The sequence below is a fragment of the Mesorhizobium montanum genome, from assembly GCF_033977145.1.
GTDB lineage: Bacteria > Pseudomonadota > Alphaproteobacteria > Rhizobiales > Rhizobiaceae > Mesorhizobium > Mesorhizobium montanum.
In genome coordinates, this window is sequence record NZ_JAVIJF010000018.1 from 1 (window position 1) to 53,217 (window position 53,217).

60 protein-coding genes and 3 pseudogenes are annotated in these 53,217 nt (G+C 62.5%); 35 read left to right on the forward strand and 28 right to left on the reverse strand.

Annotated features, from left to right (window positions below; translation table 11 throughout):
* The first annotated feature begins 372 nt into the window (after positions 1-372).
* Positions 373-645: a PilZ domain-containing protein gene (locus RFM68_RS23045; RefSeq protein ID WP_320235321.1), complete on the forward strand. Its 273-nt coding sequence runs from the start codon at positions 373-375 to the stop codon at positions 643-645.
* 11 nt (positions 646-656) lie between these two features.
* On the opposite strand, the gene RFM68_RS23050 is transcribed toward RFM68_RS23045, so the two are convergent.
* Both RFM68_RS23050 and RFM68_RS23055 read right to left on the reverse strand, forming a co-directional pair.
* The gene (locus RFM68_RS23050; protein WP_320235322.1) at positions 657-1,124 is read right to left on the reverse strand and encodes a methyltransferase family protein; all 468 of its coding nucleotides are present in this window, start codon (positions 1,122-1,124) and stop codon (positions 657-659) included.
* Positions 1,125-1,236: 112 nt separating this feature from the next.
* The gene (locus RFM68_RS23055; protein ID WP_320235323.1) at positions 1,237-1,758 is read right to left on the reverse strand and encodes a DUF6428 family protein; all 522 of its coding nucleotides are present in this window, start codon (positions 1,756-1,758) and stop codon (positions 1,237-1,239) included.
* 42 nt (positions 1,759-1,800) lie between these two features.
* Between RFM68_RS23055 and RFM68_RS23060 the strand changes: the two genes are divergently transcribed.
* The 3 genes from RFM68_RS23060 to arsC are packed head-to-tail and all read left to right on the forward strand — an operon-like array spanning position 1,801 to position 3,291.
* Positions 1,801-2,151 (forward strand): ArsR/SmtB family transcription factor, encoded by a 351-nt coding sequence (locus RFM68_RS23060; protein ID WP_112100490.1) that lies wholly within the window; start codon positions 1,801-1,803, stop codon positions 2,149-2,151.
* Positions 2,152-2,185: 34 nt separating this feature from the next.
* A complete protein-coding gene (locus RFM68_RS23065; protein ID WP_320235324.1) occupies positions 2,186-2,884 on the forward strand; it encodes an MIP/aquaporin family protein in 699 nt (232 codons plus the stop codon).
* The gene (gene arsC, locus RFM68_RS23070; RefSeq protein WP_320235325.1) at positions 2,881-3,291 is read left to right on the forward strand and encodes an arsenate reductase (glutaredoxin); all 411 of its coding nucleotides are present in this window, start codon (positions 2,881-2,883) and stop codon (positions 3,289-3,291) included. Before RFM68_RS23065 ends, arsC begins: the two co-directional genes overlap by 4 nt.
* Here the strand turns inward: arsC and RFM68_RS23075 are convergent.
* On the reverse strand, positions 3,288-3,818 hold the full coding sequence (locus RFM68_RS23075) for a GNAT family N-acetyltransferase (RefSeq protein ID WP_320235326.1): 531 nt from the start codon (positions 3,816-3,818) through the stop codon (positions 3,288-3,290). The two genes, arsC and RFM68_RS23075, sit on opposite strands and share 4 nt — an antisense overlap.
* Before the next feature lie 35 nt (positions 3,819-3,853).
* Between RFM68_RS23075 and RFM68_RS23080 the strand changes: the two genes are divergently transcribed.
* Positions 3,854-5,047, forward strand: coding sequence for an MFS transporter (locus tag RFM68_RS23080; RefSeq protein WP_320235327.1), 1,194 nt, complete (start codon positions 3,854-3,856; stop codon positions 5,045-5,047).
* Positions 5,048-5,053: 6 nt separating this feature from the next.
* On the opposite strand, the gene RFM68_RS23085 is transcribed toward RFM68_RS23080, so the two are convergent.
* Together RFM68_RS23085 and RFM68_RS23090 are read right to left on the reverse strand one after the other, a co-directional pair.
* Entirely contained in the window at positions 5,054-5,239 is a 186-nt protein-coding gene (locus tag RFM68_RS23085; RefSeq protein WP_320235328.1) for a hypothetical protein, read from the reverse strand.
* A gap of 25 nt (positions 5,240-5,264) precedes the next feature.
* Positions 5,265-5,549, reverse strand: coding sequence for a PRC-barrel domain containing protein (locus RFM68_RS23090; protein ID WP_320235329.1), 285 nt, complete (start codon positions 5,547-5,549; stop codon positions 5,265-5,267).
* A gap of 128 nt (positions 5,550-5,677) precedes the next feature.
* Here RFM68_RS23090 and RFM68_RS23095 point away from each other — a divergent pair, with 128 nt between their 5' ends.
* On the forward strand, positions 5,678-6,268 hold the full coding sequence (locus RFM68_RS23095; RefSeq protein ID WP_320235330.1) for an NAD(P)H-dependent oxidoreductase: 591 nt from the start codon (positions 5,678-5,680) through the stop codon (positions 6,266-6,268).
* A 41-nt stretch (positions 6,269-6,309) separates the two neighbouring features.
* Here the strand turns inward: RFM68_RS23095 and RFM68_RS23100 are convergent, their stop codons facing one another.
* From RFM68_RS23100 to RFM68_RS23130, 7 genes are all read right to left on the reverse strand, one after another.
* On the reverse strand, positions 6,310-6,723 hold the full coding sequence (locus RFM68_RS23100) for an MAPEG family protein (protein ID WP_320235331.1): 414 nt from the start codon (positions 6,721-6,723) through the stop codon (positions 6,310-6,312).
* A gap of 70 nt (positions 6,724-6,793) precedes the next feature.
* The gene (locus RFM68_RS23105) at positions 6,794-7,279 is read right to left on the reverse strand and encodes an SRPBCC family protein (protein WP_320235332.1); all 486 of its coding nucleotides are present in this window, start codon (positions 7,277-7,279) and stop codon (positions 6,794-6,796) included.
* Positions 7,276-7,593 (reverse strand): ArsR/SmtB family transcription factor, encoded by a 318-nt coding sequence (locus tag RFM68_RS23110; RefSeq protein WP_320235333.1) that lies wholly within the window; start codon positions 7,591-7,593, stop codon positions 7,276-7,278. The genes RFM68_RS23105 and RFM68_RS23110 overlap by 4 nt, the downstream gene beginning before the upstream one ends.
* Positions 7,594-7,679: 86 nt before the next feature.
* Positions 7,680-8,009, reverse strand: coding sequence for a DUF2934 domain-containing protein (locus RFM68_RS23115; RefSeq protein WP_320235334.1), 330 nt, complete (start codon positions 8,007-8,009; stop codon positions 7,680-7,682).
* Positions 8,010-8,126: 117 nt separating this feature from the next.
* Complete coding sequence (locus tag RFM68_RS23120) at positions 8,127-9,236, reverse strand: mandelate racemase/muconate lactonizing enzyme family protein (protein ID WP_320235335.1); 1,110 nt, start codon at positions 9,234-9,236, stop codon at positions 8,127-8,129.
* A gap of 53 nt (positions 9,237-9,289) precedes the next feature.
* A complete protein-coding gene (locus RFM68_RS23125; RefSeq protein ID WP_320235336.1) occupies positions 9,290-11,728 on the reverse strand; it encodes a GcvT family protein in 2,439 nt (812 codons plus the stop codon).
* Between the two features lie 262 nt (positions 11,729-11,990).
* Complete coding sequence (locus RFM68_RS23130) at positions 11,991-12,557, reverse strand: TetR/AcrR family transcriptional regulator (RefSeq protein ID WP_320235337.1); 567 nt, start codon at positions 12,555-12,557, stop codon at positions 11,991-11,993.
* 157 nt (positions 12,558-12,714) lie between these two features.
* Between RFM68_RS23130 and RFM68_RS23135 the strand changes: the two genes are divergently transcribed.
* Positions 12,715-13,716 carry an NADP-dependent oxidoreductase gene (locus RFM68_RS23135; protein ID WP_320235479.1) on the forward strand — a complete coding sequence of 334 codons (1,002 nt, stop codon included), beginning with the start codon at positions 12,715-12,717 and terminating at the stop codon, positions 13,714-13,716.
* Between the two features lie 45 nt (positions 13,717-13,761).
* Here RFM68_RS23135 and RFM68_RS23140 read toward each other — a convergent pair whose 3' ends face one another.
* From RFM68_RS23140 to RFM68_RS23150, 3 genes are all read right to left on the reverse strand, one after another.
* Complete coding sequence (locus RFM68_RS23140) at positions 13,762-14,760, reverse strand: L,D-transpeptidase family protein (RefSeq protein ID WP_320235338.1); 999 nt, start codon at positions 14,758-14,760, stop codon at positions 13,762-13,764.
* Positions 14,761-15,192: 432 nt separating this feature from the next.
* Positions 15,193-15,420, reverse strand: coding sequence for a hypothetical protein (locus RFM68_RS23145; RefSeq protein ID WP_320235339.1), 228 nt, complete (start codon positions 15,418-15,420; stop codon positions 15,193-15,195).
* Positions 15,421-15,939: 519 nt separating this feature from the next.
* The gene (locus tag RFM68_RS23150) at positions 15,940-16,827 is read right to left on the reverse strand and encodes a transcriptional regulator GcvA (protein WP_320235340.1); all 888 of its coding nucleotides are present in this window, start codon (positions 16,825-16,827) and stop codon (positions 15,940-15,942) included.
* 136 nt (positions 16,828-16,963) lie between these two features.
* Between RFM68_RS23150 and RFM68_RS23155 the strand changes: the two genes are divergently transcribed.
* From RFM68_RS23155 to RFM68_RS23165, 3 genes are all read left to right on the forward strand, one after another.
* The gene (locus tag RFM68_RS23155) at positions 16,964-17,449 is read left to right on the forward strand and encodes a VOC family protein (RefSeq protein ID WP_320235341.1); all 486 of its coding nucleotides are present in this window, start codon (positions 16,964-16,966) and stop codon (positions 17,447-17,449) included.
* 36 nt (positions 17,450-17,485) lie between these two features.
* Positions 17,486-18,217, forward strand: a complete 732-nt coding sequence (locus tag RFM68_RS23160) for an SDR family oxidoreductase (protein ID WP_320235342.1) — start codon at positions 17,486-17,488, stop codon at positions 18,215-18,217.
* Positions 18,218-18,349: 132 nt separating this feature from the next.
* The gene (locus RFM68_RS23165; RefSeq protein WP_320235343.1) at positions 18,350-18,715 is read left to right on the forward strand and encodes a hypothetical protein; all 366 of its coding nucleotides are present in this window, start codon (positions 18,350-18,352) and stop codon (positions 18,713-18,715) included.
* Positions 18,716-18,735: 20 nt separating this feature from the next.
* On the opposite strand, the pseudogene RFM68_RS23170 reads toward RFM68_RS23165, so the two are convergent.
* Positions 18,736-18,860 (reverse strand): annotated as a pseudogene (locus RFM68_RS23170) (oxidoreductase); the annotation flags it as partial.
* Between the two features lie 17 nt (positions 18,861-18,877).
* A complete protein-coding gene (locus tag RFM68_RS23175) occupies positions 18,878-19,870 on the reverse strand; it encodes a LacI family DNA-binding transcriptional regulator (protein WP_320235344.1) in 993 nt (330 codons plus the stop codon).
* A 211-nt stretch (positions 19,871-20,081) separates the two neighbouring features.
* On the opposite strand from RFM68_RS23175, the gene RFM68_RS23180 reads away from it, so the two are divergent.
* The 6 genes from RFM68_RS23180 to RFM68_RS23205 all read left to right on the forward strand — a co-directional run bounded on the left by RFM68_RS23180 (position 20,082) and on the right by RFM68_RS23205 (position 25,283).
* Positions 20,082-21,029 (forward strand): sugar ABC transporter substrate-binding protein, encoded by a 948-nt coding sequence (locus RFM68_RS23180; RefSeq protein ID WP_320235345.1) that lies wholly within the window; start codon positions 20,082-20,084, stop codon positions 21,027-21,029.
* A gap of 118 nt (positions 21,030-21,147) precedes the next feature.
* Positions 21,148-22,269 carry an ABC transporter permease gene (locus RFM68_RS23185; RefSeq protein WP_320235346.1) on the forward strand — a complete coding sequence of 374 codons (1,122 nt, stop codon included), beginning with the start codon at positions 21,148-21,150 and terminating at the stop codon, positions 22,267-22,269.
* Positions 22,270-22,271: 2 nt separating this feature from the next.
* Positions 22,272-23,072 carry an ATP-binding cassette domain-containing protein gene (locus tag RFM68_RS23190; protein WP_320235347.1) on the forward strand — a complete coding sequence of 267 codons (801 nt, stop codon included), beginning with the start codon at positions 22,272-22,274 and terminating at the stop codon, positions 23,070-23,072.
* A gap of 17 nt (positions 23,073-23,089) precedes the next feature.
* Positions 23,090-23,893, forward strand: a complete 804-nt coding sequence (locus RFM68_RS23195; protein ID WP_430694911.1) for a TIM barrel protein — start codon at positions 23,090-23,092, stop codon at positions 23,891-23,893.
* A 37-nt stretch (positions 23,894-23,930) separates the two neighbouring features.
* Positions 23,931-24,953 (forward strand): Gfo/Idh/MocA family oxidoreductase, encoded by a 1,023-nt coding sequence (locus tag RFM68_RS23200; RefSeq protein ID WP_320235348.1) that lies wholly within the window; start codon positions 23,931-23,933, stop codon positions 24,951-24,953.
* Between the two features lie 24 nt (positions 24,954-24,977).
* Positions 24,978-25,283, forward strand: coding sequence for a MurR/RpiR family transcriptional regulator (locus RFM68_RS23205; RefSeq protein ID WP_320235349.1), 306 nt, complete (start codon positions 24,978-24,980; stop codon positions 25,281-25,283).
* Positions 25,284-25,338: 55 nt separating this feature from the next.
* On the opposite strand, the gene RFM68_RS23210 is transcribed toward RFM68_RS23205, so the two are convergent.
* The 4 genes from RFM68_RS23210 to RFM68_RS23225 all read right to left on the reverse strand — a co-directional run bounded on the left by RFM68_RS23210 (position 25,339) and on the right by RFM68_RS23225 (position 28,904).
* Positions 25,339-26,112, reverse strand: coding sequence for an NADPH-dependent F420 reductase (locus RFM68_RS23210; protein WP_320235481.1), 774 nt, complete (start codon positions 26,110-26,112; stop codon positions 25,339-25,341).
* On the reverse strand, positions 26,109-26,924 hold the full coding sequence (locus RFM68_RS23215) for an oxidoreductase (RefSeq protein ID WP_320235482.1): 816 nt from the start codon (positions 26,922-26,924) through the stop codon (positions 26,109-26,111). The genes RFM68_RS23210 and RFM68_RS23215 overlap by 4 nt, the downstream gene beginning before the upstream one ends.
* Before the next feature lie 66 nt (positions 26,925-26,990).
* Positions 26,991-28,286: a beta-ketoacyl-ACP synthase II gene (fabF, locus tag RFM68_RS23220; RefSeq protein ID WP_320235350.1), complete on the reverse strand. Its 1,296-nt coding sequence runs from the start codon at positions 28,284-28,286 to the stop codon at positions 26,991-26,993.
* 39 nt (positions 28,287-28,325) lie between these two features.
* On the reverse strand, positions 28,326-28,904 hold the full coding sequence (locus RFM68_RS23225) for a TetR/AcrR family transcriptional regulator (RefSeq protein ID WP_320235351.1): 579 nt from the start codon (positions 28,902-28,904) through the stop codon (positions 28,326-28,328).
* Positions 28,905-28,989: 85 nt separating this feature from the next.
* On the opposite strand from RFM68_RS23225, the gene RFM68_RS23230 reads away from it, so the two are divergent.
* From RFM68_RS23230 to RFM68_RS23240, 3 genes are all read left to right on the forward strand, one after another.
* Positions 28,990-30,102 carry an efflux RND transporter periplasmic adaptor subunit gene (locus tag RFM68_RS23230; RefSeq protein ID WP_320235352.1) on the forward strand — a complete coding sequence of 371 codons (1,113 nt, stop codon included), beginning with the start codon at positions 28,990-28,992 and terminating at the stop codon, positions 30,100-30,102.
* On the forward strand, positions 30,102-33,218 hold the full coding sequence (locus tag RFM68_RS23235; protein WP_320235353.1) for an efflux RND transporter permease subunit: 3,117 nt from the start codon (positions 30,102-30,104) through the stop codon (positions 33,216-33,218). Before RFM68_RS23230 ends, RFM68_RS23235 begins: the two co-directional genes overlap by 1 nt.
* A 133-nt stretch (positions 33,219-33,351) precedes the next feature.
* On the forward strand, positions 33,352-33,966 hold the full coding sequence (locus RFM68_RS23240) for a TetR/AcrR family transcriptional regulator (RefSeq protein ID WP_320235354.1): 615 nt from the start codon (positions 33,352-33,354) through the stop codon (positions 33,964-33,966).
* Between the two features lie 45 nt (positions 33,967-34,011).
* Here the strand turns inward: RFM68_RS23240 and RFM68_RS23245 are convergent, their stop codons facing one another.
* Positions 34,012-34,905 carry a LysR family transcriptional regulator gene (locus tag RFM68_RS23245; RefSeq protein WP_320235355.1) on the reverse strand — a complete coding sequence of 298 codons (894 nt, stop codon included), beginning with the start codon at positions 34,903-34,905 and terminating at the stop codon, positions 34,012-34,014.
* 172 nt (positions 34,906-35,077) lie between these two features.
* On the opposite strand from RFM68_RS23245, the pseudogene RFM68_RS23250 reads away from it, so the two are divergent.
* From RFM68_RS23250 to RFM68_RS23270, 5 genes and pseudogenes are all read left to right on the forward strand, one after another.
* A pseudogene (locus tag RFM68_RS23250) lies at positions 35,078-35,440 on the forward strand (cyclophilin-like fold protein); the annotation flags it as partial.
* A 13-nt stretch (positions 35,441-35,453) separates the two neighbouring features.
* On the forward strand, positions 35,454-35,849 hold the full coding sequence (locus RFM68_RS23255; protein WP_320235356.1) for a (R)-mandelonitrile lyase: 396 nt from the start codon (positions 35,454-35,456) through the stop codon (positions 35,847-35,849).
* 31 nt (positions 35,850-35,880) lie between these two features.
* Complete coding sequence (locus RFM68_RS23260; RefSeq protein ID WP_320235357.1) at positions 35,881-36,897, forward strand: zinc-dependent alcohol dehydrogenase family protein; 1,017 nt, start codon at positions 35,881-35,883, stop codon at positions 36,895-36,897.
* Positions 36,898-37,147: 250 nt separating this feature from the next.
* Positions 37,148-37,696 carry a cupin gene (locus RFM68_RS23265; RefSeq protein ID WP_320235358.1) on the forward strand — a complete coding sequence of 183 codons (549 nt, stop codon included), beginning with the start codon at positions 37,148-37,150 and terminating at the stop codon, positions 37,694-37,696.
* 1 nt (position 37,697) lies between these two features.
* A complete protein-coding gene (locus RFM68_RS23270) occupies positions 37,698-38,300 on the forward strand; it encodes a dihydrofolate reductase family protein (RefSeq protein WP_320235359.1) in 603 nt (200 codons plus the stop codon).
* Between the two features lie 22 nt (positions 38,301-38,322).
* Here the strand turns inward: RFM68_RS23270 and RFM68_RS23275 are convergent, their stop codons facing one another.
* Complete coding sequence (locus RFM68_RS23275; RefSeq protein WP_320235360.1) at positions 38,323-38,682, reverse strand: hypothetical protein; 360 nt, start codon at positions 38,680-38,682, stop codon at positions 38,323-38,325.
* A gap of 209 nt (positions 38,683-38,891) precedes the next feature.
* On the opposite strand from RFM68_RS23275, the gene RFM68_RS23280 reads away from it, so the two are divergent.
* Entirely contained in the window at positions 38,892-39,206 is a 315-nt protein-coding gene (locus tag RFM68_RS23280) for an EthD family reductase (RefSeq protein ID WP_320235361.1), read from the forward strand.
* Here the strand turns inward: RFM68_RS23280 and RFM68_RS23285 are convergent.
* From RFM68_RS23285 to RFM68_RS23295, 3 genes are read right to left on the reverse strand one after another with little or no spacing between them, the layout of a single operon-like run.
* On the reverse strand, positions 39,203-39,793 hold the full coding sequence (locus tag RFM68_RS23285; RefSeq protein WP_320235362.1) for a DNA-3-methyladenine glycosylase: 591 nt from the start codon (positions 39,791-39,793) through the stop codon (positions 39,203-39,205). The two genes, RFM68_RS23280 and RFM68_RS23285, sit on opposite strands and share 4 nt — an antisense overlap.
* Before the next feature lie 35 nt (positions 39,794-39,828).
* A complete protein-coding gene (locus tag RFM68_RS23290; RefSeq protein ID WP_320235363.1) occupies positions 39,829-40,977 on the reverse strand; it encodes an amidohydrolase in 1,149 nt (382 codons plus the stop codon).
* Positions 40,978-41,002: 25 nt separating this feature from the next.
* The gene (locus tag RFM68_RS23295) at positions 41,003-41,275 is read right to left on the reverse strand and encodes a hypothetical protein (protein ID WP_320235364.1); all 273 of its coding nucleotides are present in this window, start codon (positions 41,273-41,275) and stop codon (positions 41,003-41,005) included.
* Between the two features lie 118 nt (positions 41,276-41,393).
* Here RFM68_RS23295 and RFM68_RS23300 point away from each other — a divergent pair, with 118 nt between their 5' ends.
* The 5 genes from RFM68_RS23300 to RFM68_RS23320 all read left to right on the forward strand — a co-directional run bounded on the left by RFM68_RS23300 (position 41,394) and on the right by RFM68_RS23320 (position 47,789).
* On the forward strand, positions 41,394-43,316 hold the full coding sequence (locus tag RFM68_RS23300) for a putative bifunctional diguanylate cyclase/phosphodiesterase (protein ID WP_320235365.1): 1,923 nt from the start codon (positions 41,394-41,396) through the stop codon (positions 43,314-43,316).
* Between the two features lie 130 nt (positions 43,317-43,446).
* Complete coding sequence (locus tag RFM68_RS23305) at positions 43,447-45,600, forward strand: ATP-binding cassette domain-containing protein (protein ID WP_320235366.1); 2,154 nt, start codon at positions 43,447-43,449, stop codon at positions 45,598-45,600.
* Between the two features lie 413 nt (positions 45,601-46,013).
* A complete protein-coding gene (locus RFM68_RS23310; RefSeq protein WP_320235367.1) occupies positions 46,014-46,778 on the forward strand; it encodes a Stf0 family sulfotransferase in 765 nt (254 codons plus the stop codon).
* A gap of 77 nt (positions 46,779-46,855) precedes the next feature.
* Positions 46,856-47,281 carry a DOPA 4,5-dioxygenase family protein gene (locus RFM68_RS23315; protein ID WP_320235368.1) on the forward strand — a complete coding sequence of 142 codons (426 nt, stop codon included), beginning with the start codon at positions 46,856-46,858 and terminating at the stop codon, positions 47,279-47,281.
* A 358-nt stretch (positions 47,282-47,639) separates the two neighbouring features.
* Positions 47,640-47,789 (forward strand): hypothetical protein, encoded by a 150-nt coding sequence (locus RFM68_RS23320; protein ID WP_320235369.1) that lies wholly within the window; start codon positions 47,640-47,642, stop codon positions 47,787-47,789.
* A 36-nt stretch (positions 47,790-47,825) separates the two neighbouring features.
* Here the strand turns inward: RFM68_RS23320 and RFM68_RS23325 are convergent, their stop codons facing one another.
* Positions 47,826-48,059, reverse strand: a complete 234-nt coding sequence (locus tag RFM68_RS23325) for a hypothetical protein (RefSeq protein WP_320235370.1) — start codon at positions 48,057-48,059, stop codon at positions 47,826-47,828.
* Between the two features lie 216 nt (positions 48,060-48,275).
* Here RFM68_RS23325 and RFM68_RS23330 point away from each other — a divergent pair, with 216 nt between their 5' ends.
* Positions 48,276-48,407, forward strand: a complete 132-nt coding sequence (locus RFM68_RS23330) for a hypothetical protein (protein WP_320235371.1) — start codon at positions 48,276-48,278, stop codon at positions 48,405-48,407.
* Between the two features lie 38 nt (positions 48,408-48,445).
* Positions 48,446-48,635, forward strand: a pseudogene (locus RFM68_RS23335) (DOPA 4,5-dioxygenase family protein); the annotation flags it as partial.
* 50 nt (positions 48,636-48,685) lie between these two features.
* Here RFM68_RS23335 and RFM68_RS23340 read toward each other — a convergent pair.
* Positions 48,686-49,537: an ImmA/IrrE family metallo-endopeptidase gene (locus RFM68_RS23340; RefSeq protein WP_320235372.1), complete on the reverse strand. Its 852-nt coding sequence runs from the start codon at positions 49,535-49,537 to the stop codon at positions 48,686-48,688.
* Between the two features lie 135 nt (positions 49,538-49,672).
* On the opposite strand from RFM68_RS23340, the gene RFM68_RS23345 reads away from it, so the two are divergent.
* The 3 genes from RFM68_RS23345 (at position 49,673) to RFM68_RS23350 (ending at position 52,787) form a co-directional block, all read left to right on the forward strand.
* Positions 49,673-50,113 (forward strand): hypothetical protein, encoded by a 441-nt coding sequence (locus RFM68_RS23345; RefSeq protein WP_320235373.1) that lies wholly within the window; start codon positions 49,673-49,675, stop codon positions 50,111-50,113.
* A gap of 47 nt (positions 50,114-50,160) precedes the next feature.
* Entirely contained in the window at positions 50,161-50,373 is a 213-nt protein-coding gene (locus tag RFM68_RS33660; RefSeq protein WP_430694913.1) for a DOPA 4,5-dioxygenase family protein, read from the forward strand.
* Positions 50,374-51,002: 629 nt separating this feature from the next.
* Positions 51,003-52,787, forward strand: coding sequence for a hypothetical protein (locus tag RFM68_RS23350; RefSeq protein WP_320235374.1), 1,785 nt, complete (start codon positions 51,003-51,005; stop codon positions 52,785-52,787).
* Positions 52,788-53,217 lie beyond the last annotated feature (430 nt).

The following is a 53,217-nucleotide window of genomic DNA, read 5'->3' on the forward strand; positions in this document are numbered from 1 at the left end:
CAACCTCGTCCGGGCAATCAACGACAGGCAGTCCATCAAACTGAGGCGCAAAAAGGCCGGATGGAGCCCCGACTACCTCGCCTCAATCCTCGGCCAACTTCCCCGTTAACCTGGATTCGCAGCCCTGCCGCGGCCATGGATCGGAGCAGCTGTGCCGCCCAGCTGGTGCTGTTTAGTTATCTTCTGCAAAGGAACAATGAGCGTATCGAACACCATCTATTGGCCGCCGGACGGCAGGCTATTTTCAACGGGCGGTAGCCGGCCGGGATATCGGCAGCGTCGTCGTTTCAGCGATTGCTAACGGAACGGAAACGCCTCGCTGTTATGGTGCTGCCCCATGGCGAGGAGAGCCTCGCCTGAGGAGCCTGCCCGATGGCCAATTTTCCCGAGACCGAGCGTCGTCTTCATGCGCGCGAATTCGTGCTCAAGGAAGCCACGATCATTGCCAACGGCGTCAGGATCGGCTGCTCGGTCAGAAATCAGCATGAGCAGGGTGCGGAATTGCGCGTCGGCGCCGATGTGGTCATTCCGGAGCGCTTCCTGCTCGAGGTTCCGGACGACGATACAGCCTACCGCGCTTTGGTGCGGTGGCGGCGCAACGATCGCATCGGCGTGGCGCTCTACAGCAACGCGTTGAAGGACTGACGGCCGCCACCTCAAAGATAGCGGCGCACGCTCGTCCTGTAGGCGCGGTAGGGATCGCCGAACTTGCGTTCCAGATAGGCTTCCTCGCGCAGCACCACGCCGTAATGCAAGATTGGGAAGGTCGCGATGAGGGCGATGACGGCCCACCATGTGTCGAAGAGGAGCCCGATCCCGAGAAGCAACCCCATCAGGCCGACATAGAGCGGGTTGCGGGTGAGGCCGAACGGACCGCCGGTGATGATCGCGGTGGTCGGCAGCGTCGGGTTCACATTGGTGCCGCCGCGCAACATCGTGGTGCGCCCCCAGGCGATGATCGCAACCGCAAGTACCGCCAGCACGATGCCGAGCACGACGGTGAGCGGCCTGCCGCCGATCGCAAGCGGCCAGACATAGCGCAGCGCCAGCATCGCGATCAGCGCCACCAGAAAGAGCAGCGGCGGGAACACCGCGACACCAGGATTGTCCGCTGTGTCGTTCATTTTCGCCGGTCCTCAACAAGGCTCGATTGCCGCCACTATGCATCGGGCCGCGGCGCTCGGCAATTCGCGACTTGATCCTGCCGGATCGACGGCGGCGGCATCGTCCGCAGGGTCAACAGCAGCGGCTCGCTCCGCAGCCGCTTGCAGCGGCCTGTTCTTTCAGCCAGCGATCACGCGGCTTGCAGCTTGACGGTCGCGGCGACAGCTCGACCTCAACTGCCTCGCCAACAAGGCTCGGCTGGGCTGCCCGGTGCAATTCCATCGGGCGGACGCCGTCGCTGACCTCAAAGGTCAGTTTCGCCGCCTGGTCGAGAGCGACGTGATCGGAGACCTTGCGGATGATCGCGGCGAACTTGCCGGCTGGCATATGCACCGGCCCGCCTTCATCCACGTCCCACAGCTGGACGAAGATTTCCGACCATGATTCCGGGTTCGCTTCGCAATCCAGCGCCGAGAACAGTCCCGCCTTCACCTCGGTGACATGATAGCCAGGCTTCACCCGTCGCCCGTCATATTGGAACACCAGCGGCCTGTCCTTGTGATCGGCGAGCGCGGCCAGCAGGTCACCGATGGTCAGATCGGTCGGGTCCATCGGCAAAACCGGATCGATTTTCTGATTGTCAGAAGAGAGCATGTCGGCTATTCCTCATTTCAATATTTCAAGGATTATTGAAACGTGGATGAACGTCAAGCCCTGATCGCCTTTGGCGCGCTGTCGCAGGAAACGCGCCTGCGCCTGCTGCGCCTGCTGGTCGTTGCCGGGCCGCAAGGCATTGCCGCCGGCTCGCTCGCCGAACAAGTCGAGGTCTCGCCGTCCAATGTCAGCTTCCATCTCAAGGAACTGGAACGGGCTGGCCTCGTGACCGCCAGGCGTGATGCCCGCTCGATCGTCTACAGTGCCGAATACGACGCGCTGTCCGGACTGATCCGGTTCCTGATGGAAGATTGCTGTTCAGGTCGCCCGGAAATCTGCGCGCCGGCGCTTGCAGCGCCTTGCTGCCGGCCGGGCGAGGGGATCCGGCAGTGATCGTCGAACCTATTGCTCAGCCCAAGGCCAACTGATGAACACCTTCGATCTGCCGCGCCGGCTTGCAGCTGAAGCCCTGGGAACCGGTCTGCTGGTGGCGACAGTCGTCGGCTCCGGCATCATGGCCGATACGCTGACGCATGACACCGCGCTGGCTCTGCTTGGCAACACGCTTGCAACCGGCGCCATGCTGGCGGTGTTGATCACCGTCCTCGGGCCGATCTCCGGCGCGCATTTCAATCCCGCCGTCTCCCTGGTGTTTTGTCTCAACAAGTCGCTGCCCGCCCGCGATCTTCCCGCCTATCTGGTGGCGCAGGTCGTCGGCGGCATCGCCGGCACGATCGCGGCGCATCTCATGTTCGCTTTGCCCGTACTGGAAGTCGCGACCAAGCTCCGGGCCGGACCAGCGCAATGGTTTTCCGAAGTGGTTGCGACGTTTGGCCTTGTCGCGGTCATCCTCTCCGGCCTGCGCTTCGAGCAGCGAGCGGTGCCGTGGCTGGTCGGCCTCTACATCACTGCCGCCTACTGGTTCACAGCGTCCACTTCCTTCGCCAATCCGGCTGTCGCGCTGTCGCGTTCGCTGACGGACACTTTCTCCGGCATCAGGCCGCTCGATCTGCCCGGCTTCATCATCGCCGAACTGCTCGGCGCCCGGACCGCGCTTGCGCTGATGGGGTGGCTGCTCAAGCCCGAAGTCGTTCAGCAATCCCAGCCACTGAAAGCAAAGCCATGACGGTCACGATCTATCACAACCCCGATTGCGGCACCTCGCGCAACACGCTGGCCATGATCCGAGCCAGCGGCGAAGACCCGATCGTGATCGAATACCTGAAGACGCCGCCGAGCCGCGATCGGCTGCTCGAACTGATCGCGGCGATGGAGATCGCCCCGCGCATGTTGCTGCGGGAGAAGGGAACGCCTTACGCCGAGCTCAGCCTTGCCGATTCGAAATGGAGCGATGACGAGCTGATCGATTTCATGCTCGCCCATCCGATCCTGATCAACCGCCCGATCGTCGAAACGCCGAAGGGCACAAGGCTATGCCGCCCGTCTGAAGCGGTATTGCCGCTGCTCGACAATCCGCTGCGCGAATTCGTCAAGGAAGACGGCGAGAAGGTCGCCTATAAGCCTCCCACTTAGAGCGCCAGATGCTTCATGAAGTAGATCGACGCCCTTGGTTTTCCGAACGGGTCGACGAAATGATGCGGCACGACGCCGACTTCCCGCCAATTCATGCGCCGATAGAGCCGCTCGCTTGCTCCGCCCTCGGCAGTGTCGAGAAGGAGCAGGGAGCGCTTTCTCTTCCTTGCCTCGTCTTCCACGGATGCCATGAGCGCGGAACCGATGCCTTGCCGCTGGAAATCTCGATGAACGAGAAGCTTGTAAACCTCTGCCCGGTGCAGCGCATTCGGCTCCGGCGACAGGTAGAGCTGGACGGTGCCGACGAGATCGTTCTCGACATAGGCACAGATGAGGAGGCGTTCGCCGTCCGCCAGGGAGGGGAAGATGCCCTGCCAATAGGACTGTGCCTGTTCTGCGCCGAACGGCAGGACGAAGCCTATGAGCGCACCGTCCTCGATGCTCTGCATCAATATTCCGGCGAGGGCGCCGAGCTGCGCCTTTGCCTCGGCCTCATCGATCACCGCGATACGCATGTGCTCCCCCATTTGAGGGTCCACAGATAATGGGCTTTGAGCAATCCGTGAAGACCGAAGCGCCTGCGCCGCTCGCGCGCAATCGCCATGTTCTCGTTTCGGCTCTCGGTGTCACGCAGATCCTCGCCTGGGGATCGTCCTACTATCTGCCCGCGGTGCTTGCCGCGCCGATTGCCAGGGACACCGACTGGTCGCTCGCCTCCGTCGTCGCCGGGCTGTCCTGCGGGCTCCTGCTTGCCGGCCTGGTGTCTCCCATCACCGGGCGGCTGATCCAGCGCCATGGCGGCCGCCCGGTGCTTGCCGCCGGCTCGCTGCTGCTGGCGGCCGCGCATTCGCTGCTGGCGTCGGCAACCGCCTATCCGCTTTATCTGCTGGCCTGGCTGCTCATGGGCCTAGGCATGTCGAGCGGTCTTTACGACGCCGGCTTCGCCACGCTCGGGCGGCTCTATGGTCAGGGCGCGCGCAGCGCCATCACCAACCTAACGCTGTTCGGTGGTTTCGCCAGCACCGTCTGCTGGCCGCTCAGCGCCTTCCTTGTCGAGCATGGCGGATGGCGCATCGCTTGCCTTTCCTATGCGGCCATCCATCTGGCGATCGGCCTGCCACTCCACCTCTGGGTGATCCCGTCGCCGCCGGCCGCAGCGCCAGCGCCGGCGAGAGCCGAGCGGAAGGAGGTGTCTACCGAAGGCCGGGCGCGGACACGCTTCATCCTGCTTGCCTCCATCCAGACATTGGCAGCGATGATCGCGTCCATGCTCTCCGTCCACTTGCTCACGCTGCTGCAGTTGCGCGGCGTCGGCCTGGCGGCTGCCGTCGGCCTTGGCGCTTTGGTCGGCCCGTCACAGGTTGGCGCGCGGGTGGCCGAGCTGCTGATCGGCCGCAACCGGCATCACCCGATCTGGACGATGCTGGCATCGGTGTCGCTGCTTGCGGCCGGAGTCTGGCTGCTCCTGACGAGCCAGACCTTCGTTGCTCTCGCCTTGATCCTCTACGGTGCAGGCAACGGCATCCATACGATCGCGCGCGGCGCGCTGCCGCTGGTGCTGTTCGACCCGCAACAATACGCTGCGCTGATGGGCAAGCTCGCAACGCCGAGCCTCATCGTCCAGGCGGCGGCTCCCTCGATCGGAGCGCTGCTCTTGGACATGGGCGGCGGCAATCTTGTCCTAACGACACTTGCCTTGGCCGCGACCGTCAATGTGGGGCTCTGCGCCTGTCTCGTCGCGGCGGTGCGCCGATAACCAAACCTACTTATCGACCGCCAGCGTCTCGTTGAGCACCGCGGCCAGATGCAGGCCGCCGAGCGCGAGCTGCTTGACGGCGACCGGCAAGAATTTGTCGAAATAGGCCTGGTCGAGGATCGCCGCATGCGGGTTGTCCGCGACGTGCCCTTGGGGAGCGCGCGATAGGCATCCTCCGCTGCTTCGTGGCACGCGGCCAGCCGGGCCCCGTCCTTCATCAGTCGCGATGCTCGGGCATGGCCTTCAGCTGGTCCTTCGTCCAGTTGGTGACGGCGTGGATGTCGCCATCCTCGTCGCGCATGAAATCCAACTGGCTGGCGGTGACGGCGACCGGCTTAGCGCCGATGCCGAGAAAGCCGCCGACATCGATGACGATCTGGCTGCCGTGCAGGTGATCGACGGAACCGATTTTCTCGTCGTCAGGGCCGTATATGGTCGCGCCCTCGAGGATAGTTGGCGTCAACTCGGCGTTCGTCAGCCTTACGTGGTTGGTGTGGTCCATGACAGTCTCCTGTGGGTTTTACAGGAGGAACCCGGCGACATGGCCATGTGTTCCGGTCCGAGCGGGTGATCGCTGCTTCCCATTTACTGCGCGATTGCTAATATGCGTTGTTTCAGAAGGCGCAAGTAATGAAGATCAATGTCGTCTATGCGCATCCATTAGCCGACAGCTATCAGGCCTCGCTCCACAGTCGCATCGTCCGGACCCTCAAGGACAGGGGTGACGAAATCGTTGATTTCGATCTGCATGCCATGAACTTCAATCCCGTGATGCAGGCCGAGGAGAGACGCGGCCACTTCGACCTTTCTCAGACGCCCGAGGACCTGCAGATCTATATCGATGCGTTGAAATGGGCTGAAGCCTGCGTCTTCTGCTTCCCGACATGGTGGTCGGGCATGCCGGCGATTCTGAAGGGCTATTTCGACCGCGTCTGGCGCCCCGGCATCGCCTATGAGGTGCCGCCGGATGGCGGCGCCATCAAGCCTCTGCTTCTCAACATCCGCCGCATGGGGGTGGTGACCACATGCGGATCGCCCTGGTGGTACACGGAACTTTATATGCAGAATCCGGGAAAGAAGGTGCTGCTGCGCGGCCTGAAGACGATGTGCGGCAGCCATGTCAAGCATCTCTACCTGACGCGATACTCCGTCGAGGGCATTTCCACCGAAAAGCGGGAAGCGTTCGCGCGCAAGGTCGAGCGCCGGTTCGAGGCGTTTTGAGCGTCAGCATTCATCGCCGCCAGGAGGACGATGGCAGCCGCTCAATGAAGCGTCGCCCATCCCGTCACGAGGACGAGGACAAATGTGACCAGCGCGCCCGAGACATAGAGGACCGTCCTGATGTTGCCGCCCTTGGCGGCGTTTCCGCCGCGCAGGTAGACCGCCATGTGGATGAGGCGTATCGCCAGGTGAGCCCAGACAAGCACGGCCAGCGTCACCGGCCCGACGCCGGCCATCATCGCCAGCACCGCGGGCACGACAAAGGCAGCCAGCGCCTCGACCGAGTTCATGTGGACGCGGTCGATCCGGTAAAGCGGATTGTCGTCGTCCGCCGGGACGACCGGACCCGAAAGCTTGCCGGCAAATCCCTTGGACGAGCCGGAGTAGACTGCCAGCACCACCGACAGAAGGCAGAGCGCGAGCACGCCGAGGGTGCTCAACCAATAGGCTTCCATTTTCTGCGCTCCTTTCAATCGCTGCGGCCACGCCGTTTGCTGGCGATGTACCTCCATGCGGGCGCTGCCGTCAGGCCGCTTGGGGAAAAAGCTCCTGGAACCGCTGAAGGTAGAGCGGCCAGCCCTGATCGCTGTCGACGCTGCCGCGCACGCCTTCCCAGCCCTGGCCATGACGCTCGATGTGGCGATGTTCGATTTCGACCCGGGTCCGGTTTTCCGCCTCGGCCGTGAAGCGGACCTCCCATTCGCTTGTCCTGGCGAGGTCGGTTTCGATCTGCCAGCGCGGGCTGATGTCCCAGCTCAGAAGCAGCCGGTTCGGTGGCTCGTAGGCGAGCACGCGGGCGAAGCGGCATTCGCTGCCGTCGACGCCGCGGTCATAGACGTGACCGTCGACGCGCGGCTCGAAGATCGTTTCGGCGATCGGGACGGCGAGCAGATTGTGCTCGCGCGGCTTGAAGCTGCCGAAGTCCTCGGTAAACACCTTGAAGGCGCGAGCGATCGGCGCCGCGACGACGACCGAATGTGTTACTGGAGCGGGTCCTGGCTGCTTGATCATGCTTCGTCCTTCGTCGGTTGTTCGACGGCCAGCTTGTAGGCCCCGAGCGTCTTCATCCAGAACTGGTCGATCTCCGCCCGAAACGCCGCGAGCCCATCCGGATCGATACGGTAGATGCGCTCCTTGCCGGAGCGCGTGTCGGCCACCAGCCCGGCCTCTTTGAGCACCTTCAGGTGCTGCGAGACTGCCGGCCGGGTTACGGGCAAAACATCGGCCAGCCCGCTGACCGAACTGGGTCGGTCGACCAGCAGTTCGAAGATCGTGCGCCGGGTCGGATCGCCGAGTGCAGTCCAATATTTCGCGTTAGTGGCCACTAACGCGAAGCTAGGGCGAGGTGATTAGCCTGTCAACCCGGAAAGGAGCGTGGCGGCGGCTGGCAACCGATCGAATTCCGATCGGCTCACGTTCTCCAGCGCCGCTTTGCTTGTAGATCTCGCGCCGCTTGCTCGATCGCCGCGCGATCGTTGCCCAGCCTGTCGAGCAGCGCCTGCGCTTCATCGCCGGAAATGCCGGTGCGCATGGCAAGCGCCTCCACCGTCAGCACATCCGCGCTGTCGATCTCGCGCGTTTCGGGCAGCGCATCGTCCGCCGTCAGCGGCAGGGCCGCTTCGCGGTCGATCTCCATCTCGGCCTGATGCCAATGCCGTTCATGATTGCCAAGGATGCCGCCCTCGCGTTGAAAAATCTCATAGGCTCGCTGCCTGATCTTCTCGGTCCGATCGTCGTCCATCGCCGTTCCTCCTTGCGTGTCACAAGAACGCAGGACAGAGCGGAACGATCCGCGTCGTTCACGAAGTGATCGACCGGCGCAATTCCAACTCTCGACCGCGCTGACTGACGCGTCGGATCACAGCCCGTATATCGCCACTGGCTTGCCGAGCATGCCGGGCTCGGGTTTCACGCCGAGCCCCGGCCGCTGCGGCACGGCGATATGGCCCTGGCGGATGACGACCGGGTTCTTCGCGTCGAAATGCCCCTTGATGTATTCCTGGGCGATCCAGGCGCCTTCCATGCGGCGCGGCTCGACGGTGGCAGCCAGATGCACGCAGGCCGCGGCAATGATGTCGCCGCCCCAGGCGTCGTCACAACTGTGCGGCAGCGAGCGGATGGCGCAGAGGTCGCGCACCGTGGTCATTTTGCTGAGGCCGCCGAGGCGCGTCACCTTGAAGCCGAAGCCGTCGGCGATGCCCAGCGAGATTGCCCGCAGCACCGCGTTCTGGTCCTCGGTACTCTCGTCGAGGTAAACCGGATGCGTCACGCGGCCTTTCAGCGTCGCGATCTCGTCCATGGTGTTGCAGGGCTGTTCGAAAACGAACGGTATCGCCTGGCAGAGCCGGTCGAGATGGATCGCTGAGGCCACCGTCAGGCCCCGGTTGCCGTCGACCGCGATGCGCGCCTTGTAGCCGACCGCCTCCCAGACCTTGTGAATGACGGCGACGTCTTCTTCCAAATTGCGTCCGCCGATCTTGACCTGCAGGCGCGGATAACCGGCCGTCACCTTGTCTGCGGCAATCCTCGCCGTCTCGTCGGGCGGCCCGACGATCAGCGAATAATAGGCCGGCACGCGGTCCGTCAGCGCGCCGCCCAGCAGCGTCGAGACCGGCACGCCGAGCTTCTGTCCGAGCAGGTCGAGGAAGGCCATGTCGAACGCGGCCTTGGCATAACCGTGACCGTTGAGGCACTCGTCCATCTGCTTCGCAAGCAGCCTGATCGAGGCGATCTCCGACCCGATGAGGCCAGGCGCGATTTCGGCGATCGCGGCACGCGCGCCGAGCGCGTGATGCGGCTGGTAGACCGGACCGATCGGGCAGGTCTCGCCCCAGCCGGCAAAGCCGTCATCGGTCACGATTTCGACAAGCGTTGAGTCCAGCGCCTCCACATCGGCGCTGGCCATGCGGTAGACACCGCCTTTGACGGGCAATTGCGCCGAATAGAGGTTGATCCGATCGATGCGCATACAGGCTTCCCTCCGAAGGACACGTCGACAACGGGGCCTGCAGGCCCCGTCTATTACATCCGCGCCCTGGCCGAAGTCGGATCGTAAGGCGAATCCGCGACAACCTCGGCGACCTTCCAGTCGCCGAGAACCGCGACATCGAGCTTCGTGCCCGGCCTGGAAAAACGCTCCGGCAGCAGTGCCAGCGCCACGTCATGCCCGAGCGCGTAGCCATAGCCGCCCGAGGTGATGCGCCCGACCAGCGCGCCATCGCTGTAGAGCCCTTCATTGGCAAGCGTGCTGGCGCCGTCGGTGTCGATCCTGAGCGTCACCGAACGGCGCTGATCGTTCCTCGCCTTGTATTTCAGAACCGCGTCGCGCCCGACGAAGTCGCCCTTGTCGAGGCGGATGAAACGCTCCAGCCCGCTCTCCAGCGCGTTGAGCTCCGGGTTCATGTCGCGATACATGGCGCGATAGGATTTTTCGAGCCGCAGCGACTCCAGCGCATGCAGCCCGACCAGCCGCATGCCGTGCTTCTCGCCTTGCTTCAGAAGTGCGTCGAGCAATTGCCGTTGATAGGGCAGGGGATGGTAGAGTTCCCAGCCGAGCTCGCCTTCATAGTTGACGCGCAGCAACCGCACATCGCTGGCGAGAGCCACGTTGCCGGTCTTCACGCCGAACCATGGGAAGCTTGCGTTGGAAAGATCGATCTCCGTCAGCGGCTGCAGCACCTCGCGCGCCTTGGGACCCACGACGGTAAAACAGCCGCGATCGTTGGTGACGTTCTTCAGGCTCACGCTGCCGTCGGCGGGGAGCAGTCTCGAGAGGTCGTCGAAATTCCAGCGCTCGGCGCGCGGCGTCGAGATCAGGTAGAACAGATCCTCGCCGAGACGCGCCACCATGTATTCCGCCTGCACGCCGCCGCCGGCGGTAAGCTGGTGCGCCAGCGTCACCTTGCCGACCGCGGGCAGGCGGTTGGCGATGATCCTGTCCAGCCAGGCCGCCGCGCCTTGTCCCGACACCTCGAACTTGGTCATCGGCGTCATCTCAACCAGGCCGACGGCATTTCGCACCGCCTGTACCTCCTCGCCGACGAAGTTCCCCTTGGGCGTCCACCTCCAGCTATACTGGTCCTTGGCCTCGACGCCTTTCGGCGCGAACCAGTTGGGCATCTCCCAGCCATTGAGCACGCCCCAGACGGCGCCCAATTCCGTCAGTCTGTCATAGGATGGCGCGGTCTTCTGCGGCCGGGCGGCGGGCATGTCCTGCCCGGGATATTTCTGCTCGGCATGCGTGCCCCAGGCCTCGCGGACCTTCTCGCGTGTCCAGGCCTTGTTGGCGTAGTCGCCGAAGCGGCGCGGATCGAGATCGGAGGTGTCGAGGCTGTTGCCGCCTTCGACGATCCGCTCCGACAGATGATAGCCGATCGTGCCACCCCACAGGATGCCGCCCGGCACGCCTTCGGCGAGCCACACGTTGGGCAGGCCACAGGCCGGTCCCATCAAAGGCAGCTCGTCCGCCGTCATCTGGAAGGGGCCGCGCACATTGGCCTTGATGCCGATGCGTCCGAGCGCCGGAACGAGCTGCAGGGCCCGCTCCCAGTTCCATGACACGGCGTCGAAATCCTCTTCGAGGAGATCGGCGCCGAACCAGGCGGGAACGCCGTTCTCGGCGAACAGCTTCAGGTTGGCGGTGCGCTCGTAAGGCCCGAACATCAGCCCATCGCCTTCCTCGCGCAGATAGCCTTCGAAACCTTCGTCGCGCAGGATCGGCATTTCGGGACGCCCCGCGCGCTTGCGCTCCACCACTTCCGGCACCGCTTCGGTGATCCAGTACTGGTGCAGGATCGGGATCGCCGGGATGTCGAGGCCGAGCAGCGCGCCGGTCTGGCGCGCGTAATTGCCGGTGGCTGAGATCACGTGCTCGCAGGTGATGTCGCCCTTGTTGGTCTGGACGAGCCATTCGCCGCTCGCCGTTCGCTTGAAGCCGGTCACCTCGGTGTTGAGATAGACCTTGGCGCCCAGGTCGCGCGCGCCCTTGGCCATCGCATGCGTCACGTCGGCCGGCGCGATATGGCCGTCATCGGGATGGTAGAGCGCGCCGAGCATCTGCTTGTTGTCGAGCAGCGGCCAGAGTTTTCGCGCTTCATCCGGCGTCAGCAATTGCGCCCGCATGCCTTGGACATCGGCGACGCTCATATAGCTCTTGTATTCGTCGAGCCGGTCCCTGGAATTGGCGATGCGCAACTGCCCGCATTTGTGCCAGCCGACGGCCTGCCCCGTCTCCACCTCCAGCCCTTCATAGATCTCGATCGTCTTGTTGATCATGCGGCCGACATTGACGTTACGGGCATAGGATGGGACCAGGCCCGCCGCATGCCAGGTCGAACCGGCCGTCAACTGCGTGCGTTCGAGCAGCGCCACATCGGTCCATCCGCGCTTGGCCAGGCCGTAGAGGATACCCGCGCCGACGCACCCGCCGCCAACGATCACCACCCGCGCATGTGTCTGCATCGAACCACCAATTTCCGACCGAGCTGAGAAAGACCGCGGTCGAAGCTACAGGCGCCGATTGACCGTGTAACGTCTTCAAAAATTAGGGGTCATGATAAGCTGGATTTATGCAGCGGGCATTGCGTGACAGGCTTGCGGCCCGCCGGCTTTCACCGTCTTGCCCGTCCTGCACCGTCCGCTCCTTAACGTCGACTTTCGTGCCCGGCTTGACCATGCCGGCGAGGTCTTCGGCAACCCGGTTCGGACTGCCATTGCCATTCCACTACGTTTGGATCAGCGCTCGCGCCGCGTCTGCTCCTGCCGCGAGGATGCGATCCGAAAACTCCGTCCCGTCTACGGCGCGGGCCAGTTGAAGGGCGCCGACGAGCGTTGCAAAGACGCCCAACGCAATACCCTCCGGATTCCTGGTCTGCTGCGGAAGCGCCGCCGACACCTGGCGTACTAAGGTCATCAAGTGCTCGGTATAGACTTTACGGGTTTCAGACGGCTCCCGCGCAATTTCCGGCAAAAGCGCGGCGGAAGCGCAGCCTTTCTCCGGATTGTCCCGGTGAGCCCTCGACAGATACGCGTCTATAGCCATCGCCAGGCCGCCGGATGCCAATGCCTCCGCGATCTGGCCTGATTGCCCCTCCAGGGCGGCCGCTACACATTCGCGGACAAGCGCCGCCTTGGATTGAAAGTGCGGATAGAAAGCCCCGTTCGTCAGCCCGGCATCGCTCATGATGCCTGCGAGTCCGGTCGCGGCGATGCCGTCACCCCGAAAATGATCGGCTGCAACTTCCACGATACGGCTGCGCGATGCGTCCTTGCGACCCCGTTCGTAGCGCATGATTTCTCCTTTCAGGCTGGCTATTGCATTATGATCATAATTTGATATTATGAATATAATCTAATCACTGGAAAAAGGCTAGGCGCGTCGTGCGGGATCTGAATTGTCCGCAAGCTCTTTGCCCGGACATCAGGATCCATTTCAGAAAGCGAGCATGATGAAAGCCTTTGTTGTCGATAAATATGGGAAAAAGGCCGCTCTGCGGCTTGCCGACATGCCAGTGCCCGACCTGCGGGATGATGATGTCCTGGTCGAAATCCACGCGGCCGGCGTGAACCTTCTCGATGCCAAGATCCGGGACGGGGAGTTCAAACCCTTCCTGCGCTATCGCCCGCCTTTCATCCTGGGGCACGATGTTGCCGGCGTCGTTGTCCGGGTCGGTTCGAAAGTCCGCAGGTTCAAACCCGGCGACGAGATCTATGCGCGGCCGCGCGATGGCCGGATCGGCACGTTCGCCGAGTTCATCGCGATCAACGAGGCTGACGTCGCCTTGAAGCCGAAGAACCTCAGCATGGAGGAGGCCGCCTCGATTCCACTCGTGGGCCTCACCGCCTGGCAGGTGCTCGTCGAAAAGGCCAATCTGAAGAAGGGCCAGAAAGTTTTCATCCAGGCCGGGTCAGGCGGTGTGGGCACGTTCGCCATCCAACTGGCGAAGCATCTCGGCGCGACGGTTGCGACAACTGCAAGCGCCGCAAGCACGGATCTGGTCAAGAGTCTCGGCGCCGATATTGCGATCGACTATCGGAAAGACGACTTCAAGAATCTGCTGAAGGACTATGATGTCGTCGTCAACAGCCAGGACGCCAAAGCGCTCGAAAAGTCGCTGCGCGTGCTGAAACCCGGCGGCAAGCTCATATCCATTTCCGGTCCGCCGGACCCCGAGTTTGCCAGGAAGCTCGACCTGAACATCCTGCTTAAGCTGGTCATGCGCGCCTTGATCCGCGGCATCCGCAGGAAGGCTGCCCATGCCGGCATCGAGTATTCGTTTCTTTTCATGTGGGCGCAGGGCGATCAGCTGAGCAAGATCACGCCTCTCCTTGAGTCCGGGACGATCCGCCCCGTGATCGATCGCGTGTTCTCATTCGAAGAAACGAACGAGGCATTGGCTTTCGTCCAAAAAGGGCGCGCGAAAGGCAAGGTCGTCATCAAGGTGAAATAGCCATACGTTGCTGAGATTTGGACGGGGTCGGCCCCGCCGACTTAGTCACTGGACTTGCCCGTCTTGCGCGGTCTCGTCCTTGAAGTCGACTTTGGTGCCCGGCTTGACCATCGCGGCGAGGTCTTCGGCGTCCCAGTTGGTCAACCGGATGCAGCCATGCGAGAAGGTCGTGCCGATCTTGCCGGGGTCGGGCGTGCCGTGGATGCCGTAGCTTTCGATGGAGAGGTCGATCCATACCGATCCCACGGGATTGTTCGGCCCCTTGGCGATGGTGAAGGGCCGCTTGGCCCTGACACCTTTGAAGGCAAATTTCGGATTGTAATGGTAGGTCGGATTGTGCACCACGCGCCTGACTTCCGCCGCGCCGCTGGGCGCCGGCTTTTCCTCGCTGCCGATCGAGGCGGGGTAAACCGCGAGCGGTTTGCCTGAGGAATCGAGTGCGCGCACCAGGCGAGCGCCCTTGTCGACCTCGACACTGGCAACCGCAACAGGCGGATCGCCCCTGCCGACACTAGGAACCACCAGGGTCGTGTCGGCTTTTGTGAATCTGGTTCCGGGATTGAGCATCCTCAGCACTTGTTCGCTGACATGGAAACGCTCCGCCAGTTTCTCACGCGCGCTGCGGTAACCGAGCCGCTTCAGATGCGCCATCCTCTCCATGCGCGCCGGAATACGCCTGGTGAAAGGACCGCGCACATCCTTGCCCGTGACTTCATAGGTCGTGAGCACCGGCCCGGCGAAAGTTGCCGTGAGTTTGTCCCAGGTCTCCCGCTTCACCTTGCCGTCGGAGGGCAGCCCGTTCGCCGCCTGAAAGGCCGCGACGGCCTTGGTGAAGTTGTCCGAAACACGGCCATCGATCAGGCCGGGCGAGAAGCGGGCGCGATCCAGAAGGATCTGCGCCTTGAGCAGCATCGGATCGCCATCCTTAGGCTCGCCTTCGCTGAATTGGGCTTGGTTGACGGTGTCGAGGTTCAGCTTGGCCGCCAGGGTCCCGCCGCAACCGAGCGCGAGCGCCATCGCGACGACAACAAGGAGCCTGAGCATCGACGTCACTCCCGGGTTGCGACAAGAACCTGTCCCTATGACGCGGCACAGCCGATCTGGTTCCCGTGCTGCGGGGCAGCGTGAAGATCATCCCGAAAATGCACTGTTGGGCATATGCGTTTGAATTTTAAGCTGGAACCAGTTCCCAAGAACGCGGACTGCTGGCATAATTGTGCCAGGGCCTACGCATTTTCTGATTCTGATTCCATGGCCTCCCGTCCTGGTGACCGACGGCTCCCCAACCCCCCGCCCATGTCGTCGGTTGCCCATTCGGGACCGAGAATCCGTGCAAAACCAGGCGGGCCTTCTCGCCGCAACAACGAAGCGCCGCCTACTCACATCAGGCATGCTTGGGCTGGGCTGTTCCTGCGGTGGTAGAGATTGCGCCCGCGCACAGAGGCAACGAACACGCCTTTCTAGCGGGGCGGCTCGTCATCGGCTGGAATCGAGCTTTCGGATACGTCCGTTGTCCAAACGAAATACCCCGTCAGTGCCGCCTTGCTGCTCGAAATCGGTCTGAAGCTCGTCCCATGTGCCTAGATATTTGCCGCACTCGGCGCAGCGGATTGCGGTTGTGGGTTTTGCATCGGCTGGAATGTTCAAACGGATGACGCCGCAAAACGGGCATTCCAATTTGTGATCCAGATAATCGCCTGCCATGATCGCGCAGCATCGCGCGTTCGGCATGCCTGCACAAGTCGCCGGACCATGTCGGTGTGTCATCTGGCGCGAGGGGGCGGTCACTAGCGGCTTGAACTGGAAGCGTGAACACGCGCTCTTATGATGCGGGCTTCGCGCAAAAGCGATGGGCGGTCGCGCCCTATGGACTTTATCAACCCCCTGGCTTGAGCGTCCGAGATGCCGGTTTTCTCTTTCAGCAAAATGACGAGCTGTCTGTCGTCAATGCGGCCATGGGAACTGCCTTCACCGGGTTCAGTCATGTCAGCGATCCTCCTCCCAACCGAACTAGAAGAGCCGGCGAAAGTTTCATCGTGGTCTTGTTTTCTATCACCGCTTCGCAGTGGCGCCATCTGGGCGGCGCCCTGCGGGAAAGCTCTACCAGCTCCCGCGCATCGGCAATCCCGCCACATAGTTCGCGATGATGCGCAAGGCGCGCCGCTTTGCAGGATTTGGCGGCCTCGTCGATCTTGCGCCAGGAAGGTTTCCACGAGCCCGTCGTCAAAGCGGCCCAATTTCCGAAAACAGCCAATCCCGAAACGCTTTGACCTTGCGCTGGCGGATCGCCTCCGGCGGGTAGACCAGATAAAAGCTGGAGACCGCCTTCAGGGCGTGGTCGAAGGGCCGCACCAGCCTGCCGGTGGCGAGGTCGGCCGAAACCAGCATGGTGCGGCCGAGCACCACGCCTTCGCCCTGCACGGCCGACTCCACCGCGAAGGTGGCAGAATCGAAGGTGAGGCCGCTGTTTGGATCGACGCCTTCGACGCCGGCGCTGGCGAGCCACGCCGCCCAGTCGATACGGTAGCCGTCGCGGATCAACGTGTGGTGCTTGAGGTCCTCGGGCATCCTCAGCGGATGCGGCCCTTCGAGCAGCCGCGGGCTGCAGACGGGAAACACTTCCTCGCCGGTGAGGAATTCCGAAGTCAGTCCATGATAATGGCCGCCACCATAGCGGATCGCGACATCGATGCCGTCGCCGCGGAAATTGGTCAGCTTGCCGGTGGTTGAGACGCGCACGTCGATGTCGCCATGCGCGCGATGAAAACGATAGAGCCTCGGCACCAGCCATTTGCCGGCGAAGCCGTCCGAGGTGCTGACGTTGAGCGTCGAGCCCGAATGGCGCGAGGTCGCCGCCTGCGTCGCCAGCGCGAGCTGGTCGAGCGCTTCGCCCACGGCCAACGCATAAGGCTCGCCGACAGGGGTCAGCCGCACCGAGCGCGTCGCTCGCTCGAACAGCTGCACGCCGAGCTGATCTTCGAGGTGCTTCACCGCCCGGCTGATCGCGCCATGCGTGAGGTTGAGCTCGTCGGCGGCCCGCGAAAAATTCAGGTGCCGTGCGGCAGCCTCGAAGGCCGGCAAAGCGTTGAGCGGCGGCAGTCTGCGGGTCATGGCAAAATCTATTTGTGAGCTATGGTAACAAATACTTGCCAAACTTTGGTTTGTCCATCGGGCCTTTTCCAGCCAAAAATCCTCACAGCATTTGTGACCAAAGCTCACTCACAATCAAAAAACTTGCGAGGACACCATGGCCACCGTTCATCCCTTCCTCTGGTTCAATCTTGATGCCGAAGCCGCGCGCGACTTCTATCTCTCGGTTTTCGCGAACAGCCGCGCGCTCGGCTCGATCGAGTTCACCGACTTCGTCGGCGGCACCAACCGGACCGTGCCGCACGCGATCTTCGACTTCGAGCTCGAAGGCCAGCGTTTTACAGCGCTCAACGCCGGCGGGGTGCCGCCCTTCAACGAGCGGATCTCGCTCTACATCGAGACCAATGACCAGGCCGAGACCGACTATCTTTGGAACGCGCTGACCGCCGGCGGCGGCTCGGAACAGCCCTGCGGCTGGCTGAAGGACAAGTTCGGTGTCTTCTGGCAGGTCATTCCAAGCGGGGCGCTGCGTCTGATGAACGACCCGGACCGCGAAAAGGCCGACCGGGCAAGGCAGGCGATGTATTCGATGAAGAAGATCATCCTCGCCGACATCGAAGCGGCCCACGCCGGCCGCGCCTGATTTCAACCCCGATCACTGGAAAGACGGAGAAGACCCGTGACCAACCTCAGGAACAAGAAGATCATTGTCGTCGGCGGCAGCTCCGGTATCGGTTTCGGCGTGGCGGCGGCCGCGCTGGAAAACGGCGCGCAGGTGGTGATCGCCGGCCGTTCGGATGAAAAGCTGCAGGCAGCTCAAAAGAGGCTCGCCGGGGCAGGTCGCGTGACAGGCATCGCCGCCCACATGGCCAATGAAGCCGACGTCGCCCGTCTGTTTGGCGCGGTCGGGGCCTTCGATCACCTCGTGGCGACGGCCGGCACGCCGCCACCCAATTATCCGATCGGCGAGACAGACATGGATTTCGTGCGCGGCTTCGTCGACAGCAAGCTGATCGGTGCGGTGATGCTCGCCAAGCACGCCGTGCGCAGTTTGAACAAAGGCGGCTCGATGATTTTCACCTCCGGCATCAACAAGGACCGGCCGCCGGTCCCTGGCGGCTCGGTCGTCTCGGCGGTCGCTGGCTCCTTCACCTACTTCGCCCGCGCGCTGGCGCTGGAACTCGCGCCGACCCGCGTCAACATCGTCTCCCCCGGCTGGGTGGATACCGAGATGTGGGACGAGATCGTCGGCGAAGCCAAGTCAGGCTATTTCGAGCAGATGGGCGCACGCCTGCCGGCGGGAAAGATCGCCAAACCCGCCGACATCGCGCCCGCCTATCTCTATTTGATGCAGAACGAATTCATGACGGGGGAGACGATCCACATCGACGGCGGGCAGCGGCTGGTGTGAGCGGGCGAAGCCGGAGGCTCGACCTCAGGATCCGGCCTCGCCCTTTGCCGTCCATCAGTGCCGGGCGTCGCTTGCCAGACCTTCGCGGAGCAATGGTGTTTCCGGCGGAACGCTAATATACATGAGGCTCGAATGAACAGCGCCTCCGCATTGTCGAGGAATGCCATGCGAAGGGTGATCATCACAGCCATGTGCATTGCCGCCGCGACAGGCGCCAATGCCCATGACTGGTACGAAAACAAGGTCGACCCGGTAACGAACTTCAAGTGTTGCGGCGGCACCGATTGCCGCCCCATACCGGAGTCTTCGGTGCAGTCCAGGGTCGACGGTGGCTACGTTTATCTGCCCGATGGTTTCAACATCCCGCGCGACCGCGTACAGGAATCACCGGACGGCCGATACCATATCTGCGAGAACAAATACGTCATAACCAACCAGCCCTATTTGCGCTGCTTCTTCGCACCACCGCTCAAGGTTTCTCGACTGCTCCCGCGCTAACCTGGGTCCCTCAGTGCCCCCATCCGGATGACACCGAAGACGTCCACGTCGAACAGAGCCTTAGTCTAGCCCGTGCAGTCGAGGATTCCTCTGCGCCGCCGAGCAGGCCGATGCCGGCATTGTTGACGAGCAGGTCTACCCGTCCGGCCTCGTTCGTCGGCGTCATGCGGATCCGCGCACGACCAGCCGTCCCGGCAGGATCACCGTCTTCTTGGGCTCGCGGCCCAGGATCATCGCAACGGTCGCCTTTACCATCGCCTCGACGGGTTGTTCGTATGTCGTGAGATCATAGGCCGGCGCAGCAGCGAACAGAGTGTTGTCGAAGCCTGCCACGGCGATGTCTGCCGGCACCTTCAAGCCGAACTCGCTGCGGATGACGTCCATCGCCCCGAAGGCCAGGACATCGTTTTCGCACAGCAGGACATCGATGCGGCCTGCGGGCGGCACCTCGTTCAGATAGCGCCGGACGGCCTCCGCGCCGGAGGCTGCGCTATAGTGGTGCGCCGCCAGTTCCGGCATCTCGGCGATGCCTTGAGCCTTCCAGAATGCCTTGAAGGCCCGGCGCCGGCCAAGCGCCGTCGACAGGGTCTTCGGTCCGGCCATGAAGCCGGGGCGCCTGTAGCCTTTTCCATGCAGATGCCTGCACAGGTCCTTGATGGCCAGGGTGGTGTCGCAGTTGATCGCAGGCACGCCGGGTATCTGGCTGTCGCGCGCGAGAACGAATATCGGGGCCGCTCCGTCCAGCCTGACATCCTGCAGCATTTCAGTTCTGAAAGCGGTGCCGCACATGATCACGGCATCCAACTGGCGCTGATCGGCGTTGAGAAGCGCGTGCACGTGGTCGAAATGTTCGTTGATGTTGATGAGGACGGCTACGAGACCCTCCGATTGAAGTTCGAGGGTGAGCCGCTCGAGAAACGACAGCTTGTAGGGATTTTCGAAATCGTCGACGAGCACGGCTACCTGATGCGTGAGATTGGTCGCCAGGCTTCGGGCGAGCAGATTGGGGCGGTAGTTCAGCTTTTCCGCGACGGCCATGACCTTGACGCGGCTGCTCTCGGCGATCGACGCCCCCGGCGTGAAGGCGCGAATGACCGTCCATTTCGAGACACCCGCCTGTTCCGCAACCTCTCTTGCGGTCGCTCTCTTTGACATCGCTCTACCCGCACCTGCCGTTGCATGGAATGTCTATTTCATTTTATCGGAAAATGAAATGAACATTGACATCCCTTGGTTTCCGGTTATGACTATGCATGCTTTGCTACCGGTAGCAAAAAGTCTCTGGCGGCAACGGCAGGCGCATAGGAACGCGCGAAATCTGTGGAGGAGGGGCGCCGCAAAGCCGCGCCCATTTGGAGGAATCGAAATGAAATCGATAGTGAGGAAGCTTGCCTTTGGTGCGGCCGTGCTCGGCTGCCTTGTGACCGGTGCCCAGATCGCTTCGGCAAAGGACGTCAAGATCGTCGTCGTCAGCCACGGCCAGGCCAACGACCCGTTCTGGTCGGTGGTCAAGAACGGCGTGACGGCGGGCGCCAAGGATGTAGGCGTCAAGGTCGACTATCGCGCGCCCGAGACGTTCGACATGGTGGCGATGAGCCAGCTGATCGATGCGGCGGTCAACCAGAAGCCGAACGGGCTGATCGTCTCGATTCCGGACGCTTCCGCGCTTGGGCCGTCGATCAAGAAGGCGGTCGCCGCCGGGATCCCGGTCATCTCGATAAATTCCGGCTCCGATGTTTCGCAGTCCCTCGGCGCTCTCCTGCATGTCGGTCAGGACGAGTATAGCGCCGGCAAGGCGGCGGGAATGAAGCTGAAGGAGATGGGCGGCAAGACGGCCATCTGCGTCAACCAGGAAGTCGGCAATGTCGCGCTCGACCAGCGCTGCAAAGGCTTCGGCGACGGCTTTGCAGGCAGTGTGAAGGTTCTGCCGGTTTCCAATGATCCCGCCGACGTCCGCGCCAAGGTGAAGGCGGCGTTGAGCGCGAACGGCGACATCGACACCATCATGGCGCTCGGCGCCAGCACCGCCGGCGAACCGTCGCTGGCCGCCGTCAAGGATGTCGGCAAGCTCGGCAAGATCAATGTCGCCACCTTCGACCTTTCGGCGGACTTCCTGAAGGCGGTCGCGGCCGGCGATGCCGCGTTCGCCATCGACCAGCAGCAGTTCCTGCAGGGATATCTGCCGGTCGTCTTCCTGGCGAATTATGCGAAATACGGCCTGATCCCGGGCGGCAACGTGCCTTCCGGCCCGAACCTGATCACCAAGGACAAGGCGGCGCAGGTCGTCGAATTGTCGGCCAAGGGCATTCGCTGATCAGCGTCGCCGAAGCCTGTCGGAGGCCCTCCCCGCTTTCGGGGAGGGCGCTCGGCTCGCCGGACGCAAGATCCGCAATACCGGTCGGCAATGTCGCACGCCATCGAAGGGAGGAATCATGGCTCAGATCGAACAGCAGGCAGCCCCTGCCGCGAAACCCGATGAGCGGATCAGGCAAGTCGGATTTCTCACGCATATGATGCGCCGGCCCGAGCTCGGCGCCGTCGCCGGGCTGGTCCTGGTGGTGGTGTTCTTCTTCTTCACCGCCGACCCGTCGATGTTTTCGCTTTCCGGCCTGATGACCATCCTGGCGCCCGCGTCGCAGCTGGGGATCCTGGCCATCGCCGCATCGCTTTTGATGATCGGCGGCGAGTTCGATCTTTCGATCGGCTCGATGGTGGCCTTCACCGGCCTGATCTTCGGCGCGCTGTTGACCAATTTCGGTCAGTCGCTTTGGCTCTCCATCGTCTTCACGCTGCTGCTCGCGGCCGTCATGGGCGCGGTCAACGGGCAGATCGTCATCAGGACGCGGCTGCCCTCGTTCATCGTCACGCTTGCCTTCCTGTTCATCCTGCGTGGCCTGACCCTGGTCGGTCTCAAATGGGCAACCGGCGGCTCGACCCAACTGCGCGGGATAGAGGATGTCGTCGGCGACGGATTGCTGAAGCAGGTGTTTTCGGGCGTCGCCTTCCAGCCCCTGTTCAACTGGCTTGCCGAGCACGACCTCATCGAGAAATTCGACAATGGCGTGCCCAAGGTGACGGGTGTGCCGGTCTCGGTTCTCTGGTTCGTCGGGATCACAGGGGTCGCCACCTGGATGCTGCTGCGCACGCGCGTCGGCAATTGGATCTTTGCGGCCGGCGGCGATCCGGTCGCGGCGAGAAACTCCGGCGTGCCCGTCGACCGCGTCAAGACCGGGCTCTTTGCCCTGACGGCATGCGCGGCGGCGCTCGTTGCCATTATCACCGTGCTGGATGCCGGCTCGACGGACGCGCGCCGCGGTTTTCAGAAGGAATTCGAGGCCATCATCGCGGCCGTCATCGGCGGCAGCCTGCTGACTGGCGGCTATGGCTCGGCGATCGGCGCCTTCTTCGGTGCCATCATCTTCGGCCTCGTTTCCATCGGCCTGACATACACCCAGTTCGACTCCGACTGGTTCCAGGTGTTCCTGGGCTCGATGCTGCTTCTGGCCGTCCTCTTCAACAACTTCATCCGCCGCAAGGTGACAGGGGAGCGCTGATCATGGCTGATGGCAAGACAGTGACCTCGCCGCCCGTCATCGAGGTCAACAATATCGTCAAGCACTATGGTTCCGTCATCGCGCTGTCGGGCGTTTCGATGAAGGTGTCGCAAGGCGAGGTGCTGTGCCTGCTGGGCGACAATGGCGCCGGCAAGTCGACGCTCATCAAGACGCTTTCCGGCGTCGTTCGTCCGACCAGCGGCGACTTCCTCGTCGAGGGCAAAAGTGTCACCTTCAGCAGCCCTCGCGACGCGCTCGATGCCGGCATTGCCACGGTCTATCAGGATCTGGCGATGATCCCGCTGATGTCGATCACCCGCAATTTTTTCATGGGCCGCGAACCGCTCAAGGGCATCCCGCCATTCCGTCACATCGACTTCAAACATTGCAATGCCGTGACGCATGAGGAGATGCGCAAGATTGGCATCGACATCCGCGACCCCAACCAGGCGGTCGGCACGCTCTCGGGTGGCGAGCGGCAATGCGTGGCCATCGCGCGCGCCGTCTACTTCGGCGCGAAGATCCTGATCCTCGACGAACCGACTTCGGCGCTGGGCGTCGCCCAGACATCGATGGTGCTGAAATACATCCACCAGGTTCAGCAGAAGGGCCTTGGCGTGATCTTCATCACCCACAATGTCCGTCATGCCTATGCCGTCGGCAGCCGGTTCACCGTGCTCAACCGCGGCAAGACGCTTGGCACCTGCGCCAAAGGCGAGATCGGAATCGACGAACTGCAAAACATGATGGCCGGCGGCAAGGAACTGCAGACCCTGTCCGACGAGCTCGGCGGAACGATCTAACCTCGAACAGGATATCGATGATGACAACGGCCCCTGAAACCGCGGGACCCTTCACCTTGGCGGTTTGCGCGGAGATGGTGTTCCGCTCGCTACCCATGCTCGACCGCCTCGGGCGGATCACCGAACTTGGCTTCGTCGCCGAGATCTGGGACTGGACGAAGCACGACATTGCCGCGCTTGCCAGGTCCGGAGCCTCGTTTTCTTCGATGACCGGCTATGTGACAGGCACGCTCGCCGATGACGCGGGCGCGGAAGAGCTGATCAGGACGGCGAAACTCTCCATACCGGTCGCCAAGGAGCTGGATTGCCCGCGGCTCAACCTTCATGGCACGGGGCTCGACGGGCAGGGGCTGCCGGTCGTCAAGTCAGAAGTCGTGACCGGCCAAATGTGGCTCAAGGCCCGCGATACGCTCAACCGCATCGCCGACCTTGGCGAACAGGAAGGCGTGACCTTCGTGCTCGAGAACCTCAACGAGGCTGTCGACCATCCGAAAACGCCGTTCGCCAAGGTGGCCGACACGATCGCACTCGTCGCGTCGGTCAACCGGCCGTCGCTCAAGCTCAACCTCGACCTCTACCATGCGCAGATCGGCGAAGGGAATCTGATCGAGCTCTGCCGCCTAGCGCTTCCCCACATCGGTGAAATCCAGGTGGCCGATGTTCCCGGCCGCAACGAACCGGGCACCGGAGAAATCAACTACCCGGCCATCGCCCGCGCCCTCTACCAGATGGGCTATCGCGGCGTCATCGGCATGGAGGCCTGGCCGTCAGGCGACGATGAGCTCGCGCTCAGCCGCTTCCGCCAGGCTTTCACCCTCTAGGCCATCATTTCTCAACGGTTGAATTTCGGAGCATCAAATGCCTGCCCACCGCCCTGTGAATATCGCCCTGATCGGGGCTGGTCGCATCGGTTCCTTTCATGCCGAATCCGTCGCGCGCCGGCTTGTCGACGCAACCCTGGTCGCGATCGCCGACCCGGCGGAGGGAGCGGCGGAAGCGCTCGCCAGAAAGCTGGATATTCCAACCGCCGTGACCGACGTCTCGTTGGCGCTCGCCGACCCGGCGGTCGAAGCCGTCGTCATTGCTTCGCCGGCGCGCTTCCACGCCAGCCTTGCCATTCAGGCGGCCGAGGCCGGCAAGGCCGTCTTCTGCGAAAAGCCGATGGCACTGACGCTTGAGGAAGCGGACCGCGTGATCGCCGCTGCGTCCAAGGCGCGGGTGCCGCTGCAGGTTGGCTTCAACCGTCGCTGGGACCAGGCTTTCGCCGAAGGGCGAGCCGCGATTGACGCGGGCAAGGTGGGGACGCCGCAGTTGATCCGGTCGCTGACGCGCGATCCCGGCCCTTATGGCGGCAATCCGGAAAGGACGCCGCGCTGGACGATCTTCTACGAGACGTTGATCCACGACTTCGACACGCTTGTCTGGCTCAACCCCGCAGCCCAGCCGGTCGAGGTCACGGCAATCGCCGATGCGCTTGTGCGCCCCGATGCCAAGGACAAGGGTTTTCATGACACGGCCGTCGTCACCATCCGCTTCGACAACGGCTCGATTGCCGTAGCCGAAGCCAATTTTTCCGCCATGTACGGCTACGATATTCGCGGCGAAGTCTTCGGTTCGGGCGGCATGATCACCATGGGCGATGTGCGCCGCTCGAGCATGATCCTCTTCGACAAGAACGGCGTCTCCAACGATACGTGGCGGCGCGACACCGATCATTTCGTGCACGGCTACACTGCTCAGCTTGCCTCCTTCGTAGGCGCGGTTCGCAGCGGCGTGGTCAACGGGCCGACCGGTCAGGACGCGCGCACCGCGCTTGCGATCGCTCTTGCATGCATCAAGTCGGTGGAAGAACGGCGCACCGTGTCGATGAACGAGATCTGAAGAATTGCGGCAAGGTGGTGGGACATGTCGGTTTCCGATCACGGCACCAATCGGGCGGCGACCTTTGCGGACCTGAAAAGAGGGATTGCCTGTCGCGAGCTTGTTTTCCCGCCGCAAGTCGAAAAACTCGCCGCAGTCGCCTTTGCGCATCCTGAACTTCTGGCTTTCGACAGTGCGGTCAAGATTGCTGCCAGCACCGGCGTCTCGAAGACGACGGTCGCCAGGTTCGCCAGGCTTCTCGGCAAACGCAGCCTGAAGGAGGCAAGAAATGTTTTCCGCGAGGAACTCCAACGGCGTCATGAAGCGGACGCCGGGCGGGCAGGTCCGTAGCTGCCACGGCGACAGCGTCTATCACTTTCCTTTCAGCAATTTCAGGCTTCAGTGATCACGCAGTCACCGTCCGGTTGCGGGCGACGATTTCGTCGTGTGTCAACCTGCCGCCCGCTGCCATGAATTCTCTGAGGAGAGCGTCGCGATTGCCGGGCGCGCGAGAGCGGTCGGCCGACCGCAACGCCGACGTCAGCTCGTGCGCCGTCAGTTCCGTGCAATAGGCCGCAGTGCCGGGCTGCTGACGCCAGGAGTCGCCGAGCCTTCCAGAGTCGAGCGCGTCGAAGCCGGTGACCTCCACCAGTTCCATGGCCTTGGCCTTGGCCTTCGGGTCGTCGCCAGCGACCGGAATGGCGATGCGTCCAGATGCTCCGGCCGGTTGTCCTTTCTCGGCCAGTGTCGCCGCCAGCACGGCGTTCCATGCCTTGACGACGGGGCGGCCTATCTGCTCGCTCACCCAAGCGCTTTCAGGCTTGCCGCCATCGACCCCCGCAATGGCCCCGTCGCGGAGCGGATAATAGTTGGAGGTGTCGATGACAGTGACATCGGCAGGCGCTTCGTTGAACAGATCGGCGAGATCGCGATAGTTCGCGAACGGGATCGAAAGGATGATCACCTCCACGCCTCGCACGGCTTCCTCTTTCGTCACAGCGGCAGCTCCAATGTCATGGGCGAGATCACGGATGGTGCCCGGCCCCTTCGAATTGGCGAGCTTGACCTCATGGCCGCTTGCGGCAAGCTTTCGCGCCAAAGTGGCGCCGATGTTTCCAGCGCCGATAATTCCGATCTTCATGGGTGTCCTTTCGTTAATGTCGACGAGCGCCCGCCTCAGACCGGCAGCCCGAGTTGCTTTCGCAGGCTCTTGTCGAATGCGGATGTGGGGACGAAACGGCGCAGGAAACTGACCTGGCGCGCTATTTTTCCCGCCGCATAGCGCCTCTTCGGGGCGGGATCGGTCGCAGCCGCCAAAACGGTCTTGGCCACCACTTCGGGCACATCGCCTTTTTCCATCGCCTTCCGCACCGCTATAGTCATGCCGGCGCGCGCAGCGTCATAGATATCGAGCAACTGATCCGGCCTGGCGAGATTGTCTTCAAACGACGTACGGGTATAGGCGGGCTCGACCAACGCGACGCGAATTCCGAACGGTCGCAGTTCATGGTCAAGCGATTCGGAATAGCCTTCAACGGCATGTTTGGTGGACGAATAAAGCGCGAAATAGGGAGCGGGGATGAACCCCTGCACCGAGCTCAAGTTAACGATTCTGCCGCTCCGTTGACGCCGCATCGTCGGCAGCACCGCGTTGATCATTCGGATGACGCCGAAGACGTTCACGTCGAACAAAGCCTGGGCCTGGGCTGTCGAGGATTCCTCCGCGCCGCCAAGTAGGCCCATGCCGGCATTGTTGACAAGCAGGTCGATGCGCCCCGCCTCGGCCAGCACCTCGTCGACCAGTTTCGCCACGGACGCATCGTCGGTCACGTCGCAGCTCAGCATGGTAATGCCGTCGGATTTTTTGGACACTGCGCGACGGCTGGTTCCGAACACGCGAAAGCCCGCGTTCTGCAGGGTCTTGGCCGTCACATGCCCGATGCCGGAGGATGCCCCTGTGACGATGGCGACGCTAGGATTGGTCTTATTCATGGAGATCACTTTCTTGGGTGAGATTGGAGTGGGGAAAAGCAGGAAAGGCCGGAGCAAAAGCGTCGATCATGAGCGGCTCGACCCGTTCACGCCGTGTCCGTCCCACCGCCGGAACAACGCGCTGGCATTCACTCCGCCGAAGCCGAAACCGTTGGCGATCGCGTAGTCCATCTCCATTGACCGAGCCCGGTTTGCGACGAAGTCGATCCCTTGGCCGGTTGGATCGGGGGCGCTCAAATTGAGGGTAGGCGGCGCCACCTGGTCCCTGAGCGCCAGGATCGTGAAGATCGCGCCAAGCCCGCCGGCGGCGCCGAGCAGGTGTCCGGTCGCCGACTTCGTTCCGCTGACGGCTATCGAAAAATCTGTGCCGAAGACCGTTTTGATCGCTTCGATTTCTCCCAGGTCGCCCACCGGCGTGGAGGTCGCGTGCGCGTTGAGATGGCGGACCTCACGCGGTGAAATGCCGGCCTGGGCGATCGCGATCTCCATGGCGCGGCGCGCGCCGTCGCCGTCCTCGGGACCGGACGTGACGTGATGGGCATCCGCCGTCGTGCCGTAGCCGACGACCTCGGCGAGCGGCTTCGCGCCGCGCGCAAGCGCATGGCTCAATTCCTCGATGACCAGGATGCCGGCGCCTTCGCCCATGACGAAACCGTCACGGGTCATGTCGAAGGGACGGGAGGCTTGGTCGGGACGGTGATTGAAGGAGGTTGAAAGCGAGCGTGCCGCTGCAAAGCCGCCGAGACTGACGACATTCATGCATGCTTCGGTGCCGCCGCACACGGCGATATCGGCTTCATTGGCGCGGATGATGCGCGCCGCATCGCCGATCGCCTGGATGCCGGCGGCGCACGCCGTTACCGGTGCGCCGATGTGGCCTTTGAAGCCGTAACGGATCGTGATGTGGCCCGCGGCGAGGTTCACCAGGAAAGACGGCACCGTGAACGGTGAAAGACGCCGAACGCCGCGCTGGTCGACCGTCCGCACCGCCTCGGTTATGGCAGGAAAACCTCCGACACCTGAAGCGATGATCGTCGCGGTGCGAAGCCGGTCATTTTCCGAGGCGGGCTTCCACCGCGCCTGAGCCAGCGCCTCCTCCGCCGCCGCCAGCGCGAAAAGAATGAAGCGGTCGATTTTACGCTGATCCTTCGGTGCCATGAAAGCATTCGGATCGAGGCCGGCTTCGGGATCCTCTTCCAGGGAAGGAACCACGCCGCCGATCTTCGCGGGCAAATCTCCGACCACGTCGTCTGGAAGCCTTCGGATGCCCGAGCGGCCGGCCAGGAGACGCGACCATGACGTCTCGACATCGGCGGCAAGGGGCGTGACCGCGCCCATGCCCGTGACAACAATCCGTCGCATCTATTCTCCTATCAATCTGAGTCGCCAGCACCGCGCCGTTCAAGCGGTGACGGTGTCGCGAACCTGTTCGGTCGCCGCATCCAGAAAGGCTTGGGCGAGGTCGGGATCATTGACGACGCGCGAGAGGACCACCGCACCGACCATCGTCGAGAGGACGGCCATGGCCTTTTCATTGGTTTTCTCGCTGTCGGCCTTGGCAATCATGCTGCCGAGGACTTCAAGATATGCGCTGATCCCGGCTTCGAACGACGCTTTCACGTCGGTCCCCTGTCTGGCGGCATCCGAGCCGAGCGCCGCGACCGGGCAGCCATCCATCCTTTCGTCGCTATGTCCCTTACTGAGATAGAAGTCGATCACCGCGCCAAGCGGATCGTTTGGGCTCGCAGCGGTCGCCGCCGCCCATCGATGGGCAGCGCTCTCCATCGCCCGCTTGGACGCTTGCGCCGCCAGATCCTCCTTTGATGCGAACTGTTTGTAGAAAGCGCCTTGGGTCAGCCCGGCACCCTTCATCAGATCCTTCAGCCCGATACCATCAAAGCCGTGCTCTCGAAAAAGCCGGCTTGCCACATTGATTACCGTTTCGCGGTTCTCCGCGGCCTGAATGCGACTTACGCGCATCGTCATCTCCTTTTTTAGATTGCGTATGAAATCTATATCAGGTATAGAGTGTGAATGCAATCTATTTTAACAGGAGGCGACGGGCATGAAAAAGAAACACGTTATTGGGCTGGGGAGCATTTTGGTCGCGGGGTTGGGTGTGGCGGCATTCGTCACACTTTCCATTCGCACGCAGGCTGCTTCCGCAGCGGCCGACCCGAGGCAGGAACCACCGATCGTCAGACTGGTGACGCCAGTGGAGGTGACAGGATCCGAACGCGGCTTCACGGGTACAATTGCCGCGCGGGTGCAGAGCAATCTTGGTTTTCGTGTACCCGGCAAGATCGTCGAGCGACTTGTAAATGTCGGCGAACAGGTCAAGGCGGGCCAACCGCTGCTGCGGATCGACGATACCGATCTGGCCCTTGCGCTCGCCGCCAAGCGCAACGCTGTCGCCGCGGCACGCGCTGCCCTGGTTCAGACCAGTGCGGACGAAAAGCGCTATGCCGTTCTGGTCAAGAAGGAATTGGCCGCAACCCCGCAGCGCTACGAGCAGGCGAAGGCAGCACTTGATACCGCGACGGCACAGCTTGCCGCCGCCGAAGCGGAAGCGAAGGTCGCGGAAAACGAGGCGGCCTATTCCGTCCTGGATGCGAACGCCGACGGAACGGTCGTCGAAACGCTTGGCGAGCCGGGACAGGTTGTCGCCGCCGGACAAACCGTGGTTCGGATCGCAAACGCCGGCCCCCGCGAAGCGGTGGTCGCACTTCCCGAAACGATCCGGCCGGCGATCGGATCGGTAGCCGAGGCGGGCATGTATGGAGCCGATGGGCGGCATTTTACGGCGCATCTGCGGCAGCTGTCGGACGCGGCCGATCCCCAGACCCGTACCTATGAGGCCCGTTATGTGCTCGATGGTGAGGCCGCGGCAGCACCGCTTGGCGCGACGGTAACCATCCGGCTTGCAAGCCAGGCAAGTCAAACGGAAGTCCAGGTGCCGCTCGGAGCCGTGCTGGATGACGGCCAGAAGACCGGCGTTTGGAGCTTGGACGGCGCAACCTCGACCGTACACTTTCGGCCCATCAAGCTTGTTCGTGTGACCAGCGAAACTGCCGTGATCTCCGGACTGAGTTCCAGCGATCAGATTGTTTCGCTCGGCGCTCATCTCTTGCAGGAGGGCGCTCGCGTCAGGACTGCCTCTGAAGACAGGAGCAACTGATGAGCCTCAATTTTTCCGCGATCGCCGTTCGCGAGCGAGCCGTCATCCTTTTCTTCATTATTCTGCTCGTCGCCGCCGGCGCCTACGCCTTCCTCATGCTTGGACGGGCGGAGGATCCCAATTTCACCATCAAGACCCTGACGGTCACGACGGTATGGCCGGGCGCGACGGCGCGCGAGATGCAGGACCTCGTCGCCGAACCGTTGGAGAAGCGACTTCAGGAGCTGACCTGGTACGACCGGGTGGAGACGACAACACGGCCGGGCTATGCGTATTTGACGGTCACGCTGAAGGACAGCACACCGCCATCGAGCGTCCAGGAGGAGTTCTACCAGGCCCGTAAGAAACTCGGGGATGAAGCCCGTAATCTGCCGCCCGGCGTGCTTGGGCCATTCGTCAACGACGAATATTCCGATGTGAGTTTCGCTCTTTACGCCCTCAAGGCGAAGGGCTTGCCTATGCGGGAACTGGCGAGGCAAGCCGAGACCATTCGCCAGGACCTTCTGCATGTGCCTGGCGTCAAGAAGATCAACATCCTGGGCGAACGTCCCGAACAGATATTCGTCGAGTTTTCCTATGCCAAGCTGGCAACCCTCGGCGTGTCGGCGCAGGATATCGTTGCCGCCTTGCAGCGGCAGAACACCGTCACACCGGCGGGCTCGATCGACACGGAGGGGCCGCAAGTCTTCATCCGGGTTAATGGCGCTTATGACAGTGTCCAGGCGATCGCCGACACGCCGATCGTCGCCGCGGGGCGGACGCTGAAGCTCTCCGACATCGCCGAGGTCCGGCGCGGCTACGAGGATCCTGCCACTTACGTCATCCGTCACCAGGGCGAGCCGACCATCATGCTCGCGGCGGTGATGCAGGAGGGCTGGAATGGTCTTGAACTCGGCAAGGCGCTGGAGGAGAGATCGGCGGCGATTGCACAAACGCTGCCTCTCGGGATGACGCTGGCCAAGGTCAGCGATCAGGCCGTGAACATCAGCTCGTCGGTGAACGAGTTCATGCTCAAATTCGCGATGGCGCTCGGCGTGGTGCTGCTGATCGCCCTGATCAGCATGGGTTGGCGCGTCGGCATCGTCGTGGCGGCCGCCGTTCCTCTGACGCTTGCGGTCGTCTTCCTCATCATGCTGGAAACCGGCCGGTTCTTCGACCGCATCACGCTCGGCGCCCTCATCCTGGCGCTTGGCCTTCTCGTGGACGACGCCATCATCGCCATCGAGGTGATGGTGGTGAAAATGGAAGAGGGCATGGACCGCATCAAGGCGGCGGCCTATGCGTGGAGCCATACCGCGGCGCCGATGCTGTCGGGCACGCTCGTGACCATCGCCGGGTTCCTGCCGGTGGGCTTCGCGCGCTCGACGGCCGGCGAATACGCCGGAAACATCTTCTGGGTCGTGGGCTTCGCCCTCATCGTCTCCTGGGTCGTCGCTGTGGTCTTCACCCCGTATATGGGCGTCAAGATGCTGCCCGCGATCAAACCGGTCGAAGGCGGCGTCCACGCCATATACGATACACCGAACTATCGGCGCCTTCGCCGGCTCATCACCTTTGCCGTGCGCCACAAGTTTGTGACCTGCGCTGCCGTCGGCATTGTCTTCGCGCTTTCGGTTGTCGGCATGAGCGGTCTCAAGCAGCAGTTCTTCCCGACATCCGATCGCCCTGAAGTGCTGGTCGAGGTTCGCCTGCCGGAAGGCACCAGCATCGAGACGACGACCGCCACGGTCGAGAAGCTGGAACACTGGCTTGGCGACCAACCCGAGGCCAAGATCGTGACGAGCTATGTCGGCCAGGGCGCTCCCCGCTTCTTCTTTGCCATGGCGCCGGAATTGCCGGATCCCGCCTTCGCAAAGATCGTCGTGCTGACACCGGACGCGGAGGCACGCGAGGTGTTGAAGCACCGGCTGCGTGAAGCGGTTGCGACAGGGCTTGCCCCCGAAGCGAACATCCGCGTTACGCAACTCGTATTCGGACCCTACACGCCGTTCCCGGTCGAGTTCCGGGTCATGGGGCCTGATCCCGCGCAATTGTACGCCATCTCTGAGAAAGCTCTCGACGTCATGCGTGGCGTGCCGGACGTGCGGCAGGCCAGTCGCGACTGGGGCAATCGCACGCCGGTACTGCGCTTCATACCGGATCAGGATCGACTGAACCTCATCGGCCTGTCGCCGGCGGAGGTGGCCCAGCAGCTCCAGTTCCTCCTCACCGGCATCCCGGTCACGCAGGTCCGCGAAGACATCCGCAATGTCCCCATCGTGGCACGCAGCGCCGGCGGCGAGCGACTGGATCCATCGCGTCTGGCGGATTTCTCACTGATGAGCCGGGACGGCCGCCAGATTCCACTCGACCAGATCGGCCATTCGGAAGTCCGTCTGGAGGAGCCGATCCTGAAGCGCCGCGATCGCACACCCGCCATCACGATCCGCTCGGATATTAATGAGGCGACGCAGCCTCCGGAAGTTTCCAAGCAGATCATGACGGCCCTCCAGCCGCTGATTAAATCCCTGCCTGCCGGCTATCGCATCGAAATGGGTGGATCGATCGAGGAGGCAACCAAGGCCAACACAGCGCTGGGTAAGGTCTTTCCGGCCATGCTCGCCGCCATGCTGATCGTCATCATACTGCAGGTGCGATCCTTCTCGACGATGTTCATGGTTGTGCTGACGGCACCGCTCGGCCTCGTTGGCGTCGTACCGATGTTGCTGGCCTTCAACCAGCCCTTCGGGTTCAACGCTATCCTGGGCCTGATAGGACTGGCGGGCATCCTGATGCGTAATACGCTGATCCTGACCGAACAGATCAAGGAGAACCGTGCCGCCGGCCTTGACGACTATCGCGCCGTCATCGAGGCCACGGTGCAACGCACGAGGCCGGTGATCCTGACCGCACTGGCCGCCGTGCTGGCTTTCATCCCCCTCACGCACTCCGTCTTCTGGGGATCGATGGCCTTCACGCTGATCGGCGGCACGGCGGCCGGCACGGTGCTGATCCTGCTGTTCCTCCCTGCGCTCTATGTCGCGTGGTTCCGGATCAAGCCGGCGGCGGATGAGACCCATCAGGATTTGACGCATGAACCGGAACCGGTGCTGCGGCTAGCAATGGCCGCCGAATAGGGGTCGGTCGTCGCAGGAGACGGGTCAAGTTCCCGCCCGCAGGATCTGCCTTGCGGGCGGGACGATCTTACCCGTTTACAGAGGATCGTCCGCACGAGCCCGCATGTCCGATCGATCAGTTTCGGAGACATTGATGAATCACCCGATCGGAATGCGAACTGATCTCGACGAGGTGCGCGCACGCATTCTGGAGGTGGCGGAGGAGCACTTTCGCCGCATCGGCTACCATAAGACGTCGATGGCCGACATCGCCTCCGACGTCGGCATGAGCCGGGCGAATGTCTACCGCTTCTTTCCCTCCAGGGCTGCGATCAACGGGTTCATCTGCAAGCGGATCCTGAACGAGGTCGCCGACATCGCGTCCGCGATCGTACGTGCGAACGCCACGGCCTCGGAGAAACTCAGTCGGCTTTTGATCGCAGTCCACCACCATGGCACGGCGACACTGATCGAAGAAAAGCACATGCACGACATGATTGTCGCCGGCATGGAGGAGAACTGGGCGATCGTCAAAGCTCATATCGAGTGGATAGTAACGATCTTCGAGGCGATTATTCGCGAGGGCGTCGATGCGGGCGAATTCACGGTCGGCGACCCGGCAGAAGCGGCGCGTGCCGTCAAGACCGCGTTCATGCCGTTCTTCCATCCGCTTCTGATCGAGCATTGCGTCCAACACGGCGAAGACAACGAGGCGAGCCTGCGAGAGCAGATTCGCTTTATACTGAAAGCTCTCGGCAAGTCGGATTAAGCTAGAGGAGCCGTCGAAGGCCGGCGCCGCCCCCGTTTCCCAACCTCAGTTCCTATAACGAAGTGCCTCGACGACCACCGCCATCGCCGGCGAGAGCTGCCGCCGGCTCGGATAATAGAGGTGATAGCCCGGGAAGGGCAGGCTCCAGTCGTCAAGCACGAGCGTCAGCCGCCCCTGCGCGATGTGATGGCTGACGAGGTTTTCCGGGACGTAGCAGATGCCGTAGCCGCTTAGTGCCGCGTCGACCATAGGCAGGGTCGAGTTGAAGGTCAGCTGGCCATCCACCCGTACTCGAAGCTCGCGGCCCTTTTTCTCGAACTCCCAGGCATAGAGCCCGCCAAACGTCGCCTGGCGCAAGCTGATGCAGTCATGCCCGACCAGATCCTGCGGTATCCTTGGGACGGGGCGGCGCGAGAAATAGCCCGGCGAGGCGACGGCCACCAGCCGCCAGTCCGGGCCGATCCGTACCGCGATCATGTCCTTGTCGACGCTCTCGCCGAGCCGCACGCCGGCGTCGAAGCGTTCCTCCACGATGTTGCGCATGCCGTTGTCGCTGTAGAGTTCGACCCGCAGGTCTGGATAGCCGCGAAGCACGGGCTCGAGCTTCGGCCAGACGATCGTCTGCAGCGCATGGTCGGACAGCGTGATGCGGACAGTGCCGGAGGGCTTGTCGCGGAAGGCGACCAAGCCTGAAATGTCGGACTCGATCGCCTCGAAGCGCGGCGCAAGCGATTGATAAAGCCGCTCGCCCGCTTCGGTCGGCGCCACGCTTCGCGTCGTGCGGGTCAAAAGCCGTACGCCGAGCCGGGCCTCAAGCTGCTTGATGGTGTGGCTGAGCGTCGACTGTGACGTGCCGAGCTCCGCCGCCGCTTTGGTGAAGCTGCGCTCGCGCGCGACAGCCAGGAACCACAGCAGATCCTTCATGTCCTCGCGCTGCATTGGCACTTTCCTTTGGCCGTTCTTCGTGAGCCGGTCATCGCCAAGGCCGTGTCGCCCAGGCCAGCTCCCACGTCCTTCTCCCGTCAATTCATATCATGAATCGATAAGTCCATGCAGATTAGGACGGCTAATCGAAATAGTACCGCGGATTTATATAGCCCCCAGCGCGGCGAGCCAGGAGCGGACCGAGATGAAGATCAGGATGACGTTCGACGACCATACGATGACGGCCACGCTCGACGACAATCCTTCGGCGCGGGATTTCTTTTCCATGCTGCCGCTCCATCTCACGATCGACGATTACAGCAGCAACGAGAAGATCGCCTATCTGCCGCGCAAGCTGACCGAGGAAAGCAGCGGCCCGTTCGGCAATGAGCAGCCCTACGACCTTTGTTATTTCATGCCATGGGGCAATCTGGCCATGTTCCACGACGGCTACCGCCACCCCGGGCTGATCAGGCTCGGCCGCTTCGAGGAAGGCCAGCAAGCCTTGCACGTTCGCGGCGAGTTCCCGCTTCACATCGAACGCATCTGACAGGGAGATCACCATGGACATTCTTCGCGCAGGCACGAGGCCTTCCGGCAAGGGGCCGGCCGACTGGTTCACCGGCACGGTCCGCATCGATCCGCTCTTCAACCCCTTCGAAGCCGAGCGGGTGCAGGGCGCGCAGGTCACCTTCGAGCCAGGCGCCCGCACCGCATGGCACACGCACCCGCTCGGGCAGACGCTGATTGTCGTCTCAGGGCGCGGCCGCGTGCAGCGCGAGGGCGGGCCGGTCGAGGAGATCCGGCCCGGGGACGTCGTCTGGTTCGCGCCCGGCGAAAAGCACTGGCACGGCGCGTTGCCCGATACCGCGATGGTTCACATCGCCATTCAGGAAGTCAAGGACGGCAAGGTCGTGGACTGGCTGGAACATGTCAGCGACGCCGACTACGGCGCCTGACCTTCACCGAACCGAACGAAAGGAAAGCAGAATGCTCGGAACCATTCTTTACAAGCCGGGCGACATCCGCTGCGAGGAAGTCGCCGACCCGAAAATCCTCCGCCCGACCGATGCCATCATCAAGCTCTCGGCGAGCTGCATCTGCGGTTCGGATCTGTGGCCTTATCGCGGCCTGCAACCGGTCGAAGACCCGATGCATATGGGCCACGAATACTGCGGCATCGTCGTCGAGGTCGGCGCGGAGGTGCGCACGGTGCGCCCCGGCCAGTTCGTCGTCGGCTCGTTCTGTCTCTCCGACAACACCTGTCCGCACTGCCGCTTCGGCTTCCAATCCTCCTGCGAGCAGCGCGAGTTCATGTCAGGCGCTCAGGCGCCCTATGCCCGCGTGCCGCTGGCCGACGGGACGCTGGTGGCCACCTCCGAGGTTCCGCCGGCCGAGCTGGTGCCCGATCTTTTGGCCGTCTCGGACGTTCTCGGCACCGGCTGGTATGCCGCCGACGCGGCCGAGGTCCGTGAAGGATCGACGGTCGTGGTCGTCGGCGACGGCGCGGTCGGCCTGATGGGCGTGCTCGCCGCCAAGGAGATGGGCGCGGAGCGCATCATCGCCATGAGCCGGCATGAGAGCCGCCAGAAACTCGCCCGCGAATTCGGCGCGACCGACATCGTGGCCGAACGCGGCGAGGAAGGCATTGCGCGAATCAAGGATCTCACCAAAGGCGTCGGCGCGGATTCGGTGCTGGAATGCGTCGGCACGAGAGAATCTTTCGACCAGGCGCTGGCCTGCTCGCGGCCCGGCGGCACGATCGGCTATGTCGGCGTGCCGCATGGCGTGAGCTTCGACGGCCAAAAACTGTTCTTCGGCCAGAAGCGCATGCTGGGCGGCCCGGCGCCGGTGCGCCGCTTCCTGCCGGACCTGATGGACCGCGTGCTGCAAGGCCGTATCAAGCCCGGCAAGGTCTTCGACCTGAAGCTGCCGCTGGCCGAGGTCGCCGAAGGCTACCGCGCCATGGACGACCGCCGCGCCATCAAGGTCATGCTTGAGGTCTAAGGTCCGTCGAGGGAGGCGAGGCGCTTGAGCGTCAATCTCCAGCGGCGCAGGAGGGCGCCGACGGCGGAGCCGCCGATCTCCCCAAAAGGAGGGATTGGATGTCACGCCGGCTTTCGCCAATCGCCAGCGTCTACAGGGACAAGAGCGGCGGCGAAGCTGCAATTCCGCTGCAGGGACGCGAGCGCCGGGAACAAAGCGCGCCGCCGCCGGTTGAGAACGGTCAGCAATCGAGCTGCGGAAAGGTCACGTCATGCCGGGAGCGGCGAAACTTGCGGAACTTGTCGAGCGGCAGGAACCGCTCACCTTCCGCTTCGCGGATGACGGCCTGGTGCCCAACCATCCGCGCTGGCCGATGATTGTCTACCGCGGCGCCGTGGCGCTGCCCGACGATGTCAATCCGGCCGCCGTCTTCGAGGATCTCTTCAGCACGAACGGCTGGGGCGACGGCTGGCGTAACGGCATCTACGATTACGTCCACTACCATTCGCGCATCCACGAAGTGCTGGGCATCGCGCGCGGCACGGCCGAGGTGCGCTTCGGCGGCGACAGGGGCGAGGTGCTCACCGTGAAGGCCGGCGACGTGGCTATCCTGCCGGCCGGCACCGGCCACCATCGCCTATCCTCTTCATCTGATTTGCTGGTCGTCGGCGCCTATCCGCCATTCGGCACCTATGATCTGTGCACGCGCCCCGAGCAGCATGCCGAGGCGTTGCGCACGATCCCGAAGGTCGCCCGTCCGGAGAAGGATCCGGTCTATGGCAGCGAAGGCCCGCTGCTGATCGCATGGAGCGACGACTGAAGTGGCAAGGATCGTCGCCGTCGAGCATCTGACGCTGGACGGTGTCTTTCAGGCGCCGGCGCGTGCCGACGAAGACACACGCAACGGTTTTGAACATGGCGGCTGGGGCAATCCGGGCAGCGATGCGAAGATGCAGGAGGTCATCGGCCGTACCATGGCCGGCGGCTGGTCGCTGCTCGCCGGCCGCACGACCTATGAGGATCTGCACGAAGGCTGGGTCGTCAGGCAGCCGGCCAGTCCGATGACCAGGGCGCTGACCGGCGCACACAAGTATGTCGCCTCGCATGACGCTGGCTACGAACTGCGCTGGGAGAATTCGATGCTGCTTGCCGGCGACGCGGGACAGACGGTGCGCAAGCTCAAGCAAGGTCACGACAAGGCGCTGGTCATGTTCGGCAGCGGGAAGCTGCTGCGCGCGCTGATGCGGCACGGGCTTGTCGATGAGCTGGTGCTGATGGTCCATCCGCTGGTGCTGGGCGAGGGCTTGCGCCTTTTCGAGGCGGGGCAGGCGCGTTCGACGCTGAAACTTTCGAGCCAGGTCACGACCGCAACGGGCGTGGCGATCCTCTCATACACGTTCGACATCAAGGAAACAGCGGCTTGAAAACGGGGCGCCGCCGCTCCGGCTACGGATACTGCGTCTTCTTCGGCGCGTAGGTTGCCGGGTCGAAATCCAGTTCCTTCGGCAACGGCTGGCTTGAGCACTGCAGATGCATCTGACGGGCGAGAAGCCGTCGCTGCTGCTGTTCATGTTCCTTGACCGCCGCCACCATCCCCATACTGTAGGGCCCAAGCAGGACGCCGAAGCCCCAGCCGGGATGCTCCTTCTCGCGGGCGGCATAATCCGAAGCCGCCACGCGGGCCTGCTGGCATTCCGGCGATGCCCATTTCGGATCCAGCCGCGAAAGCGAGGCGCCATAGTCGGCCGGAGACGACACGCATCCAGCCATTGCCGCGCTCAGCGCGACGACCACCGCAACTCTCATGCTTGAGTCCCTGCTAATTCAGGGCGGACAGTACACGGATCGCTTCTTCGCACAAGCGAGATGGCCGTGGAAGGCAGGTGGCTGGGGCCGGCCAGCCGCCATCGCCGTCCCCTCCTTATGAGATACGTTCCCGCATTTTTTTCGACGCCTCGTTCCGTTTCCACCCGTCGTTTCGTCCTAGGTTCGTCCGCTACAACAGGAGAGCCGCGATGGCTGGAATGGTCGTCATCTACAAGCAGCCGGCTGACGTCAAAGCGTTCGACAAGCACTATTTCGAGACGCATATACCGCTGGCCAAGAAGATCCCGGGTCTCAGGAAATACGAGGTCAGCCAGGGGCCGATCACGGTAGTGGCCGGACCATCCGACGTCTACCTGATCGGGACGCTGCATTTCGACGATCTCGACGCCATGAAGAAAGGTTTCGCGAGCCCCGAGGGAAAAGCGGCCGGGGCGGATCGCCGGCTTTACGCACCTGACGAGTCAGGCGTTCAGATGTTCCTTTTCGACAGCAGGGACGTTTAAGCCGATCCGCCGGGGCCGCCTGGAGGTGGCGCGAACCTGCGGCTGAGATACGCCGACCCTGCAAGGCCGAACCGCCACTCGAATTCCACCGCCTTGGTAAGGCCGATGCGGCGGCCGCTGACGATCGCGGCAGGATCGGTCCGCGAGGGGGCAAATTCGAAGGGCGGCGCGGTCAGCGGCAGCCGGTTGTGCGAGCCGTCGATGCCGAGCGCCTGGCAGAGCTTGCCGGGACCGGAGCAGAGCAGCCGCTCGTCATCCATTCCGCGCCGGTCGCGCATCTCGACGATGCCGGATTGCGGCTGGATCGCGCGGATCAGCACCGCGCTGCCTGGCAGGCACACCGCATTCAGGCACCAGTGCAGGCCGTAGGAGCGGTACACATAGGCGGTGCCGGGCGCGCCATACATCGGCGCATTGCGCGGCGTGCGGCCGCGATAGGCATGCGAGGCGGGATCGTCGGGCCGGTACGCCTCGGTCTCGACGATGATGCCGCCGACAGTGTTCAGCGCAAGCCTCGCGCCGATCAGAGCCCGTGCCACGACGAGCGCGTCGCGGGCGAAGAAATCGGAACCACGATCAGGGGGCATGGCGATCGATCGGACAGGCCATTGTTGGCGTTCGATCAACCCAAAAGGTTGCGCGCCGCGCGCATGAAGATTTTCGAGCCGATCGGGATCAGGTCGTCGGGGAAATCATAGTCGGGATTGTGCAGCGATGGATGGCGCTCGCCGGCGCCGAGGAAGAACATCGCCGACTTGGCATTGTGGCCGAAAATGCCGAAATCCTCCGAGGCGCGCATCGGCAGCGTCTCCTCGCTGCGTGCCACACCTTCTTGGTCGAGCGCGCGGTTGAGATGCGCGACCGCGTCCGGCGCATTGACGCTGGCGACAAAAATCTCGTGATAGTCGAAGCGCGCCGAGAGGCCATGCTTGGCGGCGATCCTTCCGGCAAGCGCTTCCGCGGCGTCGACCTGCTCGGACATGCGCTCGTCGCGCCGCGTCCGCAGCGTCGCCCACACCTCCGCATAGCCGGGCGCGATGCCGAACACGGCTTCGCCCATCCTGGCATGGGTGACGGTCACCATGCCGAAATCCTCATCAGTGAAGGTGCCGCGCGCGAGCGCGGGCAGCGCCGGCATCAACTCGCTCAATGCCGGCATCGGCGAAATGCCGGTTTCGGGCATCGAGGAATGCGCGGTCTTGCCTTCCAGCACGATACGCACGCCGCGCGAGGCGCAGTTGACGGTGCCGGCCTTGAGCCGCGCCTCGCCGAACGGCACGCCGGGCAGGTTGTGCAGTGAAAAGGCGAAGTCCGGCGCGATCTCGCCAAAACGCGGATCGGCGACGACGCCGGCCGCACCGTTGCCGGTCTCTTCCGCCGGCTGGAACATCAGCACGACGCGGCCGCGCGCCGGCCTGTCGCGTCCGAACTGGCGGCCGAGCGCGGCCAGGATCGCGGTGTGCCCGTCATGTCCGCACATATGCGACTTGCCCGGCACCTGCGATGAATGCTCGACGCCCGAAAGCTCCTCGATCGGCAGCGCATCGAGTTCCGAGCGGAACAGCACCGTCGGCCCGCCCTGCCCACTGTCATAGACCGCCGCCACACCATGGCCGCCGAGCCCCGTCAGCACCTTGTCCGGTGCCGTGTCGGCGAGGAAGCTGACGACCTCCTTGGCGGTCTTCTCCTCCTCGTTCGAGATTTCCGGCTGCCGGTGCAGTTTGCGCCGCCATTCGGTCAGCTCGACGAGGTCTCGGTTGGTGAGGGCCATGGTGGGGCTCCGATTGGCTTGCCGGTCACACAAACACGATAGGGTTTTTCTCGCGCCGTGCCATACGGATCAATTCCGATAGTCCATCGGCGAATTCCAGAACATAAGCGTCGGGGCTGGATTCGATGAGCTTTAGTTCGCGTTCGAGTTCGCCGAAGCTCGGCTCCTCGATGACGTCTCCGCTATGGCTGCCGGAATAGAGGACGAGCCGCTCCGCCTTTCGACAGTCAGTGGTCGATGGCTGCCGCTTCAACGGCGCCGGACGGGAGTGCCACGCGCCTTCAATCGAGAAATGCACCGTAAACCGCTGAAATCCTTAACACGATTTTCATCCCGCTCGCCTAACCAATGGGGCCATGACAACGCATGACGAGCGGCTGGTTGCAGGTCCCTCTTCCGGGGGACGGAGCGAGGCCGTGGAAGCCGGCATCCTGCGCGATCAGCTCGCTGATCTCAGCAAAGGCGTCTTCATCTCGATGCCGGTCGGCACGGTGCTGTCGGCGCTGATCCTGGCCGTGCAGCTGCTGTCGGGCGGCGGCCTTGCCGCGGTGCTGTGGTTTGCCGCGATCGCCCTGATCAATGGCGCGCGCGTAGTGCTTGCTGTCGCCCGGTCGGAAGCGGCCGACGACAGGCCGCAGACGCCCGGCGCCCGGCTTTCGCTCTATGGCCTGCTGGCACTCGCCTCGGGCGTCGCCTGGTCGTTTCTGGCGCTGCTGAGCGACGGATACGCCACACCCCAGGCGCCGCTCTATCTCATCGTGCTTGCGGGCGCCTCGGCCGGTTCGGTCACCTACGGTTCCTCCTACGCGCCGGCTTCGATCAATTTCGTCACGCTGCCGCTTCTGATCGCCGCCGGCTGCGTGCTGGCGAATGGCGGCGTCGAAAATTTCGTGCTCGCCTTCACGATCGTGCTTTTCCTCGGCGGCATGATTAGAAGCGCGCTGCTGGGACAATCCCGCTTCCGCGAGACGAGCCGCCTCAAATACGAGGCGCGCGAGTTCGCCGCTGAGATGGAACGCAACTCCAGGCGCGACCCGCTGACGAATCTGCTCAACCGCTATGGCCTGGAGCAGGCCATTCGCCAGCTCGGCCTTTCCGACGGCCCGTTCGTGGCCATGCTGATCGACCTCGACGGCTTCAAATCCGTCAACGACACCTATGGCCACACCGTCGGCGACAACCTGCTGGTCAAGGTGGCGCGCAGGATCGAGGACCACGCCCCGCGCGACGCGACGATCGCGCGCATCGGCGGCGACGAGTTCGTGCTGCTTTTTGCGGCAGGCAAATCCCTGCAGCCGACGAGCGAGCTTGCGTCCGCCATCATCGCGGCCATCGCCAATCCGGATCCGGAATTGAATTCGGTGCGCGTCGGCGCGTCGATCGGCATCTACCAATCGGAAAAGCCGCGCTTGACGGAAATGCTGCTCAAGGCGGATTTCGCGCTCTACGCGGCCAAGCGCGGCGGCCGGAACGAATATTGCCTCTTCGATGCCGCGCTGGACGCCGCGCTGGAACGCAAGAACTGCATCGAGCGCGACCTGCGCGGCGCGATTGTTGCCGGCACGCTCTGCTCCTGGTTCCAGCCTTTGGTGCGGCTCGACACCGGCGCGGTCGTCGGCTTCGAGGCGCTGCTGCGCTGGCGCCACGATGTCCATGGCGCCATCTCGCCGCCCGAGATCGTCACCGCCGCGCGCGAAACCGGCCTGCTTTCGCTTTTGACCGAGACGGTATTCCTCAATTGCTGCGCCATGATCGCGGAGCTGGTGAGACAGGGGCGCCCGGATGTGCGGGTCGCGATGAACCTTTCGCCGCGCGAGCTCGAGGCCGGCAATGTCGACGACATGATCCTCGACGGCCTGAAGGCGAAGAATGTGCCGGCCGCGATGCTCGAGATCGAGATCACCGAAGAGGCGCCGGTCGACCGCGACAGGGTCGACGAAAAGGTCGGGCGCCTGGCGGATGCCGGCATATCGATCGTTCTCGACGATTTCGGCACCGGTTTCTCGACCCTGGTGTCGCTGAAGGACAGCCGCATCCGCAAGATCAAGATCGACAAGGATTTCGTGCGCGATCTGGCGAAATCCGTGGAGGACCAGGCGCTCGTCGAGGCGGTCATCGGCCTTGGTCGCACGCTGGGCATAGAGGTGATGGCCGAGGGCGTCGAAACCGACGCCGACCGCATGATCCTGCGCTCGCTGGGTTGCATGGTCGCGCAAGGCTATCTCTTTTCGGCAGCACTTCCGATGCGCGACGCGCTCGCCTTCGACGCGGCCGGCACATCCGTCGCAGAGGCCCGTTTCGAGCCACGGCGCAATCCCCGCAGCGGCAACGCCGCCTGACCGGCCGCCCGACAGTCTCAACCATGTCGGCATTCATCGTCATTCGGCAGGCAAGGAGCCTCGAAAGGGCAGGGTAGCCGCGAAGCGCGGCACCCATGAAACCTTTTGATTTTTGGGCCGTTGTCGCGCGATGCCCCCGGCCAAGCACAAACCGAAACCGGCCGACAGCGCCACATCGCGCGGTGCAGATAAGCCGCGCCCGGCGAAGTCGCATCATGAGAAGCCGCGCCAGTCGAAACCGCGCGGCGCCCCGAAGTCGCGGGCGCACGAAGCGCCGCAAGACAAGCTGCAAGAAGACAAGTTGAGACAAGACAAGGCGCAAGGGCGGAAGGCGCAGCCACCTGCCGACGAGAAGCAGCGCGAAAAGCAGCCACGACCCGCCGACGCCGCGCCCGAGGCCATCGGCCATGCCGGGTCGCCGCCGCCGGAGGCGAACGAACCCGGCCCGAAACTGACGCCGGAGGAGACCGAGCGGGCGCGCAAGAAATACCTGCTGCGGCGCTTCTGGATCAGCGGCCGCGGCTATTGGGGCCTGCATGGCGACAGGCTCGCCTGGCCGCTGACGATCGGGCTCTTGGTGCTGATCTGCGTCAATGTCGGCTTCCAATACGGCATCAACCGCTGGAACCGCGCGATCTTCGACGCCATCGAGCAGCGCGACGCCAACACCGTCTACTGGCTGAGCGCCGTCTTCCTGCCGCTGGTCGCCGGCAGCATCAGCCTGGTCGTCGCCCAGGTCTACCTGCGCATGACCATGCAGCGCCGCTGGCGCTCCTGGCTGACCACTTCGGTCATCGCGCGCTGGCTCGACCACGGCCGCTACTACCAGCTCAACCTCGTCAAGGGCGACCACGCCAACCCCGAGGCCCGCCTGACGGAGGATCTGCGCATCGCCACGGAATCACCCGTCGATTTCATCGCCGGCGTGCTCAACGCCTTCCTGTCGGCCTCGACCTTCATCGTGGTGCTGTGGACCATCGGCGGCGCGCTGAGCTTCACGCTGGGTGGCCTGGCCATCACCGTGCCCGGATTCCTCGTCGTCACCGCGGTCATCTATGCGGCGATAACCTCGACCTCGATGTTCGGCATCGGCCGCCGCTTCGTCCAGCTTTCCGAGGATAAGAACCAGTCGGAAGCCGAGTTCCGCTACGTGCTGACGCGGGTGCGCGAGAACGGCGAGAGCATCGCGCTGCTGGGCGGCGAGGAGGAGGAGAGCGCCGGCATCGACCGGACATTCGCCGGTGTGCTCGGCCGCTGGGCGCGGCTCACCGGCCAGCACATGCGCACCGCGCTCGTCTCGCAAGTCTCCAGCCTGTTCGCGCCGGTCGTGCCGATACTTTTGTGCGCCCCGAAATTCCTCGACGGCTCGATGAGCCTCGGCCAGGTCATGCAGGCGGCTTCCGCCTTCGCCATCGTGCAGGGTGCGTTCGGCTGGCTGGTCGACAATTATCCGCGGCTTGCCGACTGGAACGCGTCGGCCCACCGCATCGCCTCGCTGATGATGTCGCTGGACGTGCTGGAGCGCGCCGAGAAGAACGACACGCTGGGCCGCATCCAGCATGGCGAGACCGCAGACGGTGCGATGCTCTCGCTCGACGATCTCTCGGTGACGCTCGACGACGGCACCGGCGTGGTCAAGGAAACGGAAGTCGAGATCGAGCCCGGCGAGCGGGTGCTGGTCTCGGGCGAATCCGGCTCGGGCAAGTCGACGCTGGTGCGCGCCATCGCGGGACTCTGGCCCTGGGGCAGCGGCGGCGTCGATTTCCACCCGGGCAAGCGGCTCTTCATGCTGCCGCAGCGCCCCTACATCCCGTCCGGCACGCTGCGCCGCGCCACCGCCTATCCCGCCGCCGCCGACAACTGGAAGAAGGCCGAGATCACTGCTGCCCTCGACAAGGTCGGCCTCGGCTACCTGAAGGATCGGCTGGGGGATGAGGCGCCGTGGGACCAGACGCTGTCGGGCGGCGAAAAACAGCGCCTCGCCTTCGCCCGCCTGCTGCTGCATGCGCCCGATATCGTCGTGCTCGACGAAGCGACCTCGGCGCTGGACGAGAAGAGCCAGGACAAGATGATGCAGACGGTGATCCAGGAGCTGCCGAAAGTCACCATCATCAGCGTCGCCCACCGCGCTGAGCTGGAAGCGTTTCATACGCGAAAAATCACGCTGGAACGGCGCGAGGGCGGGGCGAAGCTGGTCAGCGACGTCGAGCTCGTGCCGAAGAGGAAGCGCGGATTGCTGCAGCGGGCGCTGTGGGGGAGCGGGGAGAACGGCGATAAGGGGTAGGGGAGCTCCGAGGTGATGGGCAATCGCCAACGGCGCTCCCCCACTCCGTCTCGGCTTCGCCGAGCCACCTCTACCCCGCTCCCGCCGGGGCGATCGCATATGAGTCTTGCGAAGAGGGACCCCCACCCTAACCCTCCCCACAAGGGGGAGGGAACGCTGCCGCGCCTTCTTGATGGTCATGGTCCAAACCTCAGTAATTTGGCGGGATCAGCGCCAGCGAGGTCCCCCTCCCCCTTGTGGGGAGGGGTTAGGGGTGGGGGTATTCGTAGGGCGAAAGCCTCGGCCTTATATGCGATTGCTCTGCGCTCCCGAGGGGGGCGAGGAACCCAAGCTCCCCGACGCTGCCCTTGGCGATATGACGTTGAGTCCGGGCGTTTTTGCCGCTTTACTGGAAGCGGGCAAAAAGGGGGAGCATGGTGAAGGGGGTCGCGGTCTTAACCGAGGGAAGAAGCGGTTCGAGCTGGCTCGGAAGCCTCACGAATGCGACAGGCGTCATGGGCGTTTCGCGAGAATGGCTCAAACCGTTGCATCTGGGCCCCGAGCCGCGCGCCTACGATGCGCTCGAGGAAGCAGTCATCCGCAAATCCTCGACCGAAAACGGCCGCTTCACCGTCAAGGTGTTTCCCCGCCATCTGGCCTGGTCGAAGGGCAAATGCGGCAAGGATTTCCTGTTCGAAGTCCGCGGGAAGCACGGTCTGGGCTTCATAACGCTTGAACGCCGCGATCGCCTTCGGCAGGCCATTTCCTTCTACCGCGCCAGCGTTTCGAATTCGTGGGCAAGCTGGGAAAAGGGCGCCGGTTCTCCCGTTCCCTACAGCTTTGCCGGCATCAGCCGGGCGTTCTTCCAGATTGAGCAGAGCTTCGCATTCTGGCGCGCCTATCTCGACCTTTCGCAATTGCCCTACCGGCATTTCGTCTACGAGGACCTGCTGCCGGATCCGCGGCCCTATCTCGAAGCCGTGGCCGAATTGCTCGATGTTCCGGTGCCAGTGACCGTGCCGGTCTCTGAATTCAAGGTTCAGCGCGATGACCTCACCGAGGATTGGGTAAGGCATTTTCGGCAGGAAGCCGCGCGGATGGGCGCCATCGAGGCGATCGAGGAGGCGCCGGTGCCGCGCACGCTCGACAATTTCGCCCGCATCGCCCTGAAGCGGCCTTTGAGCCGAAGGCGCTTCTGACCGGCGCTGCGAGGCCGCAGACAAGGCGGCGGCGCTTCGGCTAGAATTCCGCCGGACTATCGAAGGGGAGTATCGAGGTGAACGAAAAAACCAATCCAGCGCAGCCAAGGCCGCTCGCGGAGATCGCCAGCTATCACGCCCATATCTATTTCGGCGGACCGGCCGAGCGGCGGCATGCCGAATGGCTGCGCCTGCGCATCGCCGAACGTTTCCGCGTGCGCCTGGGCAACTGGCGCGACGAGCCGGTCGGCCCGCACGAGCAGGCCATGTACCAGGTCTCCTTCGCCACCGAAATTTTCGCCTCGCTGGTTCCGTGGCTGATGCTGAACCACGGCGGCCTGAGCATCCTCATCCACCCCAACACCACCAACCCCAAGCGCGACCATTTGGTCGACCCGATCTGGATCGGCCGCCCGCTGGCGGTGCACGGCGAGGTTCTCGGCGAGGAGGACGAGGCGGAAGAGGCGCTGGAGGTGAATACGCAGCCGACGCTGGGGGCGTAGGGGCGACCTCCGGGCCGATCTTCGATCGAAAAGGGAAAAGGTCTCGCCGTAGACGCCGCTGAGCAAGCGGTTCGAGGTCGCTCCGCCCATTTCTCGCCTCTGCCCCGGCTCTAATCGCCCCAAGAAAAATTAGCAGCTGCTGATTCAACTGCGTTAGGGCCGGCTTAGTGGAGAAGGCGCATCCTTGCGCTTGTCTCGCAGAACCCCCCTCGGCGAGGCAAGGACCCGGCCTGCAAAGTCTCGCGTCACGAGGCCGGGTCGCGTTGGAGGACGATGATCAGGCGATTCTGCGCCTCGCGGTTGGAACATACGGGGCAGGCAAATATTAGGAGACACTAACGAAAAGCGGAGCACCGGGATGAGGTTCGTCGCCATCCAAGATCCGGTTGACCAATGGCTTGTCTACGACCGCTCGACGGATCTGCCGGCCGAGGCGAACGACCGATTGCTCATGGGGCTATCGCAAGCGGAAGCCGAGCGACTGGCCTGCGAGGCCAATATTCAATAGCTCCTGCTGCGCAGGCTGTTCAACACTCTCGCTCTTTCAGAACAAATCATAGGCACTGCGAACCCGGAAAACGGGACAGTTCAGGCCATCGGCGGTCCAGAGGCTGGCGGCCGGTTTTTCAACCTTTGAACGAATTTCCACCCGGACGACAGCTGGACAGGCTCGGCGACCTGCGACGGGAAGCGCTTGAGGCACGACATCGCTGTCGATGAAATGGCCGAAGGGGACGAGACCCTGACCGTCTCCGTATATGACGAAGCGGCCGTTCATTCCGCAACGCCCGCGGTTTCGCAATCGCCTGCCGTCAAAAGCTAGTAGGAATGGGGCCAGTAGGAATGGGGCCAGTAGGAATGGGGCCAGTAGGGATCGGGCCAGCAGGGATCGGGCCAGTAGGGATCGGCTGCTGGGCAGGCTGATCCTCGAGGGCAGGAACATTAGCGCTCGCGAAAGGTTTCCAGAGAAGTCCTGCACAGCTTGGGTGAAACCATGGCCGAGTTGGCATTCGCTTTCGTCTATTATTCCGGGCTGACCGGCAGCGACATGTTGGGCGCCGTCGTGTCCTTGACGGCGGGCCTGCTTGTCTACAACGTTCTGCGTGAGGACCGGCCAAACCGATAGGCGCCGACGCGAGGCGATGGCAGCGAGCCGCTTGCCCGCTCGTTCCCTGGCTGATGCTGAACCATGGGGGCTTAAGCATCCTCATCCACCCCAACACCACCAACCCCAAGCGCGACCACCTGGTCGACCCGATCTGGATCGGGCGGGCGCTCGGCGTGCATGCTTGGCGAGGAGGACGAGGCGGAAGAGGCGCTGGAGGTGAATACCGAGCCGACGCTGGGGGTGTGAACTGGGAGGCGAGGGGATTGGCGGCCGGTCATTGCGAACCCATGCCTTCGTCAGTGTTCACCCAATCTCTTCTTCTGGATCTGTGTTGCTCGCTCGCGCAGGTTCTGAAATTGGCACAGTGATCCGATGGATCCTCCGCCGGGTTCGACGGAAATGTCGCGGGAAAGGCTCTTGTAGTAGTCGTTTTCCGGCTCAGGGCCGCGATCAGTGAGCTCCTGCCCTAATGCAATTGCGCGGAGGATCCACGGCTCGTGGATGTCGTCGGAGCTTGGCGCCACGTGCGCCTTACCGTCTTTGAAGGTTATGACGATAATTTGCATGATCAACTGGTTCAGACCCCAGTGTAGGTTGCGAACGGCTTTTTCATCGTGCCCCACCGAGGCCTTTTCGAGAAAGAAAGAATCGGCCGCGTTCTCTTTGGCCTTCGTCATTGCGATTCTTCGTTCGGATGAAGTCGGAGCATGGAGTACGGCGTGCCCGATCTCGTGACCTATGATCCAAGTGCGGAGTATTGACGAGGTAATCTGGTTCACGCGCTCGAACAGATCGGCCTGATTAGTCCAGATCTCCCTACTACCTTCGCCGTAAAACGAGTCCTGGGTGAAATTCACTGACGAAGAGAAGGTCTCAAGAAAGGCCTTGTCACAGATCACGATGTCGGCACCGACATAAGCGCAGTTACAACTAATGGTTCCTAGCTGGCCAGGAAGTTTGCGCGTCGCTACGTAGAAATTCAGCATGCCCGCCAGGGGCGCGTAGTCCACATTGATTTTTCCCTGGAAGCGCGTGCCCACAACGAAGGGCCTAATCTCCGGCAAAAGTCGTTCGCCGGCCTGAAGATCAAAACATCCTGCGGAAAGGCACGAGGCTACCACACCGCTGACAGGCTTTCGACTGATCATGAAGGCCAGTACCAGGATGACGCCAGCCAGTCCTAGAGGTATGAGTAGCGCCACTCTGGAAGGTATGGACAGCCAATTTCTCCGCTTTTGATGTCTGAGGTATTAGGATAAGATATATTAGGAGAGGGGCTTGCAATGAAATACGTCCTGTTCGCGATTTCCTTATTTTTCCTATTTGGGTTTGGGGTCGCAGCATCATATTTTTACCCAGGTGGCTTTGCGTTGGCTCAGGCGAATGAAGGAGGATCGGGCAACGTTTTAAACATTATTCTACTCGGAGTTGTTATGTTGCTCGGAATTTTTGCGAGCTTTGTATTCGCTAAGGCCAAGACGGCTGGAGAGCAGGGCAAGAAGATTTCTGTTGGTTTCGGGGAGATTGTAACAGATTGGCAGTTTGTTGCTGCGCTGTTTGTTTCTCCATTAATATTCAATTCGATCTATGCGTTGACGGAGCAAAACCCAGAAACTCTTGGTGATTTTCTGCTTTCATTTCAGAACGGGTTTTTTTGGCAAACTGTCTTAGGTGGTCTCGCAGTAATCGGCTCAAAGCCGCAAGTGAACTCTGATCAGAACTAGGAGGCGTTGCGCCTTGCGACGAGCCGGCCGGCTCGCATGGGCAGGCTATGTACCAGGTCTCCTTCGCGACCGAATTTTTTCGCCACCCTCGTTCCATGGCTGATGCTGAACCACGGCGGCCTGAGCACATCCTCATCCATCCCAACACCACCAACCCCAAGCGCGAACACCTGGTCGACCCGATCTGGATCGGGCGAGCGCTGGCGGTGAACGGCGAGGTGCTTGGCGAGAGGATGAGGCGGAAGAGGCGCTGGAGGTGAATACGGAGCCGACGATGGGGTGTAGGGGTGGGATGAATTATGACTGGCGGACCGACTTCGCCGGAGACAACTATCTGTCTTGGGGGCCGAGTGCTGACTGGCAGCTTACAGTATGATGATCTTCAGACGCGGCCGTTCCGCTGTTGGGCCATAGCTGACGTCAAAAATTCCTTGGGATTGTCCGATGGTGTGAAATAGGTATTCGCACCAACGAGAGAGCACACCCTTCACACGGGCGGGTCGCAGGTTCAATCCCTGCATCGCCCACCATCTTTCAAGCACTTAGCCATATCGCATATCTCCGCGTACAGAAACCGTACGGAAACAAAGCGTTTCAAACCTTTGCCGCCCGCTACTAAAAGTCAGGGTGGTGATGTCCATAGGTGTGGACGGCCTGCAGCGTGCCAACGCCGGTGATGAACGCCAGCACATTCAACGTAAAGGCTTTCATTGTGACCCCTCAGCCGAATGCCCCGGTCGAGCAGCTTCTGCCGAAGGTCGTCGTAGGCGCTGAAGGAGCCATTGAGCGGCAGATCATCCCTGCGTTCACGACCTGGGGTATCCTTGACGGCTCCTTCTGACGAAGTCATGATTGCTCTATTGCGCCCCGATTCAAAACTGAGCTTTTTATGACGAACGGCTATTTTGCGTGTTTCCGGCGCAGATTTGGGCCGTTGCGGGGCGCTGTCGTCATACTGGCATACTGTATAGCGATCACCCTTCTTTTGTCGCCTGGTCCGCGGTTACAAATCTTTTTGATGGGCATACTCAACGGGGACTCCGCGTCGATTTACGAAGCGGTCCATGGCGCCGATGTGGTGCCCTTTGTGAGCTTGGCTGAATGGCTGAGGGAAGCCTATCAGCCGAACTTCCTCGCAATAGCATTTGTCATGGCTGCAGCTACACTTAGAACTGGCTCTCCGGCACAAATGCTATGGCACGGAACGGCTGCCGGATTGGTTGCCCTGTCCATCAACGATTTCACAATTTATCAATGGAGTGGAACTTTCGAGCAGTCTTCATTCATTCAATCGCTGTTCGCAAATTTGTGCGGAGCATTCTTAATTTCATGCGCGATTGTATCTATAACGCAGATTGCCGAATGGACTATCGAGCACCTTCAACTAAGCAGACCGGTGCGACGTGCTGCTGTAGCACTTGAGATTTGCGCGTTCGGAATTTTCTTAAACGTGGTCATTTTTTATGCTGCGGATTTCTTCTATCGACCTTTACCTGTTCAAATTGACGCTTACCTCGACGCGCCGCTGAATGGCTCTTTCGCCACCAATCCGTCCTACGTCGACAAAGACAATCCTCCGTTCCAGCTGTTTCCAACGGATTTCGATGTGCCCGTTGTAAAGTGGCGCAATCCTAATGGAGGAATAAGCGCCGCTTGGCACGTTACCAATCCTCAAACCAAATTCGATCTCCAAATCGAGATTCTGTCAGGTTGTCTGGATGCCGACTGGATCTCGGGAATCGGAGCTGACAGGCCGAGCCTCCGCGTGAGTGATATCAAGCGTTTGTCAGTCTCATTCGAAGGCGGCGCCTCCGATTTTTGGATTTTCGATACGGACAAGGGGAAGCTTTCGCTGGAAGCAGATCCAGTGGCTCCATTTGGCCTGGAGGTTGGTAAAAAAGCAAATACTAAGGACTTGTGGCAATTTATCGGAAGCCATTCCCATCTTATCTATGCAAACAGCGCAGATGTATTAGCTTTTTATGCGGGAAGAGTTTTCTTGGACTCGCAGGATGACAAAGCGAACACCATAAACCTGGTTCCTCGCAAGCTAGTCGTTGAGATCGACGGCAAACCGTATTTTATCACTTTCATCCCTGCAACGCCGATGCCAGGTGACAAAGCCGCATGCACCATAGCAGCAGCGCGCAAGGCATTTCAGAGTGGCACGTTTAAGATGCCTAGCTCGGGTATTTCCGTAGGTGTGAGGGTGACTGTCACTGCACGGCCGAATGGATTGCTGTCGAGGCAGGATAGTGAACTGAACGTCTCTGGCGAGAGTGGGTGGATCACCATGGACGACATCGATGGCCAAGCGATGGACGGTGTCCCGGGGGGAGTGGCTACGCTTTTGGAAGCAAAAGGTAACTTGTCCATCGATGTGGACGGAACGGCTCAAAACGTGAGACCTACCGATCAGTTCCGGGCCATTGGCGCATTCCGAGGTATTAGCACTGATCATGGCAGGCTACGGTTCGTGGGTAATGCAACATCACTCACAAAGAACGAACGCCGCCTCAATCCTACCAAGTTTGAGAGTGGCAAGCTTACGCAGCAGCTCACAGTCCTTCTCCCTTTATTGTTTTTCTTTCTCAGCGTTTTGATCATTCCTTTCAGGGCGGCTTTCAAGACCGATAGGGCTTTCGACCAGGTTATCGATCTTATGCGGCAATGATTGTCGGTTGCAGCGCCTCTGCCGCCACTTGGAAATGGCCGGTGTGTTCCACGCCGTCTATGGTGCGGCCGGAATGGGCGGCACCTATGCGGCGCCTATAGGCACCAACGCGACAGCTCCAGCGGTCTCTGCGCACGACACCTTCCTGCTGTGGATGCTAGCCTTGCGTGGATTGGCATTATCGGTAGTGACCGCCGGCTTCCTCGCCTACCTGATATCTTTTCTCCGCAGATCGTGTGACGATGAGGTCACAACCCTCCGCGACCTTCAGCGCTATGGGATGGACATGAGGCCGCTGCTGGCGCAACTGCGACCTTGTCAACGTGCGCAGCGACGTCTGCTTCAAGGCGTGGCGAAGCTCGCCCCGGCGACGGCAATGCGACCGCAAATTCGCCTATTGCTTAGTGATCATCAGTGTCGGCTGTTGGTG

Excerpts from the sequence above, each read along its gene's own strand:
- RFM68_RS23045 (WP_320235321.1), top strand. The coding sequence starts at position 373 with ATGGCCAATTTTCCCGAGACCGAGCGTCGTCTTCATGCGCGCGAATTC.
- RFM68_RS23050 (WP_320235322.1), bottom strand. The coding sequence starts at position 1,124 with ATGAACGACACAGCGGACAATCCTGGTGTCGCGGTGTTCCCGCCGCTG.
- RFM68_RS23055 (WP_320235323.1), bottom strand. The coding sequence starts at position 1,758 with ATGCTCTCTTCTGACAATCAGAAAATCGATCCGGTTTTGCCGATGGAC.
- RFM68_RS23065 (WP_320235324.1), top strand. The coding sequence starts at position 2,186 with ATGAACACCTTCGATCTGCCGCGCCGGCTTGCAGCTGAAGCCCTGGGA.
- arsC (WP_320235325.1), top strand. The coding sequence starts at position 2,881 with ATGACGGTCACGATCTATCACAACCCCGATTGCGGCACCTCGCGCAAC.
- RFM68_RS23075 (WP_320235326.1), bottom strand. The coding sequence starts at position 3,818 with ATGGGGGAGCACATGCGTATCGCGGTGATCGATGAGGCCGAGGCAAAG.
- RFM68_RS23090 (WP_320235329.1), bottom strand. The coding sequence starts at position 5,549 with ATGGACCACACCAACCACGTAAGGCTGACGAACGCCGAGTTGACGCCA.
- RFM68_RS23095 (WP_320235330.1), top strand. The coding sequence starts at position 5,678 with ATGAAGATCAATGTCGTCTATGCGCATCCATTAGCCGACAGCTATCAG.
- RFM68_RS23100 (WP_320235331.1), bottom strand. The coding sequence starts at position 6,723 with ATGGAAGCCTATTGGTTGAGCACCCTCGGCGTGCTCGCGCTCTGCCTT.
- RFM68_RS23105 (WP_320235332.1), bottom strand. The coding sequence starts at position 7,279 with ATGATCAAGCAGCCAGGACCCGCTCCAGTAACACATTCGGTCGTCGTC.
- RFM68_RS23115 (WP_320235334.1), bottom strand. The coding sequence starts at position 8,009 with ATGGACGACGATCGGACCGAGAAGATCAGGCAGCGAGCCTATGAGATT.
- RFM68_RS23120 (WP_320235335.1), bottom strand. The coding sequence starts at position 9,236 with ATGCGCATCGATCGGATCAACCTCTATTCGGCGCAATTGCCCGTCAAA.
- RFM68_RS23125 (WP_320235336.1), bottom strand. The coding sequence starts at position 11,728 with ATGCAGACACATGCGCGGGTGGTGATCGTTGGCGGCGGGTGCGTCGGC.
- RFM68_RS23130 (WP_320235337.1), bottom strand. The coding sequence starts at position 12,557 with ATGCGCTACGAACGGGGTCGCAAGGACGCATCGCGCAGCCGTATCGTG.
- RFM68_RS23135 (WP_320235479.1), top strand. The coding sequence starts at position 12,715 with ATGAAAGCCTTTGTTGTCGATAAATATGGGAAAAAGGCCGCTCTGCGG.
- RFM68_RS23140 (WP_320235338.1), bottom strand. The coding sequence starts at position 14,760 with ATGCTCAGGCTCCTTGTTGTCGTCGCGATGGCGCTCGCGCTCGGTTGC.
- RFM68_RS23145 (WP_320235339.1), bottom strand. The coding sequence starts at position 15,420 with ATGGCAGGCGATTATCTGGATCACAAATTGGAATGCCCGTTTTGCGGC.
- RFM68_RS23150 (WP_320235340.1), bottom strand. The coding sequence starts at position 16,827 with ATGACCCGCAGACTGCCGCCGCTCAACGCTTTGCCGGCCTTCGAGGCT.
- RFM68_RS23155 (WP_320235341.1), top strand. The coding sequence starts at position 16,964 with ATGGCCACCGTTCATCCCTTCCTCTGGTTCAATCTTGATGCCGAAGCC.
- RFM68_RS23165 (WP_320235343.1), top strand. The coding sequence starts at position 18,350 with ATGAACAGCGCCTCCGCATTGTCGAGGAATGCCATGCGAAGGGTGATC.
- RFM68_RS23175 (WP_320235344.1), bottom strand. The coding sequence starts at position 19,870 with ATGTCAAAGAGAGCGACCGCAAGAGAGGTTGCGGAACAGGCGGGTGTC.
- RFM68_RS23180 (WP_320235345.1), top strand. The coding sequence starts at position 20,082 with ATGAAATCGATAGTGAGGAAGCTTGCCTTTGGTGCGGCCGTGCTCGGC.
- RFM68_RS23185 (WP_320235346.1), top strand. The coding sequence starts at position 21,148 with ATGGCTCAGATCGAACAGCAGGCAGCCCCTGCCGCGAAACCCGATGAG.
- RFM68_RS23190 (WP_320235347.1), top strand. The coding sequence starts at position 22,272 with ATGGCTGATGGCAAGACAGTGACCTCGCCGCCCGTCATCGAGGTCAAC.
- RFM68_RS23195 (WP_430694911.1), top strand. The coding sequence starts at position 23,090 with ATGATGACAACGGCCCCTGAAACCGCGGGACCCTTCACCTTGGCGGTT.
- RFM68_RS23200 (WP_320235348.1), top strand. The coding sequence starts at position 23,931 with ATGCCTGCCCACCGCCCTGTGAATATCGCCCTGATCGGGGCTGGTCGC.
- RFM68_RS23205 (WP_320235349.1), top strand. The coding sequence starts at position 24,978 with ATGTCGGTTTCCGATCACGGCACCAATCGGGCGGCGACCTTTGCGGAC.
- RFM68_RS23215 (WP_320235482.1), bottom strand. The coding sequence starts at position 26,924 with ATGAATAAGACCAATCCTAGCGTCGCCATCGTCACAGGGGCATCCTCC.
- fabF (WP_320235350.1), bottom strand. The coding sequence starts at position 28,286 with ATGCGACGGATTGTTGTCACGGGCATGGGCGCGGTCACGCCCCTTGCC.
- RFM68_RS23225 (WP_320235351.1), bottom strand. The coding sequence starts at position 28,904 with ATGCGCGTAAGTCGCATTCAGGCCGCGGAGAACCGCGAAACGGTAATC.
- RFM68_RS23230 (WP_320235352.1), top strand. The coding sequence starts at position 28,990 with ATGAAAAAGAAACACGTTATTGGGCTGGGGAGCATTTTGGTCGCGGGG.
- RFM68_RS23235 (WP_320235353.1), top strand. The coding sequence starts at position 30,102 with ATGAGCCTCAATTTTTCCGCGATCGCCGTTCGCGAGCGAGCCGTCATC.
- RFM68_RS23240 (WP_320235354.1), top strand. The coding sequence starts at position 33,352 with ATGAATCACCCGATCGGAATGCGAACTGATCTCGACGAGGTGCGCGCA.
- RFM68_RS23245 (WP_320235355.1), bottom strand. The coding sequence starts at position 34,905 with ATGCAGCGCGAGGACATGAAGGATCTGCTGTGGTTCCTGGCTGTCGCG.
- RFM68_RS23255 (WP_320235356.1), top strand. The coding sequence starts at position 35,454 with ATGGACATTCTTCGCGCAGGCACGAGGCCTTCCGGCAAGGGGCCGGCC.
- RFM68_RS23260 (WP_320235357.1), top strand. The coding sequence starts at position 35,881 with ATGCTCGGAACCATTCTTTACAAGCCGGGCGACATCCGCTGCGAGGAA.
- RFM68_RS23265 (WP_320235358.1), top strand. The coding sequence starts at position 37,148 with ATGCCGGGAGCGGCGAAACTTGCGGAACTTGTCGAGCGGCAGGAACCG.
- RFM68_RS23275 (WP_320235360.1), bottom strand. The coding sequence starts at position 38,682 with ATGAGAGTTGCGGTGGTCGTCGCGCTGAGCGCGGCAATGGCTGGATGC.
- RFM68_RS23280 (WP_320235361.1), top strand. The coding sequence starts at position 38,892 with ATGGCTGGAATGGTCGTCATCTACAAGCAGCCGGCTGACGTCAAAGCG.
- RFM68_RS23285 (WP_320235362.1), bottom strand. The coding sequence starts at position 39,793 with ATGCCCCCTGATCGTGGTTCCGATTTCTTCGCCCGCGACGCGCTCGTC.
- RFM68_RS23290 (WP_320235363.1), bottom strand. The coding sequence starts at position 40,977 with ATGGCCCTCACCAACCGAGACCTCGTCGAGCTGACCGAATGGCGGCGC.
- RFM68_RS23305 (WP_320235366.1), top strand. The coding sequence starts at position 43,447 with ATGCCCCCGGCCAAGCACAAACCGAAACCGGCCGACAGCGCCACATCG.
- RFM68_RS23310 (WP_320235367.1), top strand. The coding sequence starts at position 46,014 with ATGGTGAAGGGGGTCGCGGTCTTAACCGAGGGAAGAAGCGGTTCGAGC.
- RFM68_RS23320 (WP_320235369.1), top strand. The coding sequence starts at position 47,640 with ATGAGGTTCGTCGCCATCCAAGATCCGGTTGACCAATGGCTTGTCTAC.
- RFM68_RS23325 (WP_320235370.1), bottom strand. The coding sequence starts at position 48,059 with ATGAACGGCCGCTTCGTCATATACGGAGACGGTCAGGGTCTCGTCCCC.
- RFM68_RS23330 (WP_320235371.1), top strand. The coding sequence starts at position 48,276 with ATGGCCGAGTTGGCATTCGCTTTCGTCTATTATTCCGGGCTGACCGGC.
- RFM68_RS23340 (WP_320235372.1), bottom strand. The coding sequence starts at position 49,537 with ATGATCAGTCGAAAGCCTGTCAGCGGTGTGGTAGCCTCGTGCCTTTCC.
- RFM68_RS23345 (WP_320235373.1), top strand. The coding sequence starts at position 49,673 with ATGAAATACGTCCTGTTCGCGATTTCCTTATTTTTCCTATTTGGGTTT.
- RFM68_RS33660 (WP_430694913.1), top strand. The coding sequence starts at position 50,161 with ATGTACCAGGTCTCCTTCGCGACCGAATTTTTTCGCCACCCTCGTTCC.
- RFM68_RS23350 (WP_320235374.1), top strand. The coding sequence starts at position 51,003 with ATGACGAACGGCTATTTTGCGTGTTTCCGGCGCAGATTTGGGCCGTTG.